Genomic DNA, 57671 nt, shown 5'->3' with positions numbered 1-57671 from the left:
GACAGTTTTTCTATGTTACTTGCAATAGCGCAGGAAACAAGTAGGAAATTTCAGTTTAAAGAGGGAATCAGCAAGAGAAAAGCCTTTATAGAAAATATTTTGCTAAAAATAGGCAAAATCAGTCGAATAGTGGGGGTGATAGCAAAAAGAAAGGGCAATATTGGCCCTTTCTTTATAGATAGAATAGATAGAGTGAATAAATAGCGATTTAATCTTTATTAACAAGCTTGCCTAACAAGAGGAACATCAAAGGCTTTACGTAGCTTGTCGACAAACTCATCATCTTCACAAATGGTTTTACCTGGACTATCTGATAATTTAGCAACAGGTTTACCATTACACTCCACCAGCTTAATCACAATATTAAGAGGTGTAATATTCGGGATATTACAAGTCAATCTGGTGCCGATACCAAAAATTAAGCGGATACGCTTATGGAAATGCTTATAAAGTACTAAGGCTTTCTGAAAGTCGAGGCTATCAGAGAATACCAATACTTTACTCATCGGATCGATACCGAGCTTTTCATAATGAGCAATGGCTTTTTCACCCCATTCAATCGGATCACCTGAGTCATGACGTAACCCTTGATAACGGCTGGCGAATGGCATATCAAAGTCACGTAAGAATGCATCCATAGTGATACAATCAGTGAGTGCAATACCGAGTTGATCTGGGTATTCATCTAACCATGATTGCAATGCAGCCCGTTGACTATTGGCAAGCTCGGGACTAATTTGCTGATGTGCTTGGAACCATTCATGGGCTTGTGTGCCTACGGGTGCCAGTTGCATACGCTCAGCAAAATGATAGTTACTGGTGCCGATAAGATAAGGGAAATGATTTTTTAATTCATCGACAATGGCACGTTGCACATCATAAGAAAAGCGACGACGAGTACCAAAATCCATCAATTTGAAATCCGCTAAATCAATCTGTTGTTCAGCCGCATCACGATAGAAAATATCGATAAGTTTGCGTAATTGAATAACGGCGTCATCAGCGGTGATTTGTGGCGAACGAGCACGGTGGACAATTTCACTCACCAATGCTAACAAAGGAACTTCCCATAAAATAACTTCACGCCAAGGGCCAGTTATCTTAATTGTCAATTGATTGTCAGCAGTGGTCGCGATATGCACTTGCTCGGGTTTAAAGCGAAAATGTTTAAACCATTGCAGATAGTCATTTTTAAAGAAAGGCAGGCTTTGAAGATAGCCAAACTCTTCATTAGTTAATGACAAGTCTGCCATCATATCCACTTGATGGCGTAAGGTTATTGCATATTCACCTAGACGTTCATCACTCCGGCAGCGGAATTCAGCAACGACAGGAATATCACTATAATGATGGTAAACCGCCTGTTGCATGTGGAGCTTGTATGCATCGGTATCCAACAGTGATGTAATAATCGGTGTAGCGTCTAAAATCATAGCGCGTCAAGCATCCTCACGGAGCGTTTTTATGTCAGCTAAATCGTTAAGGTTGGAGAGTATACCCGAATATGATGATAATGCGTCACTATTCGTTAATATTTCTCTGCGACATAAAAACAAGCTGTAAATCTCTATTGAGTTTACCACGTTAAACATAATTTGGGAGTATGTTAGCATCAATTAGCAAATAAATTAGTTACACATATTAATATCCCATTAACATTCTATTGACTTTTAATGTGCTCAATTGAATATTCGACTAGCTAAACCGTTTTTTGACGAGTAAGCTTTGGTTATATAACCGTAAAATAGTCGTGTTAACTAAAAGGCTTTTTTCTATGACACAACAAAGAATTGCTAAATATCGTAAAGATTACCGCGCCCCAGATTACACCATCACTGATTTGCATCTTGATTTTATCTTAGATAAAGAAAAAACACAGGTTACTGCTATTAGCCAATGCAAGCGCTTAGCGACAACGGTAACGCCGTTGGTGTTAGATGGGGAAGATTTAACATTAAAATCTATTTTTGTTAATGATGTTGCTTGGACACACTATAAAGAAGAAAACGGCAAACTCATCATTGACCAATTGCCTGAACAATTTACGTTAAAAATTGTTAATGAGATTAACCCATCAGCTAATACCGCTTTAGAAGGATTATATGTTTCTGGCGATGCGCTATGTACACAGTGTGAAGCGGAAGGTTTCCGTCATATTACTTATTATTTAGATAGACCGGATGTTTTAGCGCGCTATACCACCACGATCACTGCAGATAAAAAACAGTATCCTTATCTATTATCTAATGGTAACCGTGTTGCACAAGGTGATCTTGAAGATGGTCGTCATTGGGTGACTTGGGAAGATCCGCATCCTAAACCAAGTTATCTCTTTGCATTAGTGGCGGGAGACTTTGATGTATTACGCGATACATTTAACACTAAAAGTGGTCGTGAAGTTGCTTTAGAGCTATTTGTCGATAAAGGTAATCTTGATCGTGCTGATTGGGCGATGACATCACTAAAAAATGCCATGAAATGGGATGAGTCACGCTTTAATTTAGAATACGATCTCGATATCTATATGATAGTCGCCGTTGATTTCTTTAATATGGGAGCAATGGAGAATAAAGGGCTTAATGTCTTTAACTCTAAATATGTTCTTGCTAAAAGCGAAACAGCAACAGACAAAGATTATTTAGGGATTGAATCTGTTATTGGCCATGAATATTTCCATAACTGGACAGGTAACCGTATTACTTGCCGTGACTGGTTCCAATTAAGCTTAAAAGAGGGACTAACGGTTTTCCGTGATCAAGAATTTAGCTCTGATTTAGGCTCTCGCTCAGTTAATCGTATCAATAACGTGCGTGTTATGCGTACAGCACAGTTTGCCGAAGATGCAAGCCCAATGGCTCATCCAATTCGTCCAGATAGTGTGATTGAAATGAATAACTTCTATACCTTAACGGTATATGAAAAAGGGGCGGAAGTGATCCGTATGATCCACACGCTACTCGGTGAAGAGAAATTCCAAGCGGGTATGCAGATGTATATTCATCGTCACGATGGTAGTGCTGCGACCTGTGATGATTTTGTACAAGCGATGGAAGATGCCTCGAATGTTGACCTGACTTTATTCCGTCGTTGGTATAGCCAATCAGGTACACCGGTATTGACTGTACGTGATAGCTATGACGCACAAAAACAGCAATATACATTAACCGTCAGCCAAATGACGCCACCAACGGCAGATCAGGCGGAAAAACAAGTTCTACATATTCCGTTAGATATTGAATTATATAATCAACAAGGGGAGGTTATCCCTTTACGCTCACAAGGTCAGCCGGTTTCTAATGTATTAAATGTGGTGAGAGAAGAGCAGCAGTTTATTTTTGATGATGTCGCTCAACAGCCAATTCCTTCATTATTGCGAGAATTCTCTGCGCCAGTAAAACTTGATTATCCTTTTACGGATGAGCAACTCTCATTCTTAATGAAACATGCACGTAATGCTTTTTCTCGTTGGGATGCGGCGCAATCTTTATTAGGTCGTTATATTAAAGAAAACGTTTCGCGTGTTCAAAAAGGGCAACCATTAATTTTACCTGAAATGGTAATTGATGCTTTCCGTGCTGTATTGCTTGATAAAGATATCGATCCTGCCTTGGCGGCACTTATTCTGACATTACCTACTGATGTTGAAGCGGGTGAAGCTTTTGCTATTATCGATCCTAGTGCTATTCATCAGGCCTTAGGTTTTATTCGTAAAACTTTAGCCACTGAAATGGCTGATGAGTTCTCTGCGGTTTATCACTCAATGCATATCGGTGCTTACCGTGTCGATCATGGTGATATTGCTAAACGTGATTTACGCAATGTCTGCTTGGGTTATTTAGCCGTTGAAAACCAGCAAACGGGTAATCAATTGGTTGAAGCGCAATATCACAATAGCGACAATATGACCGATGCACTCGCGGCCTTAAATGCTGCAGTAATGGCACAATTACCTTGTAAAGAGGCACTATTACAAGAGTTTGATGATAAATGGCATCAAGATGGCTTGGTAATGGATAAGTGGTTTAGCTTACAAGCAATGAGTCCGGCAACTGATGTATTACAAACAGTACGCAGTTTGCTATCACATCGCTCTTTTACTTTAGCTAACCCAAATCGTACTCGTGCTTTAATCGGTGCGTTTGTGAATAATAACCCTGTGGCTTTCCATGCAGAAGATGGCTCAGGTTATTTATTATTGACAGAAATTCTGACTGACTTAAATAGCCGAAATCCACAGGTTGCATCTCGTCTTATTGAGCCGTTTATTCGTTTGAAACGCTATGATGCTAATCGCCAAGAGAAAATGCGTGCCGAGTTATTAAAGCTAAAAGCCCTTGATAACTTATCAGGTGATTTATATGAGAAAATCACTAAAGCATTAGCAGATTAACACTATATCGCTATCACTAAGTAAGTGATAAGAAGGTATTAAGTTAGCATGATAATTAGATCCCCAGCATATTCTGGGGATTTTTTATGGTGAATTGTGCAATTGAAACGTTTACTTTTCGTGCTTTTATCTATATGATGCTCGACGCTTAAATCGTCGTAGACATATCATTCCTAATACCCGATATTCTCAATGGAGATCGTATGTATTATTCCTTAGTAAGGAAGGCATTGTTTCGGCTAGATCCTGAACGTGCCCATGATTTTACCTTTCGTCAGTTAAAACGCTTATCTCATTCCCCATTTCAATTTCTTATTCAACAATCACTTCCTGCCAAATCCGTTTCTTGTATGGGACTTTCATTTAAAAATCCTCTCGGTCTTGCCGCCGGCCTTGATAAAAATGGTGATTGCATTGATGCACTAGGGGCAATGGGTTTTGGCTTTATTGAAGTGGGTACTGTTACACCACGAGCACAAGTAGGTAATGACAAACCGCGTCTCTTTCGCTTAGTAGAAGCTGAAGGCTTAATTAATCGAATGGGGTTTAATAATTTAGGGGTTGATAACCTAATAGAGAATGTAAAACAATCTCAATATGGTGGTGTGCTGGGTATTAATATCGGTAAAAATAAAGATACCCCCGTAGAGCAAGGAAAAGATGATTACTTAATCTGTATGGAAAAAGTTTACCCTTATGCAGGTTATATTGCGATTAACATCTCTTCACCTAACACCCCCGGCTTACGGACACTCCAATATGGTGAAGCATTAGACGATTTATTATCTGCGATTAAAAATAAACAACTTGAGTTACAAGGGAAATATCAAAAATATGTGCCTGTGGCCGTTAAAATTGCCCCTGATCTTACTCATGAAGAATTAATCCAAGTTGCAGATAGCTTAGTGCGTCACCATATTGATGGTGTAATTGCGACCAATACAACATTAGACAAATCATTAGTGAGTGGATTAGATCACTGCAATGAAGCCGGTGGATTAAGCGGTCGTCCGGTTCAATCAAAAAGTACACAAATCATTCGACAACTAAATGAAGAGTTAAAAGGCGCTTTACCTATTATTGGGGTAGGGGGGATTGATTCATTGACTGCCGCACGCGAAAAAATGGATGCAGGTGCTTCTTTAATACAAGTCTATTCAGGATTCATTTATCATGGTCCTGCACTTATAAAATCTATAATTAATCATATTTAATTACATTCAATAATCAGTTAAGGGCTTTTCTTCTGCCCTTAACTCGTTTATATTGCCTCTAGTTGATTATTTTTTATTAAATGGCAGTGATTGTGCTTAATTAATAAAAAAATGAACCCTGTTTTTGTTAGGTGGTATTAAATATTTTATTTAGGTTATTTAATATTGAGTATCAGAGAAAAAAGCAGGTAATAAATCGAAGGGGGAATAATTAGTGATAATAAAACCCGATGATCGCTGGCGTTGGTATTTTGATGACGAGCAACAAAAGTTGATGCTCGATTTAGCTAATGGAATGATTTTTCGTAGTCGCTTTCCAAGTAAAATGCTAAGTGCAACTGCTCATCAATCATCACCTTTTACTGTTGATGATGCTGCTCTTTATTATGGATATGATGAGCAAATCCGCCAGATTGATATGCCTTCTGAGTCGCGAGCAGAATTAGCGTTAAACGCATTAATAGCCCATCGTTTTTTAAAGCCATTAATGCCTAAGAGCTGGTATTTTGAAGTGAGTCATTCATCAACCCGCCCTTATTTAGCTCAAGTGGTGGAAACCGCATTGAAAGATAGCAATGAAAAAGTGCTTTTTTTAGTGGCGGAAGTGGGAGAGCAAGCCTGTTTATGCTTATTAGCCCAGCCTCAGTTAGCATTATTTGATAGAACACTAACGTTTTGTGATCCACTAAAAATCATGAATGATCGGTTAAGTGAATATCATAAACAGTCTGAGCCAAGATCGTTTTTGTACGAAAAAGTCATCTAATAAAAGAGTAAAAAGGACTTACTCTTTTATTTTCACTTATTGTTTATAATATGCTAAAAACAATTGGCCTTAAACAACACTTCCTAAAATCAAATCTGCATTATTCTCTTTTTGCAACAAATTTATAAAAGTAAATAAAGTGAGTTTATAGTTAATTTAAAATTGAGTTATTGATGAGATAATTCTTAATCAGCAGAGCAGATCATGCAAAATAAAAAGAAGATAAGGACAGTTTACCTTCTTTTTATTTGTGATAAAGATAAGCGTTATTTTTTATTAAGTGAAAGTTTTACATTGCCTTTAGGAACACAACTACATGCGAGTATTCTGCCAGAACGTTTTATGGCACCTGCTTTTAATGCATTGACATCACCTTCATCTAATTGAATAACACAAGAGCCACAAATCCCCGCACGACAACTATAGGGAATAGCATAACCGTGATTTTCCAGTTGCTCTAACAACACCTCTTGATTATTCCCGGCAAAGCTGATGCCATTAAATTCAATAGTGACAGCTTGTTTTGGCTCTTGAGCGGAGGCTGCTGTAACCGCATTGTCAGTTGCTGGTTCGGTTGTTTGCTCTGTTGTTTGTAAATAAGATTTCGCTTCTTTATAAGCTAATATTTCAACTTTATCCCCAACACGAATAATACCTGATTGGCGAATGATAATATTTTGACCAAAATCCACATCGCCTTTTTCATCTGTACGGAATGTTTGCAGTGTTGCTAACGGTTCTGTGGTAGGATGCTTAATGCCTTTATCGATACTGATAGTGGTCATAATACAGCGACTGCAAGGCTTGACTAAGTCCATGACGACAGAGCCAATACGGATTGTTTGCCAGCTATCTTCTGCAAAAGGTTTTGCACCTGTGATGATGATATTACCGCGAAATTGCTCAATATTGATTGAAGCTGGGCAACGCTGTTGCAGAGACTGAAATGAGGCTTCATTAATCAATAGATAAGGGTAACCGTCAGCGAACGAAACCGCGGTTTCAGGAGATTTTTTTACTCGACGTGTTGATTTTTCACCCGTCCAGCGAAGTTGTACATCCATGCCTAAATAGCGGCTGAACCACTGATTTATTTCATCTGGGGCAACATAAGCGGTAAAATGATTTCCCCACACTTCAGTTGGTTGTAATGAAGATTGAAAATCCTGATAAGTAATGGCAATTCCTTCACCATCGGGTGCTTGAATATAAATACCATTTGTCATTACAGTGGGAATAAAACACAGCAACAAAGGGTATTTACGTGCGGTGATAAATGTCCCCTCAGGGGTCGTTATCATAAAATCACGATCAAACGTGAAGCCGCTTTCACGGGCAAAGGCTTGAGAAAGACGAGTCCCTTTCATTGATTTTACTGGGTGTATATAAAGGCGTGATACGTTGATCATCAGTGCTCCCAAAAAGGTTTTATTATTTTTTTATCGTCAGTAACTTTATGACAACGTAATACAATTAGCTATAATGCCCAACAATTTTATTTTAGGTGGTAACAATATTATGCGCTCTCTGTTTGCCAGCACAGGCCGAGGTCTGGAAGAATTATTAAAAACTGAACTTGAACACCTTGGTGCCCAGTCTTGCCAGATTACGCAAGGTGGTGTCTATTTCCGTGCTGATGATAAAACCATGTATCAGTCTTTGCTCTGGAGCCGTTTAGCTTCTCGCATCATGCTTCCGCTAAATGAATTTAATGTCTACAGTGATCTAGATTTATACCTTGGTGTGCAAGCAATTGATTGGAGCGAAGTATTTACAGTTAATCATACTTTTGCTATTCACTTTAATGGCACTAATGATGTGATCCGTAATAGCCAATATGGTGCATTAAAAGCGAAAGATGCTATCGTCGATTCATTCCAACGTAAAATAGGGCAACGACCGGATGTTGCTAAGCAATCACCGGATATTCGTTTAACTATACATCTACATAAAGAAAAAGCGTCATTATCTTTAGATCTCAGTGGCGATGGATTACATCAACGTGGTTATCGTGACTTAACAGGGCAAGCACCGCTAAAAGAGAATCTAGCCGCAGCGATTATTATGCGTTCAGGTTGGAAAACCGATACACCATTAATTGATCCTATGTGTGGCTCAGGTACTTTACTTATTGAAGCAGCAATGATGGCGACGGATTGTGCCCCCGCTTTAAATCGAGTCCATTGGGGTTTCCGTCATTGGTTAGGACATAATGAAGCGCTATGGAAAGAAGTCACTCATGAAGCATTTGCCCGCTTCCGTGAAGGTAAAAAGAATACTCAAGCGCGTTTTTATGGTTTCGATGTGGATAAACGCGTATTAGATATGGCAAGAGCTAACGCACGCCGTGCGGATGTGGCCGATTTAATTACTTTTACCCAAGGTGATGCAGCAAAACTGACTAATCCAGTATCCACGGGTGTTAAAGGGACGATTATTAGTAACCCGCCTTATGGTGAACGTTTAGAAAGTGAACCCGCACTCATTGCTTTGCATAGCCAGTTAGGACGTGCGGTAAAAGCCCATTTCCCAGGATGGCGATTATCACTTTTTAGTGCTTCTCCTGAATTGTTAAGCTGTATTCAGTTACGTGCTGAGCGTGAATTTAAAGCTAAAAATGGCCCGTTAGATTGTGTACAAAAAAACTATTTATTATCAGAAACACCTTCGACGATTAATACACGACTGGCGGAAGATTTTGCTAACCGTTTACGTAAAAATGAGAAAAAACTCGCAAAATGGGCAAAACAACAGCAAATTGAATGTTATCGCTTATATGATGCTGATTTGCCAGAATATAATGTTGCGGTAGATCGCTATGGCGAAAAAGTGGTGATCCAAGAGTATGCACCTCCAAAAACCATTAATGAACATAAAGCACGTCAGCGTTTATTTGATGTGATTAGTGCCACCATGGAGGTTTTAGCATTACGCTCTGATCAACTAATTTTAAAAACTCGTCAACGCCAAAAAGGTAAACAACAATATGAAAAAATGGCAGAGAAGGGGGATTTCTTTTTAGTTGATGAGTTTGGTGCCAAATTCTGGGTGAATTTAACCGACTATCTCGATACTGGACTGTTTTTAGATCACCGCATTGCACGCAAAATGTTAGGTGAAATGAGCAAAGGAAAAGACTTTTTAAATCTCTTTGCTTATACCGGTAGCGCGTCAGTCCATGCTGGGTTGGGGGGAGCTAAAAGTACCACAACAGTAGATATGTCAAGGACTTATCTTGAATGGGCTGAGAAAAACTTTCAAGCAAATGGATTATCAGGTAGACAACATCGTTTAATGCAGGCGGATTGCTTACAGTGGCTAAGCCAAAGTAATGAACAGTTTGATGTGATTTTTATCGATCCTCCGACGTTCTCTAATTCAAAACGCATGGAAAATACCTTTGATGTACAACGTGATCATATTGAATTAATGAAACATCTAAAGCGTTTATTAAGAAAAGGCGGAACAATTATGTTCTCAAATAATAAACGTGGTTTCAAAATGGATCATGAAGCATTAGCGAATATTGGGTTAACAGCAAAAGAGATAACACAAAAAACGTTATCGCAAGATTTTGCACGTAACCGCCAAATCCACAATTGCTGGCTATTAAATCATGCTGGTGAGGAATAATTTACAATGCCGTTAATTAGTTTGACTGGGGCTTATTTAGCGTTTAGTGATGCCCCTTTATTAGATAATACAGACTTGTTTATTGATGAAAATGAACGCGTTTGTTTAGTCGGTCGCAATGGTGCCGGAAAATCGACCCTATTAAGCGTGTTAGCCAAAGAGCAGCCCTTAGATGATGGGCAAGTGGTGTATGAACAAGATCTGGTGACTGCACGTTTACAACAAGATCCCCCCAGAGATATCGAAGGCACTATTTTTGATTTTGTCGCGCAAGGCGTTGCAGAAGATGCGCAATATATTACCGAATATCATCGTGTTTCAAAGGTAATAGAAACGGACCCTTCTGAAAAAAATCTTAATCGATTAGCTCAGTTACAAGAAGTGCTCGATAACCGTAATCTCTGGTTATTAGATAGCCGTATTGCTGAAGTACTGGAAAAATTAGGGTTAAATGGCGAAGCTGAGCTTTCCTCACTTTCTGGAGGATGGTTAAGAAAAGCCGCATTAGGGCGCGCATTAGTGAGCGCACCAAAAGTGCTCTTTTTGGATGAGCCCACCAACCATCTAGATATAGAAACTATCTTATGGTTAGAGAAATTCTTAAAGGATTTCCAAGGTAGCATTGTCTTTATTTCCCATGACCGATCATTTATTCGTAATATGGCAACCCGCATTATTGATTTAGATCGCGGAAAACTATCCTCATGGCCGGGAAATTACGATAAATATCTGGAAAGTAAAGAAGAAGCATTGCGTGTTGAAGAGCAACAAAATGCTGAGTTTGACCGGAAATTAGCGCAAGAAGAAGCATGGATACGTCAAGGGATCAAAGCTCGCCGGACTCGTAATGAAGGTCGTGTACGGGCATTAAAAGCACTGCGAGTTGAACGAAGTGAACGTCGCGAAGTATTAGGCAGTGCTCGTATGCAGGTCGAAGAAGCAACGCGCTCAGGTAAAATTGTGTTTGAATTAGAAGATGTTAATTATAGCATCGGTACGCGTAGGCTCGTTCGTGACTTCTCTGCAAAAGTGCAACGAGGAGATAAAATTGCCTTAGTTGGCCCTAATGGTTGTGGTAAAACCACACTACTCAAATTGATGTTAGGGGATTTAAAAGCAGATAGTGGTCGTATTCATTGCGGCACTAAATTAGAAGTTGCTTATTTTGATCAACACCGTGCCACACTTGATCCTGATAAAACAGTGATGGATAACCTTGCAGAAGGTAAGCAAGAGGTGATGGTAAATGGTCGTCCTCGTCATGTTTTAGGTTATTTGCAAGATTTCTTATTTCCACCAAAACGTGCCATGACACCTGTTAGAGCACTTTCGGGGGGCGAAAGAAATCGTCTATTGCTTGCTCGTTTGTTCTTAAAACCAAGCAATTTACTTATTCTTGATGAACCAACTAATGATCTTGATGTTGAAACATTAGAACTATTAGAAGAGCTGGTGGATGCTTATCAAGGCACTGTGTTGTTGGTTAGCCATGATCGTGAATTTGTTGATAATAGTGTTACGGAGTGTTGGATCTTTGAAGGTGATGGCGTAATCAATAGCTATGTTGGCGGCTATTATGATGCGCAGCAGCAGCGTGCACAGTCTGTTTCTCTTAAAAATGAAGCGAATAAGTCACGTAATGCACCAGAAAAAACTGAAAAAGAGACTAAACCAAAACAGAACGCCAAAAAGGCTACACGAAGTAACAATAAGTTAAGCTATCATTTGATCCGCGAGCTTGAACAACTGCCCGCTAAACTGGAACGTTTAGAAGAGGAATTAGGTTGTTTACAAGAAGAAGTGGCTGCAGCTGATTTCTTTACACGTCCTCATGAAGAGACAGAAAAAGTGCTAAAAGCATTAGCTGATAAGGAAAATGAACTTGAAACAGCTTTTGATAGATGGCAAGAGTTGGAGATGATGCAAAACGGTGAATAACGTATGCCAACTCATAACGGGGCATAATGCCCCGTTTTAGTCTCTATACTTATTGTTGTTTATTGATTATCAAATAAATGAGAGGTGCCGTTGTGTGTTCGGGTCAACATTCTTGTCATGAAGAACAACATGAGCAAATATTGTGCCCTCAGTGCGATCTGGTAGTGAGTGTTCCTGAATTAGCCCAAGGAACCAAGGCGACCTGTCCACGTTGTCACACTTTGCTAACAGCACGTTGGCGACAACCTTTTTATCAGCCTGTAGCCTTGGCGATTAGTGCATTATTTATGTTGTTAATGGCTTGCCAATTTACTTTTGTCAGTATGGAAGTGGCAGGAATTACCAATAACATTACTTTAATGCAGATCCCAAATGTGATGTTTAGCGAAAATTATGTTGAGCTAGGCGCTTTCTTTTTACTCTTTGTACAAGTGGTTCCTGCTTTCTGCATGATAGCGATTTTACTGCTTTGTACACCCATTAAGCTGCCAAGAAAATTACAAATTTGGCTATCACGAATTCTTTTCCAATTAAAATCGTGGTGTATGGCAGAGATTTTTTTAGCCGGTATTTTAGTCAGTTTTGTCAAGCTAATGGCGTATGGTGATATCGGCTTAGGGTTAAGCTTTCTACCTTATGTACTTTACTGCTTATTACAAATTCGTGCATTTCAATGTTTAGATCGCCATACATTATGGGAAAAACTAGAATCGCGACCCGCTTATCCTAAAATTGAATCAGGTAAAACAGGTTTAAAGCAAGGGGTAAGATTATGTCGTTCTTGTACTGCTATTTTACCGGCTGATCAATATGAATGTAGTCGTTGTGAAGTAAAAGGGTATGCGAGAAAACCCCATAGTTTGCAATGGACGCTCTCTTTCTTAATTACTTCTTTAATTCTTTATATTCCGGCTAACCTATTGCCGATTATGGTGACGGAGTCGCTGGGTAATAATCTTTACTCAACCATAATGGCTGGGGTTATCTTACTTTGGGAAGATGGCTCATATCCTGTGGCAATGGTTATTTTTATTGCCAGTATTATGGTACCTAGTTTAAAAATGGTGGCTATCGGTTGGCTATGTTGGGATGCACATAAAGCCAAAGGAAAACGTGATCCGGCGAGAATGCACTTTCTCTATGAAGTGGTCGAATATGTAGGGCGTTGGTCAATGATTGACGTTTTTGTTATCGCTGTTTTAGCTTCATTAGTCAGAATGGGACGTCTGATGAGTATCTATCCCGATTTTGGTGTAGTGCTATTTGCATTGGTTGTCGTATTAACGATGTTCTCTGCAATGATGTTTGATCCTCGGTTAACATGGGATAAATGTACTGCCGATGATGATAAACCCATGATTAAGGAGCCTAAGGGTGACTGAAAAGAACGATACTGCTTTAACACAAGCAAAAATTAATAAACTGAAAAGCTGGTCTCCAGTTTGGATAATACCTCTTGTTACTTTATTGATAGGAGCTTGGATACTTTATTATCATTTCAGTCATCAAGGTCCTGAAGTCACATTAATAACCTATAATGCTGATGGTATTGAAGCAGGTAAAACTAAAATAAAGAGCCGTAGTGTTGATATTGGCTTAGTCGAAAGTGTGACATTAGATAGTAATTTTAGTCGAGTGATCATCAAAGCTCGTCTCGATAATGAAATGAAAGAGCTACTGCGTGCTGATACCGCTTTTTGGGTGGTTAAACCACAAGTGGGAAAAGAAGGTGTCACTGGTTTAGGTACTCTACTCTCAGGTGCTTATATTGAGCTACAACCCGGTTTAACAGGCAAAGAGCAGGATGAATTTAATTTATTGGACTCTCCACCACTGGCCTCTCCGGATGCAAAGGGGATACGCATTAATTTAGTCAGTGAAAGAGCAGGCCAGCTTAATGCAGGTGATCCGGTATTATTTAGGGGTTATCAAGTCGGCTCGGTTGAGACGAGTGAATTTAATATTGAAAGCCGAGATATGCACTACCAGCTTTTTATCAAAGCACCTTATGACAAAATGGTCACGTCGAATGTTCGTTTCTGGAAAGATTCAGGCATTGCATTTGATATGTCATCATCAGGGGTTCGTGTTGAAATGGCTTCGCTTTCCACACTGTTTAGCGGTGGGGTGAGTTTCGATGTGCCTACGGGGTGGTTACCTGGTGAAGCTATAGCCCCTAAAACAGAATTTAAACTTTATGATAACGAAAAGAGTATTCAAAATTCGTTATATACCGATTACCGTAGCTATATTATGTTTTTCTCTGATTCTATAAGAGGATTACAAGCCGGAGCGCCAGTTGAGTTCCGTGGTATTAGAATGGGTACGGTTGTTCAAGTACCTTATTACACCCAAGAAATGCAACAATCGTTAGATAAAGATTTCCGTATTCCTGTGCTTATCCATGTTGAGCCGGAACGTTTTGCGAATGATGTAGGTGAAAGTTTTGATTTTGTAAAAGAGCTTTCTTCTGCTGCTAAAAATGGATTAAGAGCATCGTTAAAATCAGGCAATCTATTAACAGGTGCGCTGTATATTGATCTGGACTTTTATCAAGATGTTGAACCTTGGAAAGGGCCACAAACTGTTGCAGGATTACCACAAATACCCACAGTCAGTTCTGGTTTAACGCAAATTCAGCAAAAAGTGATGACTTCATTGGATAAGATCAACAATCTTCCTGTTGAGCCAATGTTGAAAGAGATGACCGCGACATTAACCGAAAGTCAAAAAGCGGTTGCTGAAGCGAAGGAAACCCTGAAATCATTAAATGCTATGATTGGTAGTGATGACTTCCAAAAACTGCCTAATGATATTCAACAGTCATTAAAAGAGATCAATCGCAGTATGCAAGGTTTCCAACCTGGCTCACCGGCATACAGTAAAATGGTTGATAATATGCAACGCTTAGATCAAGTGCTCAGAGAGATGCAACCGCTATTGAAGACCTTAAACAATAAGAGCAACGCATTAATTTTTGAAGCACAACAAGGTAAAGATCCTGAACCAAAGAGGGCTGAAAAATAATGAAATATATTATTGGGATCGCGGTATTGATGCTGACGGCTTGTTCAAGTGTGCCTGATAAAGCTTATTATCAATTACCTGATGTTTATCAAGGTGCAAATAATAAGGTTGTTACAACCACTGAGAGCGCAAAGCAAGATCAGATTTGGATTCAGCCTATCCGTTTATCTGATATGTTAGTTAACACGGGCATTGTCTATCAAACCAGTGATATCAATTATACCGTTGCTAACCAACATTTGTGGATAAACCCGCTTGATCAACAGCTACAGCAAAATCTGGTTGTGGGATTAGCAAAAGAATTCCCTAATCGAGTGGTTTCGACACAACCTATTGAAGATAAACTTGCTAAATTGACTGTCAATGTTAATTATTTTCAAGGTCGATATGACGGCAAAGTGATTATTGCTGGTGATTGGATCTACACTCAAGGCAATAAAGTGATTAGTCAGCCTTTTTCTGTCGCGTTAACACAAACGCAAGATGGCTATCCGGCTCTGGTACGTACGCTAGGGGAAGGATGGCAGAATGTCGTCGCTGAGATCGCAAAAACCATTAAATCACAATATTAATTGTTTTATACAGTAATATAGGAATAACCAATGCCTGACTAAAATCAGGTGTTGGTTTTTTATTCGAGATAACGAGAGAAAAATCTCATGCTGGAATTGATAAAAAAGAAATACCCTACAGCGATTTGTTGGTCTTTCGGGGATAATCCGCAGCTTGCTGATGAACTTGCACAACTTGTCGTTGAAAGAAAAAAAACAGCAACATGTAGCTCATTAAGTGGTTTTTTTAGTGATCCAGTCACGCCAACAATTGGTGGTTACAATATTATTTTAAATAGCCATGGGGTTCCTATTTGTGTTATCAGAACACGCTCTTTAACATTGGTACGTTTTTCTGAAGTCACAGAACAGTTAGCGCGTAAAGAAGGTGAGGGTGATCTAAGCTTGTCATATTGGCAACAAGGACATAAAGAATTCTTTATGCGAGAAGGCACCTACTCTCCAGATATGGAATTAATATTTGAAGAATTTGAGTTAATAGAGGTTTTTTAGTTAACAGGCTTCATATTTGTCGATAACTTAAGTTATATCATTAATGTTGCTATGGTTATTTGGCATAAATTTTATTTTTACTACTGTGAATAGTAGAAAATAGGCAATTCTAATAGGATTGTTATATTGACATAAATTGAAAAAAATCGATTATTTATTTTCAAGCTATTGTTTTTATTATTTAGGTCAGAAATCGGATCTTTAATATTATTTTTTATAAAAATAAATAAAAATCAGCTTGTTATGATTTGCTTTATGTCTTTTATTAATAAATACAAATAGATATAAATTATTTAATTATATTAAATATAATTAATTGTAATCTAAGGTGATTTAAATAGGATCCAGCTTAGTATCACAAATATGACAATTATATTAATTTCTTTACTTGCTTAAATCCTCAATAAAGCGTATCAATTTATAGTGGTTGTATGAAAAACAATCATTATCTTTCCGCTTAAACTTAGAACGTGAGGGTTGTCTAAATATGAAAAGACAGAAACGAGATCGTTTAGCTAGAGCATTATCGAAAGGTTACCAAGCCGGTATGCAAGGTCGTTCAAAAGAGCAGTGTCCCTATTTTGCCATTGATGCACGTTCACATTGGCTAGGAGGTTGGCGACAGGCCATGGAAGATCGTCCTGGGCTTGCAAAATAAATAACCCGTCGAGGTGATACTGCGGACACATGTGTTATCGCAAATATTATCACCAAGATTTAATTGATAATCAAAAGAGGGTTATTTATGCATATTCCTATGAATAACTTGAACATAGGACAATTTGAATATAAATAACAACTGTGAATTGGAAATAAAAAGGTCTACCGCGGTAGGCCTTTTTATGTTGTAAAGTACGGTAGGGCGAAAACTTGCCAAGTACTCTTATCTGAGATACCACCATACCACCATAAAAGAAAAAGCCTAATCTCATCGAAGAGAATAGGCTCTTATCTATCTATGTGTAATATTGACTTAAAATGCTGAGGTATCTTTAAATAAGCCGACTTTTAAATCTTTGGCTTCATAAATCAGTTTACCATCAACATAAACTTCACCGTCAGCGATACCCATAATAAGCTTGCGATTGATAACACGTTTGAAATCAATTTTATAGGTGACTTTTTTGGCTGTTGGTAGAATTTGCCCAGTGAATTTCACTTCACCCACACCCAAAGCTCGGCCTTTACCTTCACCGCCTAACCAACCTAGGTAGAAACCTACCAGTTGCCACATTGCATCAAGCCCTAAACAACCCGGCATAACAGGATCATTGACAAAGTGGCAATCAAAAAACCATAAGTCTGGCTTGATATCGAATTCTGCTTCGATAAAGCCTTTATTATGGGAGCCGCCATCTTCAGTCATTTTAATGATGCGATCCATCATTAGCATATTACCTGAAGGCAGTGGTGGGCCATCTTGGCCAAATAATTCACCACGGCCTGAAGCAATGAGGTCTTCTTTAGAATAAGATTCGCGTTTATCAACCATTGTTTATATAGCCTTTATCAAGTGTAAGGTAACAGAATAGCTTACACTTGTACGCTGAACAACTCCGATCACTTGAAACAGAATTATCTGAATAAGCGCAGGAACCAAGGTAACTTAGGCCTATCCTGATTATTCGCTTGTGTTATTCGATCATGAATAATAGCTAACAAGTGTTCATTTGATTGTGGATTTTCACATTGTTCTTCGTAATAAGGCTGATGTGTTAGCAAAGTAATTGCTTCTGCAACATGGACAACTGGCCAAATATGGAATTTATTTTCTTTGACGGCTTGTATCACGCTCTCGTTTAAAACCAGATGTCGCACGTTCGCCAGCGGTATAATAACCCCTTGTGAGCCTGTTAATCCTCTTTGCTGACAGATATCAAAAAAGCCTTCAATTTTTTGATTAACACCACCAATAGGTTGTACCTGACCAAATTGATCTACGGCACCGGTTACGGCGATTTGTTGATCAATTGGGTGTTGTGACAATGTACTAATTAGCGCACATAATTCTGCTAGTGAGGCACTATCACCATCTACTTCACCGTAAGATTGTTCAAAAACGACGGAAGCACTAAAAGGTTGTGGCTGATCTAATCGTAATTCAGAATTTAAGTAGGCTTGCATAATCATCATGCCTTTTGCATGGATATTGCCACCTAATTCTGCTTTTCGTTCAATATCGACCAGTTCGCCATCACCAATATGAGCCACACAGGTAATACGAGTTGGCTCGCCAATTAGATCGGGATAACCGGGATAATCTAAGACAGAAAGACCGTTTATTTGGCCTACCATTTCACCTTCCGTGTGAATAGTGACTTGGCCTTGTAATATTTCATCACGGCTTCGTTCTAATAAGTAGCTATGTCGCCATAAACGATTTTCTTGCGCTTTTTTAAGCGCCTCAGCACCAAGATAAGCGTCATGATTAAAACGCATGGCATAACGCAATTGGCGTAATATGAATTCAAGATCGAGAGATAAGATAAGCTGATCTTCATGTTCTCTTGCGCCCTGAGTAAGTAATACTTGCCAAGCATCAGCAGATAATGAAGGAAGACGATATTTTTGGCAAAGTCCATTAACAAAACCACACCATTGGCTCAGAGCGGTTTCATCTTCTAAATACATATCGTACTCATATTCGCCATATAGTGCCGTACTGCTAATATTAGGCTCCATAAACTCAAGCTCTTCTAAGCTTAGGCGATCGCCCACTAAAATAACACGCAAGTGAAGGGGCATGGCTTCAATAGGCAAAGGAAGGGCTTGATGGTCATTCCACACTAACCATTCAAAGCGTTGCTCTTCAACCATCTTTTTCAGTCGGAACCACATTAAGGGTTGTGCTAAGAGCGTTTTAATGGATAAGACTAAAATACCACCATTGACTTTATGCAACAGTCCTGGGTTAACGAGGAGCTTATCTTTATGATAATAAAATGAACCAAAAAGTTGTTCTGGCTCTATCCATTGGCAACAAGCAATAGATTTTGATGATGAAAATGAGCCTTCTACATTTTCTTGCCAATAAATTTGGTTAGATTCAGCTTGATAGGCACCTACAACAGGATAAGTTTTTATCTCTGCTTGTTGTAATGTATCAGCGAGTGTTTCGAAATAAGCAGTAGAATCTTCTGCTTTTAACAGCATAAATTGGCCTGCTTCTGCATTATTTAGCCACTGTAAGCTTTCATACAAGCGAGGTTGAACCTCACGAAGTGAAGATGCAGGCAATTGCGATGCTGTTTGAAAGAAAGTCTGGTAGGAGGCGTAATCTGGGCGTAACGCCTGCCATTCTAATTCGTTGTTTTTCAAGGTTACCGTTTTTATTATTGAGTAGTGAACATGGAAGTTAACATAAAGCGTTAATAGCTGGTATCTATCCTGCAATAAGACAGCTATTGACAGTTATATTATGTCTATACTTTTGGCCGGGAATATACGTTGCCATTACTTTTGCTATAACCTATTAAATTGAATGTATTGTTTTATTATAGCGACGCACGATTCTATCACAACGTGGTTAGAAAACTATCCCTTCTGACATTTGTCGGTGGGAGGTAACAAAAGCTACTTATCTTTTTTGGTGATAATTTAAGCAAAAATATTCGGTTTAAGGCAGTTTTTTGGCAAAATTGTTGATATGCTAGTATATAGTTACGTTGTCACGGTGATTTGTATGAAATATCAACAGTTAGAAAATCTAGAATGTGGCTGGAAGTGGGCTTATTTGGTAAAAAAACATCGCGAAGGTGAATTAATCACCCGTTATGTTGAAAAAAGCGCCGCCGATGAAGTGGTTGAGCAACTATTACGCCTTGAATCTCAACCATTAAAAGTGCTTGAATGGATCAACTTACATATGAACCCTGAGTTATCGAATAGAATGAAGCAAACTATTCGTGCTCGAAGAAAGCGTTATTTTAATGCTGAACATCAGCATACGCGTAAAAAATCTATCGATTTAACTTTTAAAGTTTGGCAACGCCTATCAGCACTATCTCAGCGCCGAGGTTTGACATTATCAGAAACGATTGTCCAGCTTATCGAAGATGCGGAGCGAAAAGAGCAGTATGCACTAAAAGTACATCACCTAAAAGATGGCCTAATTGAGTTACTAGAACGAGACAAACAGAAAAAAGAGTAGATGACAATAGCGTTGTTTATTATCGAGAGATCATCAGTATAGCGTTAACTTAAGAGGTATAGAGAATATCTCTGCTAATTATTTAAAGTCATCATCAAAAGAAAAACCCTGCCGAAGCAGGGTTTTTTTAGAATTCATTACAGTAGATGTCTCTACTATTTGAATTATTGACCAGGTTGAACAACAACTTCAGTTGTACCTTGGATTTCGATTTCTACACGACGGTCTGGCGCTAAGCAATCGATCAGAGCTGCACGAGCTTTGATGTTGTCACAAGTGTTGCCAGTTACTGGGTTTTCTTTACCACGACCTTCTGCAGAGATGCTGTTTGCAGGAATACCTTTAGATACCAGGTAATCAACTACAGATTGAGCACGTTTTTCTGACAGAGGCAGGTTGTAGTTTTGAGAACCGATACGGTCAGTGTAACCGATAACTACGACACGACCTTGAGTTGGGTCGATGTTAGCTAATTCGTTGTACAGACCATTCAGTGCTTCTTGACCTTCAGCTTTCAGAGAAGATTTGTTGTAGTTGAACAGAACGTCTGAACGCAGAGTAAAGGTTTTGTTCTCAACAACTGGAGCTGGAGCAACTACTGGAGCTGGCTCAACAACTGGAGCTGGAGTTTCTTGGTTGAAACGGTAAGCAACACCAACACTCAGCATACCATTGTCTGGACGAGCGTTCAGAGTACCTTTATCACCGATGTTGTTGATCCACTGATACTCAAGACGAGTAGCAATGTTAGGAGTGATCGCGTATTCAGTACCTAATGCGAATACTGGAGAAACGCCAGTATCATTTTCAGAGAAACGTTTTTGAGTTCCTGCTGAAGTTGCATTAATAGTTGCAGTTGAATCTGCACGCCATACCATACCACCTAAACGTGTATAAACGTCTAAGTCATCCATTACTGGATAGCTTAATTTAGTGGTTAATTGGATACCTTGAGCTTTGAATGCACCGTTGTTGTATGAACCTTTATAAGCCATACGACCTAACCAGTCATAACCCAGTTCAAAACCTAAGTATTGGTTGTACTGATAACCAGCAAATGCACCAGCACCAATTTGGTCTTTGTGTGTGCTACCGTTACCGATATTCACGCCGTCCCAATTGTTACCAGTACTTTGATACTGAGACCAACCTAATTTACCACCGGTATACCAAGTATTGTCTTTTGGAGCTGCTTGCGCTGCAGTTGCGAAAGCTGCCACTGCCACTGCTAATGCGATAGCTGTCTTTTTCATTTTACGCCTCGTTATCATCCAAGTTAGGCATTTGGCTTTAAGCCTTATTATTTGCCCTTGGTTAAATTATTGTTAGGAATTCGATGCTTTCATCAAATGATGATCCCCAAAAACGGGATTTAAAGCATAACCTTAACGATATAAAGTCTACAATGAACTTAAAAAGTTACAAGTATCCCTTTAAAATTCGACTTAAAATTTTAAAAAGATCGGCCGTTATTCACAATAAGAATTATTCTATATTTTTGTTAAATTTCTTGTAACCATATGATTTAAGTTACAATTGATTATGACTTATCTTAAATGATAATGTTGCGTTATGAGTATTAGGAAAACTCTTAAATTTCACTAATGGTAGTGATTTGAATGAATTTTTATCGAGTTTAAATGTCGTTTAGAGGAATTATTGTTTTCTATTTGGATATGATTACTGTTTTGTTGTCGCATGATAAAACCTAACGCTTTACCGATGCTGGCAGCATATTCTAATCTTTTCATCTCTTCTGACGATATTTCTGGTAACCAACCCAATACTACACTGTAGTTTCCACTTAGTAGCGCTTTTTCCATTAATTCCACAGTATTAATTGAATCAACATGATTGAGTTGAATGATTTTATTCAGGGGTAAGCCGGTTTCTTTTAACCAACTACGATTTAATTTTTGTTGTGGACTTAACCACAGTAACCAACGTGATTCATGGCTATACTGTTTTAACAGAGGTAGTAAGATGTGGTTAATCATCAAGGGATTTTGGTAAAGCAGTTCACTTACCATGCCTTGTCTATTATCGGGCATTGTTGTTGTAATTGTATCGGAGGCCATAGAGAGAGGTAATACCTCAGTAGAGATCTCTTGGAAAAGGCCATTTTGTCTTGCCAAAGATGATGTTGAGAGTTTCATATTTACCTCGTTCAATATGTACTGTACGTATATACAGTATACCTGAGTTTCACTTAAATCAAGATCAATTTTTTGAAAGTTGCTCTCAAAATTTATGTAAATTCATATTTTTGAGCGGGTAACTATTGGCAAAAAAAGGACATTTATTTATTGTCTTAACCATCAAGAATACAGTCATATATTTGAATTTTAAGATAAAAAATATTTTTTGTGGTTTGGAGATCTGATGTCAATTTTACCTGAGCAAAGGAAGGCTCATTTATTATCGCGCGTAGCAGAATATGGAAAGTTAAGTAAGAAGTCTCAATTCGGCGGTTATAGCTTAATGGTTGATGAGGTTATCTTTGCGATTACTGCTGATAATGAATTTTATTTAAAAGGGAGTGGTTTTGTTGAAACACTCTATAAAGCAAACAACATGGATGCATACGTCTATCTAAAAAAAGGTATCCCCATTACATTGCGCTATTATCGTATTACGCAAGCAATATGGCGTAATAGCGCTAAGCTCAATCAATATATCGATTTTGCATATCACTATAGTACTCAGGAGTTTTTAGGGCAGCAAAAGCAGCCTCGTCGTATCAAAGATTTACCCAATTTGGGCATAGCATTAGAGAAAAAGCTGAATCAAGTTGGGATTAACCGTATCGAGGAATTACGTACGATCGGTGCGAAGGCATGTTATTTAAAACTGATTGCGCAACCTAAGCAAGGAAATAGCGACTTATTGCTTGCGTTAGCAGGTGCTATTGTTGGCTGTCATCGGTCTGTGTTACCTAATCAATTAAAAATGGAATTGTTAAATTGGTATAAAGAGTTATCCGTTAAATCCTATTAAACTACAGTACTCGGACTTGAGTACATTAGAATGAACAGGAATAACGGAATAAGAGCAAACTTAAGCCAATAGAGTCTGTTATTTTCTCTAAGGTTCTAATAGAAATTAGAGAAAATAACTTTTTATCCATCAAGCTGTAGCTAATTTATCTTTATCGTTTTGCCATTCTGTTTGCTCAATTAGCTCAATGCAATTGACAATTTGTGGCAGTAAATCCAGTAACAAGCGTATTTGCGTTAACACTAATTGAATACGGGCGTTATCTGAACTTGGTTGTGCATTAACACGTGCGATAAGTTGATCGTGAGATTGTATAAAATCATTATCTTGTGGTTTTTTACGTCTCAACGCTGAATCAATATAACAGACAGTATCATTAAGCAGGGTGAGTACTGCTTCATCTTCAATTTTGCAACGATGAACACCTAACGCTGAAATATAGCTCAGTAAAGTATGATTTAAACAAAGTAATTTAAATGCTTCTTCTTGAGAGGTTTGAAAGCTTTTAGGCTCTGATGACATGTTAGAAATTAAAGATGCTAACTCACCATCACTGCTATGTGCATTACGACGTGCAATACGATAATTAACGCTATTATCTCTTCCTTGATAATACTGAATGAGGATCGCATCAAGATAGTAGCAGTTATTGGTCATGGTTTTTTGGATGAGCAATGGCAACTGACGGAACTTCCAATCCGGCCAAATAAAACTGACTGCAAACCAGGCAATAGCACAACCAATTAACGTATCAATGATCCGCGGTAGTGCGACATCATAGCCTTCACCTAATAAATTAAAACTTAATAAAACGAGTAGGGTGATAAACAAAGTGGCATGAGCGTATTGTACGGTTCGGAAAGCAAAAAAGAGCGTACCTGTCACAACAATAAGTACTAATTGACCTTCAATGGAAGGCACAAAATAGAGAATAGGGAAACCAATTAAAATACCAATAATAGTGCCACTGACCCGTAATGTTAATCGTCTACGTGTCGCATTATAGTTAGGCTGACAAACAAACAAACTGGTTAATAAAATCCAGTACCCTCGATGCAAATCAAAAAACTGGATGATCACATAACCTATACATAAGACAAGTGACATTCGTACTGCATGTCTAAATAGGGCTGATTTTGGTGTTAAGTGACCTTTTATTCTTAGCACGATATCTCGCCACCCAGTAAGCCCTTCATCAGATAACTGAGTTTCTTCTTTTTGGTCATGAGAGATTTGATATTGCTCTGTACTAATACTTTTTAATAAAGCATCGATGCCCTGTAAGTTTTGTAATAAATTATAGAGTGGCGCAATAATTTGTGGATCAGAAGTACTGTTTTTTACATTATTAAGTGCATTTTCTAAATGAGTGATTGCACGTTCAAAATGAGGATTATGTTGGTACTTTTTATGCCAAAGAATAGATTGAGCGACTTGTTCGCAGGCTCTTGCTTGCATTGACAGTAAGCGCTGAAAGCGGAAAAGGACATCACTGTGGCGTAATCTATCACTCAGTAATTGATATTGAATATGAGAAGAGCTGGCCCGTTCATGAATATCTTGAGCCACAAAGTAATAATGCAATGTGAAACGACTGCTACGCTGGCCCCTATCACCTTTTAAACGGCTTAGTAATGTTAGTTTAGTTTGGCTCATTGCCTCAATTAACTGATTATTAGCCAATGCCAAGTTATACAGTAATTGCTGTTGATCACCTTCAATATCGGGATCAAATAATGCGGCCTTGGCTTCTAGATAAGCGGAAAGCTGCTGATAATAACGCGTAAGGCTATCTTGAACGGGACGAATAGGGAAAAGTAGGTGACCAATTAAGGTAAGCAAATTGTACCAAATCGCGCCTAAAAGGAGCCAAATAGGTTGTTCATGCCATTCTGGGAAAATCGGCATACCTAACATGGTATAAATAGCGATTAATAGCGCACCAAAGGCGATGGTAGCATAACGCTGACCCAAGGCGCCTAATAAAATAAACCCCCAAGTGGAGATAGCAAGACCACAAAAGAATAAAATAGGGTAAGGGTAGAGTAATCCGATGGATGTTGATGCTAATAAGAAACAACATAAGGTGATCACAAGGTTTCTTAAGCGGCCCACAAGCCTATCATCTAAGTCAGTTAATGCGGCTGCGACAACACCTAATGTAAGAGGTATAGTATATTTTGGTTCTTGTCCTAAAGCCCATGGAAATAAAGTCGTTCCCGTAAGTGCGATTATTATGCGAATATAATATAAAAAGTGGCTATTATAGATAAATCGGCGGGCGCCATTAAACAAATTGAACACAAAAAGCCCTTAAATAAACAAGATGGAGATAATTACCTCTTAGAATATAGGGTTTATTACAGATAAAAAAGAGTTTAACGACAGACTATTTGTTATTTATTGTAGGAATTACAGAATGGAACTGAAATCAACCCCAATGGGACAACGTTTAGCTCAGCATCCTTATAACAGGGTAAAATTGTTAAATGCGGGTATTGAGGTCAGTGGTGAAAAGCATCAATATTTAATTCCTTTTAATGAATTGATCGACATTTTTTGTAAAAAAGGCATTGTGTGGGGAGAGTTAGAGTTTTTACTGCCCGACAATAAAGTGGTTCGTTTGCATGGAACGGACTGGGAAGAAACGCAACAATTTTACCGCTATCTCTATCAAACTTGGCAAATATGGAGCCAAGAGATGAGTGAGATAACGGCGCAAGTACTTGAAAAGCAACTCTCTTCTATCCAAGATATAATTCAAAGCGATAAATGGATAAAACAAAACCAGTTAGCCGGTATTCAACAGTCTATCCAAGAAAGTTTTTCTGCTATTCCTCTTCCTCTGGAACGACTTGCTCAATTTGATAACTGTAAGGTGCATTATCAACGCTGTTTACAGTGGTTACAGCAAGGTAAGGCATTAATTGCGCAAGAAAATGAGCAATGGATCACCCGTATGTTGACAGAGCATGCGGAGTTTTTTACTACCATTGAAACATCGCCTTTAAATGAATCGCAATGTAAAGCCGTTATCAACAGTGAAGATAATATATTGGTATTAGCGGGTGCTGGTAGTGGTAAAACGTCGGTACTAGTGGCAAGAGCAGGGTGGCTGTTACGTCGTAAACTAGCAACCTCTGAACAAATTCTACTATTGGCTTTTGGACGTAAAGCCGCTGAAGAGATGAACCAACGTTTATCTGAGCGCTTAAACGCTGATATTACGGCGAAAACCTTTCATGCATTGGCATTATTTATTATCCAACAGTCAACTAAAAAACAACCCAAGATCAGCGAATTAGAAATCAATAGTGAAAAGAGAAGAACACTATTGTTAACGCAGTGGCGTGAGCAGTGTCAGCAGAAAAAAGCACAAGCGAAAGGCTGGCGTGAGTGGTTATCTGAAGAGCTAGCATGGGAAATCCCTGATGGGGAGTTTTGGCATGATAAAAAATTAGAAAATCAAGTTGCCGTAAGGTTAGAGCGGTGGATCAGTTTATTAAGAATGCAAGGTGGTAGCCAAAAAACAATGATTGATTCTGTGCCTGCAGAATATACGGATGCATTTAAAAAGTATTTAAAACTATTAGCACCACTGTTAAAGGCATGGAAAACCGCATTAAAAGAAGAGAATGCCATTGATTTTTCAGGGCTATTACATCAAGCCATTAATCTGATAGAAAAAGGGCGTTTCGTCAGTCCTTGGAAACATATTCTGGTGGATGAATTCCAAGATATTTCACCACTAAGAGCAGCACTATTAAATGCGTTAAAACAACAAAATACACAAACTTCATTATTTGCAGTTGGTGATGACTGGCAAGCTATTTATCGCTTTAGTGGGGCTGAATTATTACTAACAACAGCGTTTCATCAATCTTTTGGTGATGGTGCTGAGTGTGCATTAGATACCACTTATCGTTTTAATTCGACTATAGGTGACGTTGCCAATACATTTATTCAACAAAATCCTAATCAATTAGCTAAGCCTTTAAATAGCTTAACAAAAGGTAATAAAAAAGCCGTTGTATTATTGCCGGATGATCAATTAGAAAGTTTATTAAATAAAATGAGTGGTTATGTCAGTGACGATGAAACGATCCTTTTATTAGCGCGTTATCATTACTTACAACCTGATTTATTGAAAAAGGCGAAAACGCGCTGGCCTAAATTAAAATTACAGTTTATGACTTTTCATGCTTCAAAAGGTCAACAAGCTGATTATGTGATTATATTAGGTTTACAATCGGGTAAAGACGGATTTCCAGCTCCGGCAAGAGAGTCTATTATAGAAACCGCTTTATTACCCCCTGTTGAAGACTATCCTGATGCTGAAGAGCGCCGATTAATGTATGTGGCATTAACAAGAGCAAAAAAACAAGTATGGTTATTATTTAATAAACAACAACCATCTTGTTTTGTGTCAGAGTTAAAATCTCAAGGTGTCCCTACGCAAAAAAAACCATAAGGCATTATTTTAAACGTTCTTTTAAATAACCTTCATAGTCGGGAATTTTAATTTTTGACTCTTGTGAAAAAAGAGGGGACGAAATAAGAAAATTAGCCGTCGCACGATTGGTTGCTACGGGAATATTCCAGACTGTTGCTAGGCGTAACAGCGCTTTCACATCTGGATCATGAGGAACGGCATTGAGTGGATCCCAAAAGAAAATAAGAATATCAATTTTCTTTTCTGCGATCATAGCACCAATTTGTTGATCACCTCCCATGGGGCCACTTAACATCTGAGTGACCTCTAATCCTGTATGGTGATTAACCAGATTTCCTGTTGTTCCTGTGGCAAATAACTTATGGTGAGAAAGCTGTTCACTGTTGTTTTTAACCCATTCAAGCAATGAGCTTTTACAGTGATCATGTGCAACTAACGCAATATTTTTTTCTGTGGCGAGTGTGCGGTCAATTTGTTCCATTTGCTACCTTTAAAAATAAATACAGTTATTATTCCAGTTGTCAACATACCTTTTTTTTATCTTACAAGCTATGAGCGGAACAAGATACTATGATGTATCATAAGATTTTCAATCTTCCTGCTGATAACGGAGCATATAAATGGTTGATTCAGAGATTTATGACATTCTAAGAAGTGTCAAAACAATTGCACTGGTTGGTGCAAGTCATAAAGAAGATCGCCCTAGTTATAAAGTCATGAAATTCTTATTAGAGCAAGGCTATGAGGTGATCCCCGTTAATCCGGGTATGGCAGGGGAAACAATATTAGGCCAGCAATGTTATGGTCATTTGCAAGATATTCCTGTGGCGATTGATATGGTAGATGTATTTCGTCAATCAGCAGCAGCGCTCGAGATTGCCAAAGAAGCGATTAAAATTAATGCTAAAGTTTTATGGTTACAGATAGGTGTGATCAATGAAGAAGCAAAAGCATTAGCTGAACAATCGGGGTTGCGTGTGGTTATGGATCGCTGTCCTAAAAAAGAGATAGAAGCCCATGGATTGCCTTGGTAATAGGCAGAGTAAAATCGCCGAAATGTATTCGGCGATTATCATTAAGGTTAAGAATGGAAGAAAATTAGTTTCTTAATCGCGGAGCCTGTAATTGGTTGCGGATTGATTGTGACAACTCATCCATTGAGTCATTATCTAAATGCTCATCTGAGAGTTCATAAGTTATTTGAGCTTCAGCTAAATAGGTATGAACAGGTTGTCCTTCATCATCTTCCATGACAACATGATACCAAGGCGCTGATCGCAAGGTCATATTAGATGCAATATCATCCTCGTTAGGTTGATCAAGGGAATATTCAGCATCCACATCAACAACTACACCTAAATAACCGAGTAGTTTATGTCTAACCTGCTGGCCTATTCCAAATTTGCTGGCGATCATCATTTATCACCTCCGTAAAACCTTGCTTTATTAATTTCTGTATATGAGGGCATAAAGTGAAATTTCAAGGTGTAACAAAATTAAACACGTCGTTATCCAGTGTAAATGCAAACCTCACAAAATCAGATTATCTATTGTATAAAGAAAAGACAACAATCTTATCGGAATTTTTGCGTTACATATAAGTTTGGAGGGTAGGTAAATGAAGGTTGGTAGAGAATATATTATTCAAGGTCGTGTACAAGGTGTCGGTTTCCGCTTTCATACTTATCAATGGATGAAAAAGCAGCCTATTACGGGTTATGTGTGGAATCGTGATGATGGCAGTGTGGGGATCAGAGCTTTTGCTGAAGAGCAGGTACTGAGAAAAATAGAAGATTGGTTGACTGCTGGAGGACCAATAGGGAGTAAGATTGTATTCTGGTCGGCAACACCATGCCAATATGAAGAAATGGCAGACTTTTCAATCCGCCATTATGCATCTTAGTATTAAATACATTTGACAGGTTTAGGTAAGCCCGCGAGCTTCGTTGCCTGTTTAGCAGGACCTTTAGGGAATAAGCGATATAGATAACGGCTATTGCCTTTTTCATCGCCATATTTTTGTGCTAATGCTTTTACTAACATTCGGATCGCCGGTGAGGTATTAAATTCTAAATAAAACTGGCGCACAAAACGGATAATTTCCCAATGTTGCTCTGTGAGTTCAATTTCTTCAAGTTCAGCTAATATTGGCACCATCTCTTCGGTCCATTCATTGCTGTTTTTTAAATAACCGTGACTATCTGTCTCGATTTGTTGTCCGTTAAATACAAACATGTGTTTCTAACCAATCAAAAATAATCATTTAATTTAGCAAAAATAACCGCAATACCCAAGTCTAATGCGTAAATCGTTGATAAATTAAGCTGTTAAATCAAAGGGCGTTTAAAATTACGCCAAACAAGACAATAAGGGCTTTACAATATAAGCGTGGATGTTTATATTGCTCCCCATTGCGGAGGGGTGGCCGAGCGGCTGAAGGCAGCGGTCTTGAAAACCGCCGATGGGAAACCATCCGAGAGTTCGAATCTCTCCTCCTCCGCCATTTCAATGTCTCCTAACATCTCCTGAAGTCTCCTTAACTTCCTTTGATCCACTAAAAAATTTCCTAGTTAATAGTTTTATTCATAATTATTCAAATTTCTGTTTGTATAAAGAGTATTGAGCATTATTGTAACCTCTAAATATTTCGAATAGATTATGGTTGAATATATTTACGACTGGGGACACTCAATATGATGATTTATTGTTATGATGACAAAATAAGTGAAATTAAAATAGAACAACTCACCAAATTGTTATATAGATGTGTCCTTGGTGGGGCAAGTGTTGGGTATACTGACGCAGAAACTCAAATAGATGATATGAGAAATTATTGGCTTAGTGTTAATCACTCATTATCAACAAATACGTTTAAATTAATTACTGCAGTGATTGACGGACAAATAGTCGGTGTTGTTGGTCTTGAATTATGTACTAAACCAAATGGCAAACATCGTGGGGAGATTTGCAAACTATTAGTATCCCCTGATCATAGGCATAAAGGAATAGCACAGCAATTGATGCAAAAGGCTGAACAAATAGCATGGGAGAGAGGGATAACACTTTTAACTTTAGATACCATTACAAAAGGTATGACGGTGAGTCTATATCGCTTTCTTGGTTGGCAAGTTAGTGGTGAAATTCCTGAGTTTGCTCAAGCAGTTGATGGTAAGTTTGAGGCTACAACCATTATGTTTAAACTTAAGCCTGAGAGTAATAGTTAAATAAAAATAAGTTAATATCATTTTGCTATATATGATATTTTTCTAAATACACCAAAATAAGCCCCAGTCCTAGAGCTTATTTTTAAATTAACGATTAAAAAATTTAATTATTAACAATCGTTAATGTACTAAATGATGAATAAGATATTGTATTCATCATTTAGTAGCTTATTAACTCTATTTCCATTATAGAGTGTGATAGTGACTGCTTTAATTTGTTGATTAATTTTTAATTTACCAACCACAAACATTGGCTTCTTCATCCATATCATAACCACGGACGATATTGATTAAATCTTTAACCATTAGACTCGCCATATCAGGATCAAGTAAATCTTTTATCTCGCATTCTTTATCCACTGAAACACCATTATTTTTATTGGTGAGCGTTAAAGTTAGCGCTTGGGCTGAGAGATCTATTTTGCTCTTTAATTCGTTAGTTAATAACAAAATTTCTTTAGCGGCAACATCAGGAATATAAAGTATCTTAGGATTAAGGAAGATTTTCTCTGCTTTATCATCACTGTTATCACAAATAAGTGTCAATAAATAACCTTTATTATCATTTTCCATAGTCATTTTTAACCTTCAGCAAGTATTTTGGGGTCAACATAAAAGTCGATATTAAACACGGTGTCTTCAGTTTGTGCTTCAATTCTGTGCCAAGTTTCTGGTGGAAATACACCAAACTCACCCTCCTTAATCACTAAGGTTTCGGTAGGTTTTGAGCTATATTGATCGGCATAGGCATAATAAATAATAGTGCCTTGCATCACGGATAATCTAGGGTATACCCCTTGCTGGGTGCCTTTGTCTAAATGTCTCTCCCAGATTGATTTAGGGGCTGTCTCCCTTGTCCAAAAAGGCGTTGTTCGTATATGAATATAGTTTGTGGGAATAATGATACGTTTCATTGCTTCTCCCTTATTATTGCCAGTTATTTTGTTGCTTTTTATCTTAGTGAAAATAAAAAACAGAGATAAATCACCTGATAAATTATTTCTTCGTTGACCAAAATTTACCGCCAATAAAGAAGTATTTCAAATGCAATTTAATGATATTTAGATGATTAGTTATTCGATTTAGCTCTAACTATTTGTTTTTATTTATTTAAAAATATTTTAATAAATAAAAGATTTTTTAAGTTTAGTCTTCTAATAAGCTTAAATAGGGAGTTATGAAACTTATTTTGGTTAACAAAAAAGCGTTCTCTGTCCTATAATCTATAGATGTAGGGTATTTAATGTTTAACATAATCGAGATATCACTATGGAATTAAAGGATTATTACGCCATTATGGGGGTAAAACCCACTGATGACATGAAAACAATTAAAACTGCTTATCGCCGTTTAGCGAAAAAATATCACCCAGATGTAAGTAAAGAGCCAGATGCTGAGGAGCGTTTTAAAGAAATAGCGCAAGCTTGGGAAATTCTTGGTGATGAACAGCGTAGAGCTGAATATGACGAACTTTGGGCTCACCGCAATGATCCGAAATTTAAACAATTTACACAGCACAACAATTCACATTCAAACCAACAAAGTTTTAGTCAGGAAGATTTTGACGATCTTTATGCTTCTTTCTTTGGTCAAGGCTCACCTTTTGAAGGGCGCCATTCACGTCAAGCACCTAGACAACGTGGACAAGATCTAGAAATTGAATTACCGGTTTTTCTTGAAGAAGCACAAGAAGAACATAAGCGTACCATTAGCTATCATTTACCGGTTTATAATGTCTTTGGCATGATAGAGAAAGAAATTCCTAAGACCTTGAATGTCAAAATTCCTGCCGGTGTTGTTGATGGACAACGTATTCGTTTAAAAGGCCAAGGTACTGCTGGGGAGAATGGCGGAGAAAATGGTGATTTATGGCTAACTATCCGTATTGCACCTCACCCATTATTTGATGTAAAAGGGCATGATCTTGAAATTGTGGTTCCTATTGCACCTTGGGAAGCCGCATTAGGTACTAAAATTGCTATTCCTACACTTAAAGATAAAATTTTACTTACTATTCCTCCCGCTAGTCAGGCAGGTCAACGCCTGAGAATTAAAGGAAAAGGCTTAGTAAGCAAGCAAAAAAGTGGTGATCTCTATGCCATTTTGAAAGTCGTCATGCCACCTAAAGTAGATGAAAAAACACATTCATTATGGCAACAACTCGCCGAAGCCCAAGCCGATTATAATCCACGTAAAAACTGGGAGAATAAATAATGGCACAATTAACAACAATATTTACTATGACTGAGCTTTGTCATCATACTGGTGTTTCCAAAGAGGAACTTCAAGAAATTGTTGAATTAGGGGTTATTGAGCCTGTAGAAATTACCACCCAGGAGTGGTTTTTCAATGATGATGCAGTTGTTGTTGTACATCGGGCGTTAAAACTTCATCGAGAGTTAGCATTGGATTGGCATGGTATTGCAATCGCCTTGACATTGTTGGATGAAAATGAACGATTAAAGCAAGATAATAAACAACTTCGACAACAGCTTATGCGCTTTATTAATAATGAATAAAGTGTCAGATAATATATCGCTAATTGCTTGAGAGAAACTAACTATAAAGATATGGAAATAATTTTTTAAAGCAATTAGCGTATATATTATATAATAAGAGTGATTCACCATTAGGTTATTATTCACTCGTTTCTAAGGTCAGTCATGAAAGCCACTTCAGAAGAAGTCCAAGTTTTTATTGCAGTAGTTGAAAGTGGTAGTTTTACACGTGCTGCAGAAAAATTAGCATTAGCCAATTCTGCTGTTAGTCGTACAGTAAAAAAACTTGAGTCAAAGCTAGGCGTTAATTTATTAAATCGGACTACGCGACAATTGAGTTTAACGGAAGAGGGGGAGCATTACTTTCATCGTATGCAAGTTATCTTACAAGATATGAAATTAGCTGAAGATGAATTAATTAATACACAAAAAACACCACAGGGTCTATTACGTATTGATGCCGCAACGCCGGTTGTTTTGCATCTACTGGTGCCTTTTATTAAACAATTTCAGCAAAAATATCCTCAAATAGCCCTCTCTTTAGTTTCATCTGAAACATTTATTAATCTTATTGAACGTAAAGTAGATATCGCGATTAGAGTCGGTAATTTAACGGATTCCAGTTTACGGGCAAAACCACTATTGAATAGTTATCGAAAAATCGTTGCGACCCCTGATTATCTCGCCCGTTATGGACAGCCTAAAATCGCAGAAGATCTGCTTGACCATACTTGTCTAACTTTTACTGAACCAGTATCACTAAACACATGGCCTATTGAGCGAGATAATGGACAATTATTAGATGCTCCTATGGGAATATCGTCGAATAGTGGAGAAACGATAAGACAATTGTGTCTCGAAGGTAATGGTATTGCTTGCCTTTCCGATTTTATGGTGGTTAATGATATCGAAAATGGTCGATTTATCGAATTATTCCCCGATAAGCTGCGACCTATAGCTATGCCTTTTAATGCCGTTTATTATAGTGAAAAAGTGGTTAGCCAACGCATCCGTGTATTTATTGATTCTCTGAGTGAGTATATTGCTAAAAAAGTAGGTTAAGATATATAGGTGATAAAAATAATATCACCTATATTACGATTTAAATTGGTTAATCTTAATCCCAATGAGGCGCTAAACCTTCTGGGCTAACTAAACGATCATGACAATCTAACTTTGCAATCGCTTGTTTATCTTCACTATCCAATTTGATATTTACGCTGAGTAAATTACTGGCTAAATTTTCACGTTTTGTTGAAGATGGAATAACAGAATAACCTTCATTCATCGCCCAAGCTAAAATGATTTGTGCTGGTGTTGCATTGTGTTTTTTAGCAATGGTTTGTATTGTTTCATCTTTTAATGCTTTTCCGTAAGCTAGAGTCATATAAGATGTAATATGAATGCCATGCTGTTTAGCCCAATTTACCACTTTATGATTTTGTAAATAAGGTGATAATTCGATTTGGTTTGTTGCGATATTTTCAACACCAACGGCAGCAATAGCTTGTTCCATTAATGGAATGGTAAAATTTGAAATACCAATTTCTCGCGTTAATCCCATCTTTTTCGCAGCTAATAACTCCTGCATAAATTCTTTAACAGAAACTGCATCATTTGGCGATGGCCAGTGTACTAGAGTTAAGTCAACATAATCTGTTTGTAAATCACTTAAGCTTTGTTTCAAACTAGGAATTAATTTATCTTTACTTAAATTTTCTACCCAAATTTTTGTTGTGATGTAAAGCGCGTCGCGAGATATACCACTTTCTGCAATAGCTTGTCCTATAGCAGCTTCATTTTCATAAATTTGTGCTGTATCAATAGCACGATAACCTAGTTCTAGTGCAGTTTTTACAGAATTTATAACCGCATCGTCTTTTAAACGAAAAGTACCAAGACCTAAAACGGGAACACTCATACATCTCTCCTGAAAGGTAATAACAGTAGGGGAATTAAGTTGATATTTGTGACACCTTATTGGGTGCCTCATCGTCATGGTGGACAGTATAGTCTTTTTTATTGTTCTAAAAACAAGCTATAAAGCAAAAGACTTTTGTGATAAAAGCAATAATCAAATATATCAGTTTATAGGGAATAAAAAGTTCTTGGTATAAACATAATTAAAAATAAAATAATAAATTTATAATTATATTTTAGGTAAATAAATACGTTTTTTTATTAACGATATATCATATGATTATATTTTAATACACAATTCAACCAACATAGTTTGCGATATTTTTTAATATTTGACTACATCATATAATATTATTTGATTTTATATGCACTATAAAAAATGGTTGTTAGGCTGATGCGATTTTTATTTTTTAAATAGTTAATCATTGAGATGTTAATCACGGTAATTGATTGTTTCTCATTGCTAATATTCTGCAGACCAAAAAATATCAAGTTTTTTACTCTAAAATAGAGATAATTAATTGAGATATAAATTATAAATAACAAGCAAATGAGGCATTATATGTTTTTATTTAAAAAAGCTGTTATCGCTTTGTCAATTAATATCGCATTAGTTTCTTCGGCTCTGGCCTGCACAACGTTATTAGCAGGGAGTGAAGCAACTAATGACGGCTCTTTGATTGTAGCTCGTAGCGCAGATAGTGATGCTTTAAAAGCACAACATTTTGTTATTCATCCAGCTAAAAGTAATCAGACTGGCATTTATAGCACTCAAGCCCATCATGGCGCTAATAACTTTACTTATCCACTACCTAAACACTCATTACGTTATACCACTGTACCTAATTGGAAAACTCAATTGCATGGTGCAACGGGTTTTAATGAGCTAGGCGTTGGGGTGAGTGGTACAGAATCTATTTTTGCCTCACCTAAAGCATTGGCATTCGATCCTTATGTTGAAGATACGGGGATCACTGAAGATGATATTCCAGATATTTTACTCTCAAGGGCAAAAACTGCCCGTGAAGCAATTGAATTACTGGGGAACATCATCGAAACACAAGGTGCGGGAGAAGGGTTTGGGGTTGCCGTCGTTGATAAAAATGAGGTGTGGTACCTAGAAACAGGTACAGGTCATCAATGGATGGCGCAAAAACTACCAAAAGATAAATATTTTGCGACGGGTAATCAAGGGCGTTTACAGGCCTACCATATAGATAGTAATGATAATTTAGGTTCTAAAAACTTAGTTGAGTTTGCAATAGAAAAAGGACTTTATGATCCTGCCACTGATGGCGAATTTAATTTTTCTAAAGCCTATACGCGTGATGATGAACGTGATCTCACTTATAATTACCCGAGGGTTTGGGTTATCCAGCAACAATTTAACCCTTCTCTGAAACAGAATGTGGCAGATGGTCGTCAATTTGCGCCTATGCTGACACCGGAGAAAAAAGTATCAGTAGAAGACGCCAAAGCGATGTTACGCAACCATTTTGACGGTACAGAACATGATCCTTATACCAATGGATTGAATGGCAATGAACCATGGCGACCAATAAGTGTGTTTCGTACTTATGAATCTCATGTGATGCAAGTAAGGCCTGAATTACCGCAAGAGATTGGTGAAGTGACTTATGTTGGTTTGGGAATGGCTGATCTAACCGCTTTTGTTCCTTATTACAGTGGATTAAAAGCATATCCGCAACACTATGCTATTGGAACAGATAAAGCAGATAATGACTCTATCTATTGGAAATATCGTAAGTTACAAACATTAGTAATGACAGATTATCCTCAATTTGCTCCTATTGTTAAAAAAGCATACCAAGAATGGGAAGCTAAAACAGCATTAGAACAAAAAGAAATGGAGGCTAACTATTTGTCACTGAGTAAAAAGAATAAAGTAGCAGCGGATAACATGCTGAATGAATTTAATTTACGTGTAATGGCTGATGCAGAGCAACTAACTGAAAACTTAACTAATCAACTCTTTACTCTTAAAACTAAAAATATACAAGATGAGATCTTTTTTGCTAATCAATCTAAAAAAGATTAATTGTTTTAACGTATTATAAATATTAAAAAGATCTCAAGATGCGTAATCAGATTGAGATCTTTTTATTTCTATTAGCGACTAAAGAACAGGAATATAGTAACTAATTTCTTGTAGATGCTGCTCACTATGGCCGATTAACTTATCATAGCTAACCGATTGTTTTAAGGTATAGCGCTCAATATCTGGACCAGATCGACGTAGCAAATTCATCTTTGGCAATACTTTGGTATATACAGTATAAATAATATCATCATACCCGGTGAGGGAATCTAAAATATTATCCATCTCAAAAGTAATAACTAAATATTTCCCATTGGGTAATTCTACTTTAGACATAGTGGAAATATTAGCAGAGCTTGTTAATTGTTCTTTACTTACTGCTGTTGTATAAATATAAGTCGTATCATCTAGCGAGCCTGCAGAAGCACGATGTGTGGCATACATTTCTGTAGGGATGGTATGTATTTCTTTTAAAAACTTCTTCCAAAATTCTTTTCTAAATTTTTTCTTATCATAATTCCATGCTGAAATATTTTTATTGTATTGATGAGCCATACCTATCAACTCTTTAGAAGGTAAGGTCATTACTTCATATTTTGCTTTAAGTTCAACAGTTTCTAATGCTGGAAAGATAAGCTCACTAATATCCCAACCTTGCTTTTTCCTATATTCAGAAGGGGTGATATTAAATTGTTTTTTAAACGCACGACAAAACGTTTGTTGCGAATCAAAATGGTATTTTAAAGAAATATCTAAAAGGCTACTACGAGTGATCCTCAACGCATAAGCGCCACAAGATAAACGGCGTGCTAGGACATATTTGCCTAAAGATATTCCTGTATATGCTTTAAATAAGCGCTGGAAGTGCCACTTGGTATAGCCTGATTTTTCAGCAATAATATCTAATGATAAACGTGAATCTAAGTTTTGCTCGATCCAAACAATGATATCTTTAACTACATTTTCTTGAAGCATTGATCTTCCCACTATTTCACTTTATCGATATTATTAGATTAATCTATTGAAAATTAATCAAATTATTATTTGACAATAATATCATATTAGGCAGATTCTGTTACTCTAATTAAGGTAAAAGTTAATAACAATAATGTAAAGTTATGTATTTGAGTTGGTTTATCCTTAAAAATTAAGCTAGTAAAACTAATCTAGACTATTATACAGTGGGAAATAATTGCTTAGAAAATCGCTTATTTCTTTATATTACCCCTATAATTAAATACGGAGATATCTTATTTTTTATTTTATAAAAGCTATCTAACCTAATTGGACTAACCATAGTTACTTTAATTATTTTAGGAGATGTAAATGCGTAAATTACTTTCTATCTCTGCAATTGCTTTATTAACTTCAATTATTGCAACACCTGCATTAGCTGCTAAAACAGAAACTTACGACTGTGAAGGGCAAAAAATCAGAGTTTCTTTCCCTAATGATGATTTGGCCGTAATGGATTATAATGATGAATTAATCGTGTTAAAATCCGCAGTCGCTGCAAGTGGTGCGCGTTATGTTGGAGAAAGTTTCCAACTGTGGGGTAAAGGTAGTGAAGAGTTCAATTTAGCGACGATGTCAGAAGATGAAATAGTCAATGATCGTATTGCTGAAGATACAGGGCGTACTTGTAAAATAGTAAAATAATTTAATGATTATTTATTGAGATAAAGGCGAGCTAGACTCGCCTTTATTTTTAAGTAGTTATATATTTTTTATCGGCAGTTTGTTAGGATATCTAAATATTGATTATTTTATCTCAGATAAAATATAACTGTATAAATCAATGCATACTGAGAGTTAAAATGAAATCTTATCCTTAGCTAGTTTCAATATTAATTTTAATATCAGTTTTAATAAGAAACTGAAAAATACTTATTATATCTATCATTTTTTTAATGACGGGTATTCTATCTATAAATTAATTTTGGATACAGTCTAATGAAAGTTACAAGTGCCGAAAAACATGCATTGTTATTACCAGATAATCGAACGTTAACTTGGTATCAATCTGGCCCATCAGATGGTCAACCGGTATTATTCTGCACAGGTGCAGGGATGAGTGGGCTATTAAGTATGGATGCTGATCTGTTAACTAAGTTAAATATTCGACTTATTACACCGACTCGTCCTGGTTTAGGTGAATCAACTTTTGATCCTAAAAAGACATTAAAATCGTTTTCTAGCGATGTATTATTCTTATTAGCATATCTTAATATTAAGAATATCAGTGTGATAGGATTCTCTCAAGGTGCTGTTTTTGCAATGGCCATTTGTTACTATGGTAAAGTGGATAAGCTGGCAATTGTTGCTGGTCAAGATCAACTAGATTATCCTGAAATAAAAAAACTGTTGTCCAGTGATGTGGTTAATATGCAACAACAGGCATTATTCGATCCTGATGGATTAAAGATCTGGATCACTGAAAATATCACCGCTGACTGGTTAATGGATTTTATTCTGAATTATAGTGCTGATGTTGATTTGGCTCTTTATCAAGAAAATAAATTTTTTCCTGTTTATCAAGCTTGTATGAAAGAAGCATTTAAATATGGAAATAAGGGCTATGCTCAAGATTTATTAATCACGATGCAACCTTGGGGATTTACTCCTGAAATGATTAGCACACCTACAACATTATGGTATGGACTAAAGGATACGAGTACTGTTCACTCACCTGATTTTGGCAAGTTATTGTCTCAACGTTTTCCCCATGCACAACGTTATGTCTATGATAATGAAGGTGGCTCTTTGTTGTGGACTAAAACATCACAGATTTTAACTAATCTTATTAGTTAATCTGAGCAAATAAGCAATAAAAACAGTAGATGGTATAAATATATCAGTAGATATTGATTGTTTTGTAGAATTATCAGTATCTACTTTTAGTAGGCTTATTCCCAATAAATAGCTATCTATTTGTAAAAGTTAACAATTTCATGGTAAATAAATCAAATAAAAAATAAATTTACACTTCTATAAAAAATAAAAGTGAAAATAGTTTGCTATAAAATAAATTCTATGACTTAATAGCGTCATTGGTTTGGAAGTACAGACCTATTTATGTTAGTCCAGTTTTTAGTAGTTCACCGTTTAGCGCTATCCTTGATACCTCTTCGTTGCGAATTCCTTCAAATAGTACCCATAAGTAAAAATCCGAAATCAAACCGCAATTAGCCTTATGGCATAACTAAATTTATTAAAGGAAATTCTATGTCTAATACAATGACTGGTACAGTTAAATGGTTTAACGACGATAAAGGCTTTGGCTTTATCACACCTAAAGATGGTAGCAAAGATGTATTTGTTCACTTTTCAGCAATTCAAAGCGATAGCTTTAAATCACTGAAAGAAGGCCAAGAAGTATCATTTTCTATTGAAAATGGTGCAAAAGGTCCAGCAGCTGCTAATGTTATCGGTCTGTAATAATTATGGATTATTGCGTCTAAGACTTAAAGACACTTATATAAGTGTATCTTACTAGACGAAATAACTTAAAAACCTCACTGATGTGAGGTTTTTTTATATCTATTATTTGCTAATAAAAATAAATTTTATTCTAACTGATATTATTAAAGTTTAGTAAATATTCACCATACATAAAAAAAGAAAATAAAAATAATTTTACTTACTTTGCTATTACATATTTTTCCAAAAAGATTAGAATAAAAGCAATCAGAAAATAAAGCTATGACTGGTAGTTTTTCTTTAAGAAAAGAATAGGAAAAAGCCGTTTAAAATAAACTTATATAAGATAAATGATAAATTTTATTAAGTGGTATTCACTAAGTAACTTATCTTAAATAAACTATCTTAAATAACTGTTGTCTAAATTAACTTAAGCTTAAAAGAAGTCTTTTAAGTGACGAAAGGACAAATCTTGTGTACGCTAAAAATTCTTTTTCACTACATCTGTTACACCCTAAATATTTTCTTACTTGGCTAGGCGTATTTATTCTTTTTTTATTAGTACAATTACCTTACACGTGGCTTTTATTCTTAGGAAAACATTTAGGATTACTATCGCGTTTTTTTATCAAAAGAAGAGTTTCGATAATAAAGAAAAATTTAGAGTTATGTTTTCCGAATAAAAGTAAAAAAGATATCGATAAGCTAGTTATGGAAAATTTATCAGCATTAGGTATTGCTCTATTCGAAACTGGCATGGCATGGTTTTGGAGCGATAATAGACTGAAAAATATCTATCAAGTCGATGGAATAACAAATTTTACTGAGGCTAATCGAAAGCATACCGGTATTTTGTTGATTGGTATTCACTCCATGTCGTTGGAGCTTGGAGGGCGTATTATGGGGTTGTGCTTCCCTGTAAACGCAATGTATCGGCCTCATAATAATAAAGCGATGGAGTTTATTCAAACTAGGGCAAGATGCCGTTCTAATAAAGGTATGATTGATAGACGTAACTTAAAGTTTATGGTCACTGAATTAAAAAAAGGAAAGGCCATTTGGTTTGCACCAGATCAAGATTTTGGCTTAAAAGGAACCACCTTTTCACCATTTTTTTCGGTGAAGGAAACGTCTACTTCAAAAGGCGCTGTTATATTAGCAAAGTTATCAGGAGCACCTTCTTTAACGGTAACATTGGTACGTAACCATGGTCATGATGATAAAAAATATAGTTTAATTATAGGTAAAGAGCTTCATAATTATCCAACAGAAAATATTCAAAATGATACAGATAGAATGAATCATCTGATTGAAATTGAGATTATGCGAGCGCCAGAGCAATACTTATGGGCTCATAGACGCTTTAAGACCAGACCCAAAGGTGAAGCCAGTTTTTATTAATAAAAAAAGACCAACACATTAAGTGTTGGTCACAGTAAATACTGGAAGCAATGTGAGCAATGTCGTTGCAAATAGTTTAGTAAAACACTCAACTATTCACGAGTTAAAAGATAATCATTCTCAACTAGGTTGTCAACCTTAAATTTTATAAGGGGATAAGTAGTGTGAGGGTAATGTAAAGGCCTACTCTAGATGCCTTGGTGCCTTGTATAATTTTTTCTTTTTAATAAGATACATAAAAATTGGTACAGACTAAGGGATATTATGCAGAGTTATCACTCTCTATCGGCTCAAGTTTATCAATTGGATAAACCGATAGGATGCAGTTTCGGCGATGTTGAATACTATCAACAGCGATTAAAAGATGTTAAAGGTAAAATTTTAGAGCCGGCAGTAGGAACAGGACGCATCCTTATTCCTTTATTGCAATCAGGTTTTAATATTGAGGGATTTGATCTTTCCGAAGAGATGCTTGAATTTTGTAAGAAAAATCTAATCGAGCATGGGTTTACAACCAACTACGTAACTCAAAATAATTTAGTCACTTTTGAAGTCAATACCCCTGTCGAGGCTATTATTATTCCTACAGGGACATTCCTCTTATTAAATACCCAACAGCAGGCGATCCAAGCCTTAAAACAGTGTTATCAAGCGCTTGAGTTTGGTGGGCGCTTATTGGTTGATCTTAGTCTTGCCCATCATTTTGTTAAAGGTGAATGTACTAGTCGCCAATTTAATACACCAGAAGGCGATCTAATTACCTTACAGATAATTAATGCTGAAATTGATTATATAAATCAGTTAACTACTTCACACCATCGTTATGATAAATGGCGAGATGGCAAGATCATTGAAAGTGAATGGGAAGTTTTCAGCTTAAAATGGTTTGGTGTGTCTGAATTTGAACAAATACTACGCTTGATTGGTTTTAAACAGATCACAATATCAGCCGATTACCAGTATCTGCAAACCCCCAGTAATACGACAGAAATTATGACTTTTGAAGCGTATAAAAAATAGCATTAAATAATAAGAGGCTGTATTTAAAGCTAATTTTTTATAGCCTCATTTATTTCGCCTTTCTAAAGTTAATCAGAATATTGGCAGTTGTATTTTTATGTGTGGAATTATAACGTTGTAAGGCGTCCTTTTAAGGAATAACTCACATGAAAACACCCACTTTATTAAAGCATGGCTTAATAGCTACTTTGACCTTTATGGTTTCTTTGAATTCCTTCGCCGATCCCGGAAAGGGTAAAGGTAATGGAAACGGTAACGGTAATCCTCATAGTCATCAAAATCAAAGAGGTAACAACGGTTTTAATAAAGGACATCAGAACGTAAACCAACAAGATGGATTTTCTTCACAACTGCGTATTGATAGTCGAGGAGGGCTCTCTGTCTCAATCACTTATGATGATGCAAGAGCATTAGCAATAAAGAACAATCTAACTGGATATAAAGGCCTTCCTCCGGGAATAGCAAAGAATTTAACAAGAGGTAAGCCATTACCTCCAGGTATTGCGAAAAAAGCCGTACCCAGCATTATGCTAAGTCAGTTACCGCATTACGATGGATATGAATGGCAGATAGTGGGTAATGATTTGGTGTTAATCGCAATAACCACATCAATTATTGCCTCTGTTATTAATAATGTTTTTGATTAAGGTAAAACATAGCCTCATTTTAATGTCATGTTATATCTGCTTCAAAACTATAAAACCTTCCTACTAACAGGGAAGGTTTTATGTTTATTGAAATGCAAAAATAAAAAAAAGACCAACGCTAGGAGAGTTGGTCAATAAATACTAGAAGCAATGTGAGCAATGTCGTTGTGAAAGACCGAGTAACGCACTCAACTATTCACGAGTTAAAAGATAATCATTATCATTTGAGTTGTCAACCCCACTGAAATTGTGACTACTATTTTTTGATATAAAAAACCAAGTGCTTAGCTATTTTATAAAAACAAGTGTTGGATTTTTATTAATAATAACAAGTAGATCTGCTTCTTTATTACAATTAATCGCCTTTTCTATGGCACGCATTTTTTTTATCTTTTTTGCTAAATTCTTAACATGTTGAGAGCGTAATGACATTGTTGGTTTAACCATAATATTTCTCCTTAGTAGTAGAAGAGATAACAATAGTAGGGATATTGACTAAATGCAAATGATAACTAATATCATTTGATGGCTATTAATACCCTCACTTATTAAATGTGATCTGTATGGAGCGTTTTTATTGCAGTTTTTCTTGTTTTCCCCGTCAACAGACTAAAAAATAAGGATAAAGTACTTGAGATAAATTTTTTATCAGAACTACCTTCTGCAAATATTCTATTTAGTGCTATAAGTCTCAATAATTAATATTAAAAATTACTCCGTAAATATAGAAGTATTATATTTTGTATAATTTATATTTTAACCATACTTCATTTGAAATTTTTTATATAAGTAGTATGGTAGTTAGCAGCTATTAAAAAAATAGCAAAGAAATAAAAAATTTATTTTTAACAAATCTAAGAGGAACCCATTTACTCTAAAATAATTGAGGAAAATTATAATGGATAATAGTGATAAGTTTTTTTCTAACGATATATGTCCTAAAACTGCTTTATATGGACAATTTTATGGGAATGATCAATACGCAGGCCGTGAACACGAAAGAAAAATATACTACGGCAGAAAATTTCCTAAAACTAAAAAAGGTTATTATTTTAAAAAACTAATGAATTTTTAATAATAAAAATCACTATATTAAATAATATATATTTCGAAGTGTTTATAAGATGGATAGTCTTATATAAGGTTATCCACCTTAGATGACTTTATATATTTATCTGTGGATATTAAATATAATAATTTAAAAGGTATAGTCCGTTTAGACTATACCTTTAGTGTTATTTTATCGAGCAATTAATACAAATACCCCCCAGCCTAAGTATTCTCGTGTAAAACTAACATGACGTTTAGGGGCTATAGTCAATTCTGTTCGAATTTCTTGAGCAAAATCATCGGCACTATTTTTGTCAAGCCAACGGCGCATAGTCATCCATTTAGCCGCTTCATATCTATCCCAACCCTCTTGATCTGCCAGTACCATTTCGACTAGATCGTATCCTTGATTGTCGAAAGAGATAACAAGCTCAGATAAAGTTAAAAAATCTGATATGGATGAAGCACCACAAGCTTGTGCTATCTCTTGTGTTGTTGGAATTTGCCGCCAATATGGTTCTCCGATAAGAATAAGCCCACCTGTTTTAATACTTTTTGCTAGTAGCTCGATAGTTTCAATTACACCACCAGCAATCCAAGTTGCTCCTATGCATGCTGCTATATCACATTTTTTATCACTAATATAATCTGAGGCATCATGATGGATAAAATGTACTCGATGGCTGACGCCTAACTCTTCTGCTCTAGATTTTGCTTGTAGAGTAAACAGCGGGCTTATATCGATGCCAATACCTGTAATATTGTAATCGTGAGCCCAAGTACATAGCATTTCACCAGAGCCACTTCCGAGATCAAGAATTTGCCAGTTTTCTTTCATTCGTAATACTCGACCTAAGGTGGCATATTTCTCTGGTGTGAAAGGGTTATGAATACGATGCTCACTTTCGCTAATAGTGAAAATACGAGGAATATCCATTTTAATTTCCTTTAATTGTTATAAAAGAGAGTGTGAACATTATTAAACCTAGTAATATTATTGATATAATATTACTATCTAACTGATTTAATTTGCTTTTTAATTTTTTTAGAAAGGTAAGCTTATACGTTAGGACATCTAGATTTTGGCAATAATCTTTAATAAGAGTGATACAACTAGCTATAGCGCCAATAAACGTAAATTGGGTAGAAATAAGTAAAGAATAGTATTTTTGATGTGATGGATCCATACTAGAAAACCTGTTTAATCATCATATGCGATATAAGCAAACATATTGTGGTGCTTGCATGAGAATACAGCGCATTAAAACCAGCTATTCGCCCTAAAAGGTCGAAATAGTGGTTATTAGATGATTACATTTTCCAGCATCAAAGCCTCAGATAGGAATTAAAAGTTGTTTACACTAGGACATTCTCATCGATTTTTTAGATTTGTAAATGTGTAAGTCTGTAAAGTGTGAGCTGGATGATAGTTTTATTTTGGTTGAGCCATCTATTTACAATATATCAAAGTAAAAGATAGTGAACAGGGGGAACCTCGGACTTTGGCCGACGCTTATCTTGCAGACCAAACTATTTCATGCGGTGTTTTATCAGGTGTATCGCAAAACCTTGTCCTCAGTGAAGAGAGTAGTGCAGAAGCTATGTTTAATAAGAATACAAAATAACTGGTTATAAAAACAGTACTTGCTTGTGTTGTGTCCGTGATTATCTTATTATTTTTAAATCGTGGGTGACTTATTACTTACCATACTAAATTTTATCAATACCTAGGGTATACAGATATTAAACTTATTATTTTGATAATGTGTATCTATATAGGAGGATGAGTGAAAGGCAAAAGAGTTGTTATTGTTCATGGCTATACTGCATCTCCCAAGGATAATTGGTTTCCATGGTTGAAAGAAGAGCTTGGATCATTAGGATATGATGTCAGTATACCTATGATGCCTGAGCCTAATCATCCTAACCCTAATGAGTGGCAACAAAAACTTGCCGATGAAAACATAATACTTGATAAAGATACTATTCTTGTTGGGCATAGTCTGGGATGTATAACTTTATTACGTTTTCTTTCTGAACAGGCTTGTGAAGATATAACAATAGGCGGGTATATTTTAGTCGCTGGTTTTAATAGTGAACAAAAAACTTTACCTGAGTTGAACTCTCATATTTATAATAACCTGAATTATAGTAAGTTAATTAAAATATCGGATAAAAGGGTGTCATTAATATCATCCAATGATTGGATTGTGAGTCCTGATTCATCCAAAAAATTAGCTAGTCAATTACAAACTCAAATTGTTATTGAAGAAGATGCGGGTCATTTTCTTGATAAAGAAGGCTATATTAAATTGCCAGTCATGCTTGATATTTTTAAATATATGCTGAATGAGCATAAGCTATAAATACAATATCAGAATATTCGTCAATTGGTTTTTATCAGTCATTTAAATAAAAGAAAGAAAAGTCGCCTTTACCTTTATAAAAGGCGACTGTTTACTCAGCGTGTGGTGTTATTTAATGGCTTTTCTGTGAAACTAAAAGCCCAATCCCTGCACTAGCTAATAAACTTGAGCACATACGATTGAACACTTTTTTAGCATGTGTTTTTTTTAGCAACTTTTTCATGTGTAAGCCTAACCAAGCGTAGAGCATTATTGCAATAAACTCGAGTAACAAGAATAAAGAACCAAGTATTAGAAACTGGGAACTAGCCGGTAATTGTGGGCTAACGAATTGCGGAAGAAAGGCCGTAAAGATAAGTATTGCCTTTGGATTTCCTGCTGCAACAAAAAACTCTTGCCTTGCTAATTTGGCAATAGAGTTATTCTTCTTATTTGAATCAAATTTGAATTCATCAGTTGGGGCTTTCCATAATTGATATGCGAGCCACAAAAGATAAGCAACCCCAGCAAATTTGATTACACTGAAAATGAACTCAGATGTTTGCAATACAACAGCTAGCCCAAATGAAGCTAGAACAATCATAACCACGAATGCGAGTAATCTACCGAGACCTCCTGCACATGAACGAGCAAACCCATAGTAGGCTGCATTATTGATTGAAAGCAGGTTGTTTGGCCCTGGTGCAAGGTTTAAAGCAAAACAGGCTGGGATAAAAAGAAGTAATGTAGAAAGTTCCATATAATTCCATTTGTATTTTTTAATGTATGTTCGCAAGGTTTCTCATTCTATAAGCTATATTAATGAATTGTAGAATAATTACAGCATAAGAATAGGGCGAAAATTGGAACTTAAACAAGGTAAATCTGATGTGGGTTTTACACCAGTATTACACCAGTTTTACACCAAGCAAATTCCAGACATAAAAAAACCAACCGTAATTGGTTGGTTTTCTTAAATAAAAATGGTCGGCATGATAGGATTTGAACCTACGACCCCTGACACCCCATGAAACCGATTTTAAGTTACCTAACACTTTGATTATAAATATAAATAATAAATTTACATGTAATTACATACAGTGCTAGATATACAAAATATGCATTATAAGAATCAATGAGTTAAGGGGGATTTTACCACTATATTTATACCTGTTAGCTCAGGTTTGAGCTAACAGGTTTCATAGGTAGAAATATAACTAAATATGATCACCTGCTTTGAGTGAGCTAGGGACATTACTAGTATAGCAGTGTATTAATCGTCGAGGAGTAGGTCAGATACTCCCCAATGAACATCATAATGAAATGATTAGGTAAGCAAGGTTTGATACAAAGAAAATGTTATTGAATATCAAAAATCAATTTCGATGCAATTGAGTTCCTGAACCATTTCATCTGGTTCATCGTCAGGTATTGTATAACACAGCTCTGGGAAGAGGCTTCGTAATCTTGCTGGTTTTATGTGAACTTGTGCGATCATTTCAAGAAACCGCCGTGTACTGTAAATTTTATCAGCCATTGCTGAACCATTACCATCGTCATACCATGAACCTGTATCAACAATAGCGGTTCTAACAAGAGGTCTAATATCATCAAAATCGCTAGCACGTACAGATACAGCGAATTTAAACGGATAAGAGTCCCCTTGAGCTAAGTAATCATCACCTCGTCCATATTGGCGCGTAATTCCAAGTCTTCCCCTAACTAATAGGTAAATATAATCTTCTGTAAGTTCGAGAGGTTCTATAGATTGAACAATGCAACCATTTACAATCGTCTGTGACGATAGTATATCAACTTCATTAGGAGTATTATTTCTCGTAATTTCGTTTACGTGGTCGCTGACCTCATCAATGATGGAATCAGTTAGTATGCGTTCTAAATCACCAAAGTTAACAAATATCTTGTTGCAAAGCTCAATCAGTAGTTTCGTTTTTTCAAAAAAATCCTTTGGTTGGCTTTCAAGCGACTCTTCAGTAATATGGGTGTAGTAATTCAATGACTGATAATTTTTGTTGAACCAGGCGATACCTTCATCCAGCTTCTGAAGTGCTTCAGTATCTAAGAGTTCATCAGGTATATGTTTTTGAGCAATGTACTTAGCCTGTTGTTTACGAGTTACTTTCGCATTGTTTTTGTTGGTGGTGAACCATGGGGCTACCATCACCCTTTCATCTGGAGCCATTCGAGACAGGACATGGTTTATAAGTTCGCGTATGGCATAAGCGAAATTGTTAAACCTTAATGGATTGCCGTGAGAACAATAATTTCTGAGACAAGCGATGAAGAGTTGTTTCTCGAAATCAGTATCCAGATTTTCATGAAATTCCTTAATAAAGTCCATCTGGAGAATTTTTTTTAGTTTCATTTTTAAAACCTTTTATTAAAAATTTTCTATAAAGCTTCAATGTCCAGTTATAACCTCATGTCTGGCTACTATCAACTGACCTGCCCCCAATAATTAATATAATGCTGACTTACCAAAGTCCGCTTTTGACGCAGAACAATCTATCAAATTAGAGTCGATTCTGTATGATACTTGTATCAGGCAAAATTGGGGCTAACCCAACTCAAGCAATCTCACAATGTGGCACTTCAACCCATTGTACATGGTTTTCTGTATAAATCTTGGTTGACTCTGCATCACTATGAGCCATTCGAGCTTGTGGATCAAAACCACGTTGTTTAAACATAAAGGCTGCTAATGCTCTTATCTCATGAAAGGTTGGTCTTTCATCTAAAGGTAAATGACTGGCAACGCCCACTCGATCACGTAATGCTGAAAATGCACGGCTAAGGTAATCAGGTGCGACTTGTGTTGGATGATTAACTTCTTTACTTACTTTATTTGGAATACGAGTAGGTAGCCTATGCACAATATAAGGGCTTGCCACATTGTCACGGCTATTATCGATGATTTCCTTAAGTGCTTTGCCTATGGGGATCGCAATGTGAGATGCCTCTTTATGTTGCACTTTTTGTCTGTGAATATAAATCATCCCGTATATTCCATTTAAAGGTTCTTCATACCATAAACACCCACAGATGCCTTCTTTGGGAGCTTTGATATTGTATTTTATGCGTGATACTTCAAGCCTTGCTTGTGTTGTTTGTAATGCCAGATCCATTGCTGTTCTTAACCAAGGTTCTGCGGACGCTCTAATTTTAAGAAAATCATCATAAGATAATCTTCTACGTTTTTTCCCATCGACTCTTTTCATTTTCTTACGTTCAGCAGGGTTATCAAACATAAGAGATTCATCCATTGCGTAACTAAAAATTTTCTTTAGAAAACTTACCTTACGATTTTGTACATTAGCAGAAGCATCGGCATGATATTCATTAATATAGCCATTTACATGTTCCAGAGAGATTTCATTTGCGGGGATATCTTTAAAAAAGATCTTAATTCTTTCTAAGTCATTAACCCAGTTACTAAGTGTACTGTCTGATGGTTTCTCATCATTAGTGATCCGCAAAAATAACTTATCTAAATGTTCTGAGAGAGGGAGGGCCTCTCCATATTGCCCCCCCGAGTCAATAATTAATGAGTTAACAGAAACGCATTTTTCTGGTCGCATAATATTGTTGTATTCTCTGGCTATTGCGATAGCTTTTGCTTTATCTGCACCAATGCATTTTCTTAAACCATTAGTTAATGTAAGGCGATATTGTTTAACTGATTTATCAAAATAAAGAAAGTCAGGTAGATGCCTAAATTCCTTTCTTCTAGGTCTACTGGCCATATTACGAAGCCCTTATTAACTCATCGACACATGAAGAAATAACGGACTCGATACCCCAACGTTCGGATGAATATACCCAAACAGAACAATCAACGATTTTGCCTTTTAATAAACCTGTTTCTACCCATTTTTTTATGGTTCTATTATCTGGAATAGAACCTACTTCAAATTCTCGTTTAGCCCACGCACTAGCTTTCATCAGTTTTCCGCTCATTTTGGTCTTGCCTCATCATCAATAAAATAAGTCGGTCTGCTGTATCACAGGAGTGTTTGATTTCAGCGTCAGTGCATGGTCTATTTCTTACACTGAACGCTAACCGACCTAATTTAATATCAAAACTTGTTAATACTTGGTTCCCTGGTTCCCAAGGTGTTAATAATTTCATGGTGGTTACCCATTGGTCTTGAATAAACCACCATGCTAATAACAACGAAAAGTAAAAACTGATTATGCTTAATCAACTTTTTACCCGAATAATTCCCTCCACTGGATAGCATTCTGCAATTTTCCCTTTGGTCGCGAGTAATTCCTTATCAATTAAACAATTTTGTTCATCAGGATAAATGTAGCCATAGGGTTCGAACTGACAAATCATCGAACTACATACCAAAAGGAATAAACCATACATTATTGTTCACCCCTTTGCTGTTCAGAGTGAGTGGGCTGAAGTTCAATTTTGACGTGCGTTGGGAAATCGTATGAAACATGGCAACGTCTATCTGTTGAAACAAAGCCATGTGTACCATCTGGTAATGTGATCTTTACGGCTTGGTCTTTTTGTTGAGAGTGTCTAAGCATTGGTCTTGCCTCTTTGTGACATGTCACACTAATGAATAATAGCTGTATTTATAGGGCGCCCCAGTTGTAGCAATAACGCTTTTTGCATCGATGAAAGTGCTTGCTGTTCTTGCTCTGTGACATTTTTTGTTGATGCTGTAGACCATTCGATACTGCATTTATTGGTTGCTTCATCATGGGTAATAACAACTTCTAACTTCATGGCCATAACGTTTATCTCCTGATAATGCGCCCAAGAAAGGGCGCTATTATGAATTAACGAACCATTAATGAACGTTCACCAACTTCAAGATGTGCTCCGGGAATTTCAATACCATTTTCAAGCGCTTCTTTGATGCCTTTTTTATCAGGCGCGGTGATGGTTTGAACATCAACCAACTCATCCGGTAATAAAGCCTCATTGTCGATAATGACTCGAACAACACCAGCTCTAGCAGTGAATGTATTTTTTGTTGTTTTTAATTTATCTAATCCTGAAGCCAATAAGCAGTTAAGAGCATATTTCTTTAGGTTTTTAGCTTGGTTTTCGAATGATTTTTTACGATCAGATAAACGTTTAGATTCTTCATCCAGTGTTTTAGCTTGACCTTCGATATTGCGAACGTGATGCATAATTGCATCCAATTTATCACCTAGCTCGCCCTCGATACCTGCCAATGTATCTGCGATATCTTCAGGAGAGAATTCACCTGTTTCAACGAGTTGCTGTAATTTTTCATAATTGGTCGCCAGTGCGATAGCAGTAGTTTTGGTCATTAGATTGCCTCTTCTTTCTGTTTCAGTTTGTCTAAACACTCTTTTTCGATTTGGTTTAATCGACGTAAACGGCCAGACAAATACTTCTCGTAATCTTCGTCACGACGTTCTTTGGCTGATTTAATATGTGCAGAAATTTCGCGCGTTAATGTCGATGCAATACCTCGTAATTCATTTGCTGTAACAGCACTACGCATCACTTCTGTATGTTTAGTAAATTTCTCGTCTAATTCTTTGCGAATACGTGTGATATCTTCCGCTTTTTCACTGGCATTTTTGATTTCAAACTCAAGTTTATTGCTTACTATATATTCAGGGTTATCATGCATACCCATAAAGACATCAGAGCTAAAGCCAAGCATTGATAGGGCTTTTTTGATGGCATCAGTGAGTGATTTTTTAATAACTTCACCGTCAACCTTAATGCCATAGTTAGTTTGATAGCGGTATGGTGTTGCACCATAGCTTTCAAATTCACCGCGGGTTTCACATTCGATGATGTACCAAAAACGGATCTTAATTGAGTGGTTTTGTTCGCAGAATAACGATCCATCAGCATCACGTAAAAAACGGGTTGCGACTTGTTTATTACGCTCATCAAGGACAGGTTCTAAAAGAGGCTTTCCATCAATAAATTTTTCTTCAAGGACTTCATATCCCCAACCTTCACCAATAGGACCGAATATTTCAGTTGCACGCATAAACATGTAAGTGCTGTTTATACTGGTCCCCGTAAATCCCACGCCTTCTAATGGCTTAGTAAAGCGCGGGTCTGTACGTTGTACTTGTTTCCAAATACTTAGGTTATTAGCGTCACTCGCGTTAAGAACTTCATCAATAACACTGGCACGTTGCTCAAAATTATCTTGTTGTGCTGATGGTGTTTCGGGTTCTTTAGGCTCTACAGTTTGTTCAACCACCGGAGAACTTTCTGTTTTAGGGGCTACTTCTTGCTTTTTACGTGAACGTTTAGGCTTAGTTTCCTTTTCAACGGTAATTTTGCTAGATACCGAAGGGGTATTATCCAATTGGTTAGAAGTGATACTTTCTTCTTTTTCAGCATTGCCAGTAGGCTTGTTAATACCTAAATGACGGTCAATAAATTCTTTTCGCGCATTGGGATTATCTAATAACTCAGGCTGTTTTTTACTTTCAGCTATTAACGAGAAAATCTTTTCACGTGGTATATCCAAGATGCCAGCTGTTGTGCGTAAATCCATTGACCAGCGTTTCCATGCTTTGTCGTCGTCATCTATCAGTTCTTTGGCTTTTTTTACTTGAGATGCGAGGACATTATTAGGATCAAAGTCATCTAACAGTGCTAAAGCAATTTCGGTATCTATGGTTGAATAGTTACGTTTGATAGAAGATGTTTCTTCATGTTGTTGTTCTGGTTCTTCGGTTAGCCAGCTTTCACCTAATGATTTAGCTTCTTCAACGGTGACATCTTCATTAGCAAACTCATAGATAGCCTGTGCTATTTCCATTGTTTGCTCAGCATCCATCAAAGAAAGTTTTGTTATTTCAGCTAGGCCTGTAGCGATATTACGAATTTTGGGATCTTCTTTTCCTGCCAAATATTCCAGAGCAGTTGAAAACTCATTGTTAGTTATTTGAGTCTTTCCAAATAAAAGTAAACACGCAATTCTGGGCTTCGTTCCTAGTTTTTTGAAATTCTTATATTCAATAGGTTTCCATTGAGTTCCATCAAACTCATTTTCAACAGCAAATTTCTCATCGAATATATCTAAAGTAGGGCAAACAGAGCCGTCAAGGTGTTCGCTAATTAACGGATCATCAGTGTTAAAGTTATCCATAGCTTCTGGATATGCTTCAGATAATTTTACTACTGCAGTCGCTGTTGCAAGTTTTGCATTAGCGGTGTTTAACGCTATGGCCAACGGTACAGCACCGTTGTTTGTACGAGCCTCGGTCGTAGGCTCAAATACACAGATAAAAGTTTTCATTGGTCTTGCCTCTTAATAAGGGATTTCTTCGTCAGTTTTCGAAATGGGTTTGCCTTCCAAGCAGAGAAGCATTTGGATTTGATCTTCTAACAAGCTTGATTTCATTTGGGCATCAGCAAGAATTTTATCTTGCTCATTGCGTAGAAAATCAATTTCAGCGTGAATGAGAGCAGTTTGAGTTGGCTCTTTAAAAGGAACATCAACAATGTGTTCTGCAATAACAAAACCTAGCCCTGCATTGGGATCGGCTTTAAATGCGTAGGCGTTATATTGGTAAGAACCATCGAACTGTTTTTGAGCATGAATATAGAGTGTGACTGTTAGGCTTTCAGGTTGTGCTTTCATAGCAACTCCTTTAAAATAACGGTGATCAGTGATTTATCATTGGTCTTGCCTCTTCTAGCGTTTGGTCGCGCTAGTAGAACTCCCGATAGCTTTGGTCGGCAATTCGGGGTAAAGGAACCCACTTCGGTGGGTTTTTTTACGTCTAAAATTTGTTGCCCGTCTTTCCGAGCTGTCAGGTCTGCCTTGTAGCTTTGGTCGGTAACTAATTAAATTCCCTGGTATTACTAAAAAACTTGCCGTTATGCGGTGGTAATCATGACAGGTCGCGATGAGAGCTGTGGTTCTCCTCCGACATAACAGCAAAACTAAATCTGAACACTGACCTAAACACTTGCTGTGTTGTTTTTGGTTGCTTTAATATTAGCGTTGCTATTTTAATTGTCAATAGCATTGCTAATATTTTGAGTTAAAAAAAACCACCGTATCGACGGTGGTTGTATGTAACACATTGTTATTTTATGCAAAATCAATCATTTTAATAGGAAGTGATTTTATTACTTTTCCAATAATTCGGAGATCATACATTTCTGACTCTTCAATATAAAACGTTTCATAAGCAGGATTATCTGATTTAACAGCTAGTTTTCTGCCCTTAACTCTTTGTAATCTTTTTATAAATAATGAATTTTCAAAACTAAACACATAAACACCATCGCCATCAAAAAATTCATTATGAGTATCAACAAAAACGACGTCTCTTGGGTTTATTGCTGGAGACATGCTGTCACCGCTAATGTTAATTATTTCAATCCCTTTTAAACTTTTTCTACCGAATAAATCGAATACTTTTTCTGGAGAGAACTCAATAGATTTTATAGTGTCAGGGAATTCGTTATTTATAAAGCCACCAGGGCCTGCTTTTGCATATACATCCATCAGTCTTAAAGTCGTATGTTCATTTTGAGTTGATGTAGAAGAGGTTATTTGTTTTATTTCTTCTTCTTTTCCTGTTCGCCTAACGTAGTCTAACAACGTTTTTAGCTCTGGATTAATATCTTCAGGATCAACTTTCAATAATGATGCGAATTTTAAAATTGTATCAGTGTTTAAGGCTGTTCGGCCATTTAAATACTGACTTACTGCCCCTTGAGTAGCAAATCCCATAATCTCTGCGGCTTTTTCTTGAGTTAAGCCCAGAGATTCTCGTTTTGCTTCCCAAATGTTTCGTAAGTTTCGGGCGGCAATTTTATCTGATTCTGATATTTTTCTGTTCATTTTAGTATTTTATTTGTAATGCTAATAATTATCCAATAGCATTGCTATTGATTTATTAAATTAGCATTGCTAATATTCGGCTATTACATAAGCTGGAGGAAAACATGAAATTAGATCTGTATTTAAAAAAACAAAAAATCAGCCAAACTGAATTTGGGAAAACGGTTGGAGTAACTCAAGGGTTTATTAGTCAAGTTATTGCTGGTAGCTACTACCCTAAAGGTCGAAAAGCTATCGAATGGTCAGCAAAAACCAATTGGTTAGTAACTCCACATGATCTTAATCCAGTTGATTATCCAAATCCTTGGGATGGCTTGCCAAAAGGAGTATTCAGTATTACAGGTATCAAATTAAAAAACTGATTATGCATAATCAATTTTTCTAGCGACAGGAGACGCAAAAATGAATTTTGATATCAACATTATCAGAGCTGAAATTGAAGATTGGGCGGTAGAACAAGGGCAAGAACATGTTGCCATTGAGATTAGCCGAGCTTACTTACGATTAGTGGTTAATCAAGAACATGGTCGATTATATGCCATTGAGGATCAAACTGGTAAGGCAGACTGGAAAGCAATCAATAATAACCGGCAACAGATATTCCGTTGGTTACGTGGTGATTCTCGCGCATCTCAAAGAAAAATTGCTGAGTTAATGCCAGCGATTGAAATGGCTCTACCAGCTGCGAGGTTAGCTCGAGTACGCGGAGATACCAAAAACTATTTAGCAACTGTAGCCATTCAGCGTTTTGCTGATGCTATGACTGAAATCTTATTAGAGGGTCGTGACATGTCACACCAAATAAACAATGTAGTACGTGCACTAAATGAGATATCACGCCCGACCAGCGTGCATTAATTCAAGAGGCAAGACCAATGATTAGATCAACTGAAAAAATCACATACCGCAATGGGTTTATGCTGAATGATAAACCTGCTCATATCTCAGATATCCAACATATTTTTGATGGTAGACGAGTTATTGCGTTGTTAATTTGGGAGCAGTATGAGCGAGAAAAACAAAAATTACTGTCAAAAAATTTAACCCCTGAGCAGTACCAAAATGCTTGCCGTAATATAGCTAAAGCACTGGGGGTGTGAAATGAGTAATAAATTAACCGGCTATGTGTGGGATGCATGTGCTGTTTCAGGTGTTAAGGGTACCAAGTTAATGATCATGGTACGCCTAGCCGATTATTCGAGCGATGAAGGGGTTGCTTATCCGAGTGTTGAAACCATCAGTCGTCAAATTGGTGCGGGAATTAGCACAATTCGCAATGCATGTAATGAACTTGAGCGTGATGGTTGGTTAGTTAAAAAGCAACGTAGAAATGGCAATCGTAATGCTTCAAATTTATATTTTTTAAATGTCGATAAATTGGAAAAAATCGCATTAGAAGAGAACGCCAAATTAAGAAAACAACGTGAAAGGCTATCAAATTTTCACCGTCCAGATTCTGACCGTTCAGATTCTGACCGTACAGAAAACAGTAAAAATGTACGTTTTGACCCTCCAGAATCTGGCGTTCAAGGTGGTTTTCACCCTCCAGAATCTGGAGGCGATCCACAAGTAAATTCAAAACATGATCCACAAGTAAATTCAAAACATG

The 57671-nt window shown here is 36.8% G+C and carries 58 protein-coding genes, 1 tRNA gene and 1 pseudogene (1 of these 60 only partly in view); 34 read left to right on the top strand and 26 right to left on the bottom strand.

Annotation, left to right across the window (positions count from 1 at the left end; genetic code table 11):
• Nucleotides 1–12: 12 nt before the first annotated feature.
• Nucleotides 13–204, top strand: coding sequence for a hypothetical protein (locus AACV00_RS09410; protein WP_004244665.1), 192 nt, complete (start codon nucleotides 13–15; stop codon nucleotides 202–204).
• Between the two features lie 14 nt (nucleotides 205–218).
• On the opposite strand, the gene pncB is transcribed toward AACV00_RS09410, so the two are convergent.
• The gene (gene pncB, locus AACV00_RS09405; protein ID WP_104459329.1) at nucleotides 219–1433 is read right to left on the bottom strand and encodes a nicotinate phosphoribosyltransferase; all 1215 of its coding nucleotides are present in this window, start codon (nucleotides 1431–1433) and stop codon (nucleotides 219–221) included.
• 341 nt (nucleotides 1434–1774) lie between these two features.
• On the opposite strand from pncB, the gene pepN reads away from it, so the two are divergent.
• The 3 genes from pepN to AACV00_RS09390 all read left to right on the top strand — a co-directional run bounded on the left by pepN (nucleotide 1775) and on the right by AACV00_RS09390 (nucleotide 6370).
• Complete coding sequence (pepN, locus tag AACV00_RS09400; protein WP_161680275.1) at nucleotides 1775–4390, top strand: aminopeptidase N; 2616 nt, start codon at nucleotides 1775–1777, stop codon at nucleotides 4388–4390.
• A gap of 203 nt (nucleotides 4391–4593) precedes the next feature.
• Nucleotides 4594–5604, top strand: a complete 1011-nt coding sequence (gene pyrD / locus AACV00_RS09395) for a quinone-dependent dihydroorotate dehydrogenase (RefSeq protein ID WP_161680273.1) — start codon at nucleotides 4594–4596, stop codon at nucleotides 5602–5604.
• A 214-nt stretch (nucleotides 5605–5818) separates the two neighbouring features.
• The gene (locus AACV00_RS09390) at nucleotides 5819–6370 is read left to right on the top strand and encodes a cell division protein ZapC (protein ID WP_012367736.1); all 552 of its coding nucleotides are present in this window, start codon (nucleotides 5819–5821) and stop codon (nucleotides 6368–6370) included.
• A 266-nt stretch (nucleotides 6371–6636) separates the two neighbouring features.
• On the opposite strand, the gene AACV00_RS09385 is transcribed toward AACV00_RS09390, so the two are convergent.
• Nucleotides 6637–7779, bottom strand: a complete 1143-nt coding sequence (locus AACV00_RS09385; RefSeq protein ID WP_004244672.1) for a YcbX family protein — start codon at nucleotides 7777–7779, stop codon at nucleotides 6637–6639.
• A 109-nt stretch (nucleotides 7780–7888) separates the two neighbouring features.
• Here AACV00_RS09385 and rlmKL point away from each other — a divergent pair, with 109 nt between their 5' ends.
• The 7 genes from rlmKL to rmf all read left to right on the top strand — a co-directional run bounded on the left by rlmKL (nucleotide 7889) and on the right by rmf (nucleotide 16690).
• Entirely contained in the window at nucleotides 7889–10003 is a 2115-nt protein-coding gene (gene rlmKL, locus AACV00_RS09380) for a bifunctional 23S rRNA (guanine(2069)-N(7))-methyltransferase RlmK/23S rRNA (guanine(2445)-N(2))-methyltransferase RlmL (protein ID WP_004247681.1), read from the top strand.
• A 6-nt stretch (nucleotides 10004–10009) separates the two neighbouring features.
• Nucleotides 10010–11941, top strand: coding sequence for an ABC transporter ATP-binding protein (locus AACV00_RS09375; protein WP_161680271.1), 1932 nt, complete (start codon nucleotides 10010–10012; stop codon nucleotides 11939–11941).
• Between the two features lie 92 nt (nucleotides 11942–12033).
• Nucleotides 12034–13323: a membrane integrity-associated transporter subunit PqiA gene (pqiA, locus tag AACV00_RS09370; protein ID WP_004247682.1), complete on the top strand. Its 1290-nt coding sequence runs from the start codon at nucleotides 12034–12036 to the stop codon at nucleotides 13321–13323.
• Nucleotides 13316–14968, top strand: coding sequence for an intermembrane transport protein PqiB (gene pqiB / locus AACV00_RS09365; protein WP_004244676.1), 1653 nt, complete (start codon nucleotides 13316–13318; stop codon nucleotides 14966–14968). Before pqiA ends, pqiB begins: the two co-directional genes overlap by 8 nt.
• A complete protein-coding gene (pqiC, locus tag AACV00_RS09360; RefSeq protein WP_017628412.1) occupies nucleotides 14968–15540 on the top strand; it encodes a membrane integrity-associated transporter subunit PqiC in 573 nt (190 codons plus the stop codon). The genes pqiB and pqiC overlap by 1 nt, the downstream gene beginning before the upstream one ends.
• A gap of 87 nt (nucleotides 15541–15627) precedes the next feature.
• Nucleotides 15628–16032 carry an ASCH domain-containing protein gene (locus tag AACV00_RS09355; protein ID WP_004244678.1) on the top strand — a complete coding sequence of 135 codons (405 nt, stop codon included), beginning with the start codon at nucleotides 15628–15630 and terminating at the stop codon, nucleotides 16030–16032.
• Between the two features lie 487 nt (nucleotides 16033–16519).
• Nucleotides 16520–16690 carry a ribosome modulation factor gene (gene rmf, locus AACV00_RS09350; RefSeq protein WP_004244679.1) on the top strand — a complete coding sequence of 57 codons (171 nt, stop codon included), beginning with the start codon at nucleotides 16520–16522 and terminating at the stop codon, nucleotides 16688–16690.
• 315 nt (nucleotides 16691–17005) lie between these two features.
• Here the strand turns inward: rmf and fabA are convergent, their stop codons facing one another.
• Together fabA and AACV00_RS09340 are read right to left on the bottom strand one after the other, a co-directional pair.
• Nucleotides 17006–17524, bottom strand: a complete 519-nt coding sequence (fabA, locus tag AACV00_RS09345; RefSeq protein WP_004244680.1) for a bifunctional 3-hydroxydecanoyl-ACP dehydratase/trans-2-decenoyl-ACP isomerase — start codon at nucleotides 17522–17524, stop codon at nucleotides 17006–17008.
• 83 nt (nucleotides 17525–17607) lie between these two features.
• The gene (locus tag AACV00_RS09340) at nucleotides 17608–19350 is read right to left on the bottom strand and encodes an AAA family ATPase (RefSeq protein ID WP_104459325.1); all 1743 of its coding nucleotides are present in this window, start codon (nucleotides 19348–19350) and stop codon (nucleotides 17608–17610) included.
• 364 nt (nucleotides 19351–19714) lie between these two features.
• Here AACV00_RS09340 and matP point away from each other — a divergent pair, with 364 nt between their 5' ends.
• Entirely contained in the window at nucleotides 19715–20182 is a 468-nt protein-coding gene (gene matP, locus AACV00_RS09335) for a macrodomain Ter protein MatP (protein WP_036894628.1), read from the top strand.
• Between the two features lie 164 nt (nucleotides 20183–20346).
• On the opposite strand, the gene ompA is transcribed toward matP, so the two are convergent.
• The gene (gene ompA / locus AACV00_RS09330) at nucleotides 20347–21435 is read right to left on the bottom strand and encodes a porin OmpA (RefSeq protein ID WP_004247686.1); all 1089 of its coding nucleotides are present in this window, start codon (nucleotides 21433–21435) and stop codon (nucleotides 20347–20349) included.
• Between the two features lie 348 nt (nucleotides 21436–21783).
• Nucleotides 21784–22338, bottom strand: a complete 555-nt coding sequence (gene sulA, locus AACV00_RS09325) for an SOS-induced cell division inhibitor SulA (protein WP_064505926.1) — start codon at nucleotides 22336–22338, stop codon at nucleotides 21784–21786.
• Between the two features lie 226 nt (nucleotides 22339–22564).
• Between sulA and AACV00_RS09320 the strand changes: the two genes are divergently transcribed.
• The gene (locus tag AACV00_RS09320; RefSeq protein WP_036920066.1) at nucleotides 22565–23179 is read left to right on the top strand and encodes a TfoX/Sxy family DNA transformation protein; all 615 of its coding nucleotides are present in this window, start codon (nucleotides 22565–22567) and stop codon (nucleotides 23177–23179) included.
• Nucleotides 23180–23308: 129 nt separating this feature from the next.
• Here AACV00_RS09320 and yccS read toward each other — a convergent pair whose 3' ends face one another.
• A complete protein-coding gene (gene yccS, locus AACV00_RS09315) occupies nucleotides 23309–25483 on the bottom strand; it encodes a YccS family putative transporter (RefSeq protein ID WP_004247689.1) in 2175 nt (724 codons plus the stop codon).
• 115 nt (nucleotides 25484–25598) lie between these two features.
• On the opposite strand from yccS, the gene helD reads away from it, so the two are divergent.
• Complete coding sequence (helD, locus tag AACV00_RS09310; RefSeq protein WP_161680269.1) at nucleotides 25599–27650, top strand: DNA helicase IV; 2052 nt, start codon at nucleotides 25599–25601, stop codon at nucleotides 27648–27650.
• Nucleotides 27651–27654: 4 nt separating this feature from the next.
• Here the strand turns inward: helD and AACV00_RS09305 are convergent, their stop codons facing one another.
• Entirely contained in the window at nucleotides 27655–28113 is a 459-nt protein-coding gene (locus AACV00_RS09305; RefSeq protein ID WP_004244689.1) for a methylglyoxal synthase, read from the bottom strand.
• 139 nt (nucleotides 28114–28252) lie between these two features.
• Between AACV00_RS09305 and AACV00_RS09300 the strand changes: the two genes are divergently transcribed.
• Nucleotides 28253–28666 carry a CoA-binding protein gene (locus tag AACV00_RS09300; protein ID WP_004247691.1) on the top strand — a complete coding sequence of 138 codons (414 nt, stop codon included), beginning with the start codon at nucleotides 28253–28255 and terminating at the stop codon, nucleotides 28664–28666.
• A 64-nt stretch (nucleotides 28667–28730) separates the two neighbouring features.
• On the opposite strand, the gene hspQ is transcribed toward AACV00_RS09300, so the two are convergent.
• Nucleotides 28731–29051 (bottom strand): heat shock protein HspQ, encoded by a 321-nt coding sequence (gene hspQ / locus AACV00_RS09295; RefSeq protein WP_004244691.1) that lies wholly within the window; start codon nucleotides 29049–29051, stop codon nucleotides 28731–28733.
• A gap of 199 nt (nucleotides 29052–29250) precedes the next feature.
• Here hspQ and AACV00_RS09290 point away from each other — a divergent pair, with 199 nt between their 5' ends.
• A complete protein-coding gene (locus AACV00_RS09290; protein ID WP_046335282.1) occupies nucleotides 29251–29535 on the top strand; it encodes an acylphosphatase in 285 nt (94 codons plus the stop codon).
• 2 nt (nucleotides 29536–29537) lie between these two features.
• On the opposite strand, the gene tusE is transcribed toward AACV00_RS09290, so the two are convergent.
• On the bottom strand, nucleotides 29538–29867 hold the full coding sequence (gene tusE, locus AACV00_RS09285) for a sulfurtransferase TusE (protein ID WP_004244693.1): 330 nt from the start codon (nucleotides 29865–29867) through the stop codon (nucleotides 29538–29540).
• 180 nt (nucleotides 29868–30047) lie between these two features.
• Between tusE and AACV00_RS09280 the strand changes: the two genes are divergently transcribed.
• Nucleotides 30048–30135, top strand: a tRNA-Ser gene (locus tag AACV00_RS09280).
• 190 nt (nucleotides 30136–30325) lie between these two features.
• On the top strand, nucleotides 30326–30856 hold the full coding sequence (locus tag AACV00_RS09275; protein ID WP_036908197.1) for a GNAT family N-acetyltransferase: 531 nt from the start codon (nucleotides 30326–30328) through the stop codon (nucleotides 30854–30856).
• A gap of 234 nt (nucleotides 30857–31090) precedes the next feature.
• Here the strand turns inward: AACV00_RS09275 and AACV00_RS09270 are convergent, their stop codons facing one another.
• Together AACV00_RS09270 and AACV00_RS09265 are read right to left on the bottom strand one after the other, a co-directional pair.
• Complete coding sequence (locus AACV00_RS09270; RefSeq protein ID WP_161680267.1) at nucleotides 31091–31435, bottom strand: DUF1869 domain-containing protein; 345 nt, start codon at nucleotides 31433–31435, stop codon at nucleotides 31091–31093.
• Between the two features lie 2 nt (nucleotides 31436–31437).
• Nucleotides 31438–31770 carry a DUF1971 domain-containing protein gene (locus tag AACV00_RS09265; protein ID WP_152964542.1) on the bottom strand — a complete coding sequence of 111 codons (333 nt, stop codon included), beginning with the start codon at nucleotides 31768–31770 and terminating at the stop codon, nucleotides 31438–31440.
• Between the two features lie 355 nt (nucleotides 31771–32125).
• On the opposite strand from AACV00_RS09265, the gene cbpA reads away from it, so the two are divergent.
• The 3 genes from cbpA (at nucleotide 32126) to yafC (ending at nucleotide 34416) form a co-directional block, all read left to right on the top strand.
• Entirely contained in the window at nucleotides 32126–33070 is a 945-nt protein-coding gene (cbpA, locus tag AACV00_RS09260; RefSeq protein WP_004247010.1) for a curved DNA-binding protein, read from the top strand.
• Complete coding sequence (gene cbpM, locus AACV00_RS09255) at nucleotides 33070–33375, top strand: chaperone modulator CbpM (RefSeq protein ID WP_004247011.1); 306 nt, start codon at nucleotides 33070–33072, stop codon at nucleotides 33373–33375. The genes cbpA and cbpM overlap by 1 nt, the downstream gene beginning before the upstream one ends.
• 144 nt (nucleotides 33376–33519) lie before the next feature.
• Nucleotides 33520–34416, top strand: a complete 897-nt coding sequence (gene yafC / locus AACV00_RS09250; protein WP_020945450.1) for a DNA-binding transcriptional regulator YafC — start codon at nucleotides 33520–33522, stop codon at nucleotides 34414–34416.
• Between the two features lie 55 nt (nucleotides 34417–34471).
• On the opposite strand, the gene dkgB is transcribed toward yafC, so the two are convergent.
• Nucleotides 34472–35275 carry a 2,5-didehydrogluconate reductase DkgB gene (gene dkgB / locus AACV00_RS09245; protein ID WP_020945451.1) on the bottom strand — a complete coding sequence of 268 codons (804 nt, stop codon included), beginning with the start codon at nucleotides 35273–35275 and terminating at the stop codon, nucleotides 34472–34474.
• Nucleotides 35276–35836: 561 nt separating this feature from the next.
• On the opposite strand from dkgB, the gene AACV00_RS09240 reads away from it, so the two are divergent.
• Complete coding sequence (locus AACV00_RS09240; protein WP_161680265.1) at nucleotides 35837–37333, top strand: C69 family dipeptidase; 1497 nt, start codon at nucleotides 35837–35839, stop codon at nucleotides 37331–37333.
• Nucleotides 37334–37411: 78 nt separating this feature from the next.
• On the opposite strand, the gene AACV00_RS09235 is transcribed toward AACV00_RS09240, so the two are convergent.
• Nucleotides 37412–38308 (bottom strand): AraC family transcriptional regulator, encoded by an 897-nt coding sequence (locus AACV00_RS09235; protein WP_004251900.1) that lies wholly within the window; start codon nucleotides 38306–38308, stop codon nucleotides 37412–37414.
• Between the two features lie 351 nt (nucleotides 38309–38659).
• On the opposite strand from AACV00_RS09235, the gene AACV00_RS09230 reads away from it, so the two are divergent.
• From AACV00_RS09230 to AACV00_RS09205, 6 genes are all read left to right on the top strand, one after another.
• Nucleotides 38660–38992, top strand: a complete 333-nt coding sequence (locus AACV00_RS09230; RefSeq protein ID WP_004247019.1) for an MliC family protein — start codon at nucleotides 38660–38662, stop codon at nucleotides 38990–38992.
• A 294-nt stretch (nucleotides 38993–39286) separates the two neighbouring features.
• Nucleotides 39287–40144, top strand: coding sequence for an alpha/beta fold hydrolase (locus AACV00_RS09225; RefSeq protein ID WP_161680263.1), 858 nt, complete (start codon nucleotides 39287–39289; stop codon nucleotides 40142–40144).
• Nucleotides 40145–40558: 414 nt separating this feature from the next.
• A complete protein-coding gene (gene cspE / locus AACV00_RS09220; protein WP_004247021.1) occupies nucleotides 40559–40771 on the top strand; it encodes a transcription antiterminator/RNA stability regulator CspE in 213 nt (70 codons plus the stop codon).
• A gap of 456 nt (nucleotides 40772–41227) precedes the next feature.
• Nucleotides 41228–42154 carry an LpxL/LpxP family Kdo(2)-lipid IV(A) lauroyl/palmitoleoyl acyltransferase gene (lpxL, locus tag AACV00_RS09215; RefSeq protein ID WP_017827330.1) on the top strand — a complete coding sequence of 309 codons (927 nt, stop codon included), beginning with the start codon at nucleotides 41228–41230 and terminating at the stop codon, nucleotides 42152–42154.
• Nucleotides 42155–42418: 264 nt separating this feature from the next.
• Nucleotides 42419–43174 carry a class I SAM-dependent methyltransferase gene (locus AACV00_RS09210; protein ID WP_161680261.1) on the top strand — a complete coding sequence of 252 codons (756 nt, stop codon included), beginning with the start codon at nucleotides 42419–42421 and terminating at the stop codon, nucleotides 43172–43174.
• 146 nt (nucleotides 43175–43320) lie between these two features.
• Nucleotides 43321–43821: an anti-virulence regulator CigR family protein gene (locus AACV00_RS09205; protein ID WP_012367748.1), complete on the top strand. Its 501-nt coding sequence runs from the start codon at nucleotides 43321–43323 to the stop codon at nucleotides 43819–43821.
• 288 nt (nucleotides 43822–44109) lie between these two features.
• Here AACV00_RS09205 and AACV00_RS09200 read toward each other — a convergent pair whose 3' ends face one another.
• A complete protein-coding gene (locus tag AACV00_RS09200; RefSeq protein WP_004247025.1) occupies nucleotides 44110–44268 on the bottom strand; it encodes a hypothetical protein in 159 nt (52 codons plus the stop codon).
• Nucleotides 44269–44719: 451 nt separating this feature from the next.
• Here AACV00_RS09200 and AACV00_RS09195 point away from each other — a divergent pair, with 451 nt between their 5' ends.
• Complete coding sequence (locus AACV00_RS09195; protein ID WP_004247793.1) at nucleotides 44720–44896, top strand: hypothetical protein; 177 nt, start codon at nucleotides 44720–44722, stop codon at nucleotides 44894–44896.
• Nucleotides 44897–45061: 165 nt separating this feature from the next.
• Here AACV00_RS09195 and AACV00_RS09190 read toward each other — a convergent pair.
• A pseudogene (locus tag AACV00_RS09190) lies at nucleotides 45062–45808 on the bottom strand (SAM-dependent methyltransferase); the annotation flags it as partial.
• A gap of 850 nt (nucleotides 45809–46658) precedes the next feature.
• Here AACV00_RS09190 and AACV00_RS09185 point away from each other — a divergent pair.
• Entirely contained in the window at nucleotides 46659–47237 is a 579-nt protein-coding gene (locus AACV00_RS09185; RefSeq protein ID WP_004247796.1) for an RBBP9/YdeN family alpha/beta hydrolase, read from the top strand.
• A gap of 112 nt (nucleotides 47238–47349) precedes the next feature.
• On the opposite strand, the gene AACV00_RS09180 is transcribed toward AACV00_RS09185, so the two are convergent.
• The 10 genes from AACV00_RS09180 to AACV00_RS09135 form a co-directional block, all read right to left on the bottom strand.
• Nucleotides 47350–47976, bottom strand: a complete 627-nt coding sequence (locus AACV00_RS09180; protein WP_161680259.1) for a LysE family translocator — start codon at nucleotides 47974–47976, stop codon at nucleotides 47350–47352.
• Nucleotides 47977–48585: 609 nt separating this feature from the next.
• Nucleotides 48586–49602 carry a pPIWI-associating nuclease domain-containing protein gene (locus AACV00_RS09175; protein ID WP_049257338.1) on the bottom strand — a complete coding sequence of 339 codons (1017 nt, stop codon included), beginning with the start codon at nucleotides 49600–49602 and terminating at the stop codon, nucleotides 48586–48588.
• Nucleotides 49603–49804: 202 nt separating this feature from the next.
• Nucleotides 49805–50980 (bottom strand): tyrosine-type recombinase/integrase, encoded by a 1176-nt coding sequence (locus tag AACV00_RS09170; RefSeq protein ID WP_049197307.1) that lies wholly within the window; start codon nucleotides 50978–50980, stop codon nucleotides 49805–49807.
• Between the two features lies 1 nt (nucleotide 50981).
• Nucleotides 50982–51179, bottom strand: coding sequence for a hypothetical protein (locus AACV00_RS09165; protein ID WP_232464495.1), 198 nt, complete (start codon nucleotides 51177–51179; stop codon nucleotides 50982–50984).
• A gap of 429 nt (nucleotides 51180–51608) precedes the next feature.
• On the bottom strand, nucleotides 51609–51779 hold the full coding sequence (locus AACV00_RS09160; protein ID WP_162837556.1) for a hypothetical protein: 171 nt from the start codon (nucleotides 51777–51779) through the stop codon (nucleotides 51609–51611).
• Between the two features lie 28 nt (nucleotides 51780–51807).
• Complete coding sequence (locus tag AACV00_RS09155) at nucleotides 51808–51987, bottom strand: hypothetical protein (protein ID WP_049219182.1); 180 nt, start codon at nucleotides 51985–51987, stop codon at nucleotides 51808–51810.
• Nucleotides 51988–52034: 47 nt separating this feature from the next.
• On the bottom strand, nucleotides 52035–52535 hold the full coding sequence (locus tag AACV00_RS09150) for a siphovirus Gp157 family protein (protein ID WP_049257332.1): 501 nt from the start codon (nucleotides 52533–52535) through the stop codon (nucleotides 52035–52037).
• Entirely contained in the window at nucleotides 52535–54502 is a 1968-nt protein-coding gene (locus AACV00_RS09145) for a hypothetical protein (RefSeq protein WP_049257330.1), read from the bottom strand. The genes AACV00_RS09150 and AACV00_RS09145 overlap by 1 nt, the downstream gene beginning before the upstream one ends.
• A 12-nt stretch (nucleotides 54503–54514) precedes the next feature.
• Entirely contained in the window at nucleotides 54515–54847 is a 333-nt protein-coding gene (locus AACV00_RS09140) for a hypothetical protein (RefSeq protein ID WP_049257329.1), read from the bottom strand.
• Nucleotides 54848–55303: 456 nt separating this feature from the next.
• Nucleotides 55304–56062: a LexA family transcriptional regulator gene (locus AACV00_RS09135; RefSeq protein WP_004250527.1), complete on the bottom strand. Its 759-nt coding sequence runs from the start codon at nucleotides 56060–56062 to the stop codon at nucleotides 55304–55306.
• A 104-nt stretch (nucleotides 56063–56166) separates the two neighbouring features.
• On the opposite strand from AACV00_RS09135, the gene AACV00_RS09130 reads away from it, so the two are divergent.
• The 4 genes in view from AACV00_RS09130 to AACV00_RS09115 are tightly spaced (at most 40 nt apart) and all read left to right on the top strand, a layout consistent with a single transcriptional unit that may run on beyond the window.
• Nucleotides 56167–56424 (top strand): helix-turn-helix domain-containing protein, encoded by a 258-nt coding sequence (locus tag AACV00_RS09130; RefSeq protein ID WP_004250529.1) that lies wholly within the window; start codon nucleotides 56167–56169, stop codon nucleotides 56422–56424.
• A 40-nt stretch (nucleotides 56425–56464) separates the two neighbouring features.
• The gene (locus AACV00_RS09125; RefSeq protein WP_004250531.1) at nucleotides 56465–56920 is read left to right on the top strand and encodes a toxin YdaT family protein; all 456 of its coding nucleotides are present in this window, start codon (nucleotides 56465–56467) and stop codon (nucleotides 56918–56920) included.
• A 17-nt stretch (nucleotides 56921–56937) separates the two neighbouring features.
• The gene (locus tag AACV00_RS09120; protein WP_004250533.1) at nucleotides 56938–57162 is read left to right on the top strand and encodes a hypothetical protein; all 225 of its coding nucleotides are present in this window, start codon (nucleotides 56938–56940) and stop codon (nucleotides 57160–57162) included.
• Between the two features lies 1 nt (nucleotide 57163).
• A protein-coding gene (locus tag AACV00_RS09115) for a helix-turn-helix domain-containing protein (protein ID WP_036895394.1) crosses the window boundary here: on the top strand, nucleotides 57164–57671 show its 5' portion. 344 nt of this gene lie beyond the right edge of the window; 508 of the gene's 852 nt are visible here — the first part of the coding sequence; its start codon is at nucleotides 57164–57166; its stop codon lies beyond the right edge, outside the window.

This window comes from Proteus sp. G3927 (genome assembly GCF_963894685.1).
GTDB lineage: Bacteria > Pseudomonadota > Gammaproteobacteria > Enterobacterales > Enterobacteriaceae > Proteus > Proteus mirabilis.
This window is presented reverse-complemented; position numbering and strand designations above follow the sequence as displayed.

Coding starts and splice junctions, on each gene's coding strand:
- AACV00_RS09410 (WP_004244665.1), top strand. CDS start 13: ATGTTACTTGCAATAGCGCAGGAAACAAGTAGGAAATTTCAGTTTAAA.
- pncB (WP_104459329.1), bottom strand. CDS start 1,433: ATGATTTTAGACGCTACACCGATTATTACATCACTGTTGGATACCGAT.
- pepN (WP_161680275.1), top strand. CDS start 1,775: ATGACACAACAAAGAATTGCTAAATATCGTAAAGATTACCGCGCCCCA.
- pyrD (WP_161680273.1), top strand. CDS start 4,594: ATGTATTATTCCTTAGTAAGGAAGGCATTGTTTCGGCTAGATCCTGAA.
- AACV00_RS09385 (WP_004244672.1), bottom strand. CDS start 7,779: ATGATCAACGTATCACGCCTTTATATACACCCAGTAAAATCAATGAAA.
- rlmKL (WP_004247681.1), top strand. CDS start 7,889: ATGCGCTCTCTGTTTGCCAGCACAGGCCGAGGTCTGGAAGAATTATTA.
- AACV00_RS09375 (WP_161680271.1), top strand. CDS start 10,010: ATGCCGTTAATTAGTTTGACTGGGGCTTATTTAGCGTTTAGTGATGCC.
- pqiC (WP_017628412.1), top strand. CDS start 14,968: ATGAAATATATTATTGGGATCGCGGTATTGATGCTGACGGCTTGTTCA.
- AACV00_RS09355 (WP_004244678.1), top strand. CDS start 15,628: ATGCTGGAATTGATAAAAAAGAAATACCCTACAGCGATTTGTTGGTCT.
- rmf (WP_004244679.1), top strand. CDS start 16,520: ATGAAAAGACAGAAACGAGATCGTTTAGCTAGAGCATTATCGAAAGGT.
- fabA (WP_004244680.1), bottom strand. CDS start 17,524: ATGGTTGATAAACGCGAATCTTATTCTAAAGAAGACCTCATTGCTTCA.
- matP (WP_036894628.1), top strand. CDS start 19,715: ATGAAATATCAACAGTTAGAAAATCTAGAATGTGGCTGGAAGTGGGCT.
- ompA (WP_004247686.1), bottom strand. CDS start 21,435: ATGAAAAAGACAGCTATCGCATTAGCAGTGGCAGTGGCAGCTTTCGCA.
- sulA (WP_064505926.1), bottom strand. CDS start 22,338: ATGAAACTCTCAACATCATCTTTGGCAAGACAAAATGGCCTTTTCCAA.
- AACV00_RS09320 (WP_036920066.1), top strand. CDS start 22,565: ATGTCAATTTTACCTGAGCAAAGGAAGGCTCATTTATTATCGCGCGTA.
- helD (WP_161680269.1), top strand. CDS start 25,599: ATGGAACTGAAATCAACCCCAATGGGACAACGTTTAGCTCAGCATCCT.
- AACV00_RS09305 (WP_004244689.1), bottom strand. CDS start 28,113: ATGGAACAAATTGACCGCACACTCGCCACAGAAAAAAATATTGCGTTA.
- AACV00_RS09300 (WP_004247691.1), top strand. CDS start 28,253: ATGGTTGATTCAGAGATTTATGACATTCTAAGAAGTGTCAAAACAATT.
- hspQ (WP_004244691.1), bottom strand. CDS start 29,051: ATGATGATCGCCAGCAAATTTGGAATAGGCCAGCAGGTTAGACATAAA.
- AACV00_RS09290 (WP_046335282.1), top strand. CDS start 29,251: ATGAAGGTTGGTAGAGAATATATTATTCAAGGTCGTGTACAAGGTGTC.
- tusE (WP_004244693.1), bottom strand. CDS start 29,867: ATGTTTGTATTTAACGGACAACAAATCGAGACAGATAGTCACGGTTAT.
- AACV00_RS09275 (WP_036908197.1), top strand. CDS start 30,326: ATGATGATTTATTGTTATGATGACAAAATAAGTGAAATTAAAATAGAA.
- AACV00_RS09270 (WP_161680267.1), bottom strand. CDS start 31,435: ATGACTATGGAAAATGATAATAAAGGTTATTTATTGACACTTATTTGT.
- AACV00_RS09265 (WP_152964542.1), bottom strand. CDS start 31,770: ATGAAACGTATCATTATTCCCACAAACTATATTCATATACGAACAACG.
- cbpA (WP_004247010.1), top strand. CDS start 32,126: ATGGAATTAAAGGATTATTACGCCATTATGGGGGTAAAACCCACTGAT.
- cbpM (WP_004247011.1), top strand. CDS start 33,070: ATGGCACAATTAACAACAATATTTACTATGACTGAGCTTTGTCATCAT.
- yafC (WP_020945450.1), top strand. CDS start 33,520: ATGAAAGCCACTTCAGAAGAAGTCCAAGTTTTTATTGCAGTAGTTGAA.
- dkgB (WP_020945451.1), bottom strand. CDS start 35,275: ATGAGTGTTCCCGTTTTAGGTCTTGGTACTTTTCGTTTAAAAGACGAT.
- AACV00_RS09240 (WP_161680265.1), top strand. CDS start 35,837: ATGTTTTTATTTAAAAAAGCTGTTATCGCTTTGTCAATTAATATCGCA.
- AACV00_RS09235 (WP_004251900.1), bottom strand. CDS start 38,308: ATGCTTCAAGAAAATGTAGTTAAAGATATCATTGTTTGGATCGAGCAA.
- AACV00_RS09230 (WP_004247019.1), top strand. CDS start 38,660: ATGCGTAAATTACTTTCTATCTCTGCAATTGCTTTATTAACTTCAATT.
- AACV00_RS09225 (WP_161680263.1), top strand. CDS start 39,287: ATGAAAGTTACAAGTGCCGAAAAACATGCATTGTTATTACCAGATAAT.
- cspE (WP_004247021.1), top strand. CDS start 40,559: ATGTCTAATACAATGACTGGTACAGTTAAATGGTTTAACGACGATAAA.
- AACV00_RS09210 (WP_161680261.1), top strand. CDS start 42,419: ATGCAGAGTTATCACTCTCTATCGGCTCAAGTTTATCAATTGGATAAA.
- AACV00_RS09205 (WP_012367748.1), top strand. CDS start 43,321: ATGAAAACACCCACTTTATTAAAGCATGGCTTAATAGCTACTTTGACC.
- AACV00_RS09200 (WP_004247025.1), bottom strand. CDS start 44,268: ATGGTTAAACCAACAATGTCATTACGCTCTCAACATGTTAAGAATTTA.
- AACV00_RS09195 (WP_004247793.1), top strand. CDS start 44,720: ATGGATAATAGTGATAAGTTTTTTTCTAACGATATATGTCCTAAAACT.
- AACV00_RS09180 (WP_161680259.1), bottom strand. CDS start 47,976: ATGGAACTTTCTACATTACTTCTTTTTATCCCAGCCTGTTTTGCTTTA.
- AACV00_RS09175 (WP_049257338.1), bottom strand. CDS start 49,602: ATGAAACTAAAAAAAATTCTCCAGATGGACTTTATTAAGGAATTTCAT.
- AACV00_RS09170 (WP_049197307.1), bottom strand. CDS start 50,980: ATGGCCAGTAGACCTAGAAGAAAGGAATTTAGGCATCTACCTGACTTT.
- AACV00_RS09165 (WP_232464495.1), bottom strand. CDS start 51,179: ATGAAAGCTAGTGCGTGGGCTAAACGAGAATTTGAAGTAGGTTCTATT.
- AACV00_RS09160 (WP_162837556.1), bottom strand. CDS start 51,779: ATGCTTAGACACTCTCAACAAAAAGACCAAGCCGTAAAGATCACATTA.
- AACV00_RS09155 (WP_049219182.1), bottom strand. CDS start 51,987: ATGGCCATGAAGTTAGAAGTTGTTATTACCCATGATGAAGCAACCAAT.
- AACV00_RS09150 (WP_049257332.1), bottom strand. CDS start 52,535: ATGACCAAAACTACTGCTATCGCACTGGCGACCAATTATGAAAAATTA.
- AACV00_RS09145 (WP_049257330.1), bottom strand. CDS start 54,502: ATGAAAACTTTTATCTGTGTATTTGAGCCTACGACCGAGGCTCGTACA.
- AACV00_RS09140 (WP_049257329.1), bottom strand. CDS start 54,847: ATGAAAGCACAACCTGAAAGCCTAACAGTCACACTCTATATTCATGCT.
- AACV00_RS09135 (WP_004250527.1), bottom strand. CDS start 56,062: ATGAACAGAAAAATATCAGAATCAGATAAAATTGCCGCCCGAAACTTA.
- AACV00_RS09130 (WP_004250529.1), top strand. CDS start 56,167: ATGAAATTAGATCTGTATTTAAAAAAACAAAAAATCAGCCAAACTGAA.
- AACV00_RS09125 (WP_004250531.1), top strand. CDS start 56,465: ATGAATTTTGATATCAACATTATCAGAGCTGAAATTGAAGATTGGGCG.
- AACV00_RS09120 (WP_004250533.1), top strand. CDS start 56,938: ATGATTAGATCAACTGAAAAAATCACATACCGCAATGGGTTTATGCTG.